General features: G+C 62.6%; 43 protein-coding genes and 1 pseudogene. 31 read left to right on the top strand and 13 right to left on the bottom strand.

What is annotated here, in order from left to right:
- Nucleotides 1-24 precede the first annotated feature (24 nt).
- The 10 genes from recO to NKJ13_RS20895 all read left to right on the top strand — a co-directional run bounded on the left by recO (nucleotide 25) and on the right by NKJ13_RS20895 (nucleotide 9,562).
- Nucleotides 25-810 (top strand): DNA repair protein RecO, encoded by a 786-nt coding sequence (recO, locus tag NKJ13_RS20850; protein ID WP_352738152.1) that lies wholly within the window; start codon nucleotides 25-27, stop codon nucleotides 808-810.
- A 250-nt stretch (nucleotides 811-1,060) separates the two neighbouring features.
- A complete protein-coding gene (locus tag NKJ13_RS20855) occupies nucleotides 1,061-3,760 on the top strand; it encodes a DUF2339 domain-containing protein (protein WP_352778075.1) in 2,700 nt (899 codons plus the stop codon).
- Nucleotides 3,761-3,800: 40 nt separating this feature from the next.
- On the top strand, nucleotides 3,801-4,337 hold the full coding sequence (locus tag NKJ13_RS20860; RefSeq protein ID WP_352738149.1) for an ABC transporter substrate binding protein: 537 nt from the start codon (nucleotides 3,801-3,803) through the stop codon (nucleotides 4,335-4,337).
- A 16-nt stretch (nucleotides 4,338-4,353) separates the two neighbouring features.
- Nucleotides 4,354-4,698: an ABC transporter substrate binding protein gene (locus tag NKJ13_RS20865; RefSeq protein ID WP_352738148.1), complete on the top strand. Its 345-nt coding sequence runs from the start codon at nucleotides 4,354-4,356 to the stop codon at nucleotides 4,696-4,698.
- A 42-nt stretch (nucleotides 4,699-4,740) separates the two neighbouring features.
- Nucleotides 4,741-4,989, top strand: coding sequence for a type II toxin-antitoxin system VapB family antitoxin (locus NKJ13_RS20870; RefSeq protein ID WP_352738146.1), 249 nt, complete (start codon nucleotides 4,741-4,743; stop codon nucleotides 4,987-4,989).
- A gap of 197 nt (nucleotides 4,990-5,186) precedes the next feature.
- Nucleotides 5,187-5,705 (top strand): sigma-70 family RNA polymerase sigma factor, encoded by a 519-nt coding sequence (locus tag NKJ13_RS20875; RefSeq protein WP_254820200.1) that lies wholly within the window; start codon nucleotides 5,187-5,189, stop codon nucleotides 5,703-5,705.
- A complete protein-coding gene (locus NKJ13_RS20880; RefSeq protein WP_352738143.1) occupies nucleotides 5,702-6,493 on the top strand; it encodes an anti-sigma factor family protein in 792 nt (263 codons plus the stop codon). Before NKJ13_RS20875 ends, NKJ13_RS20880 begins: the two co-directional genes overlap by 4 nt.
- A 208-nt stretch (nucleotides 6,494-6,701) precedes the next feature.
- Nucleotides 6,702-7,808: a peptidase C39 family protein gene (locus tag NKJ13_RS20885; RefSeq protein ID WP_352738141.1), complete on the top strand. Its 1,107-nt coding sequence runs from the start codon at nucleotides 6,702-6,704 to the stop codon at nucleotides 7,806-7,808.
- Nucleotides 7,805-9,268 (top strand): RimK family ATP-grasp domain-containing protein, encoded by a 1,464-nt coding sequence (locus NKJ13_RS20890; RefSeq protein ID WP_352738139.1) that lies wholly within the window; start codon nucleotides 7,805-7,807, stop codon nucleotides 9,266-9,268. Before NKJ13_RS20885 ends, NKJ13_RS20890 begins: the two co-directional genes overlap by 4 nt.
- Nucleotides 9,269-9,289: 21 nt before the next feature.
- On the top strand, nucleotides 9,290-9,562 hold the full coding sequence (locus NKJ13_RS20895; protein ID WP_352508513.1) for a DUF3303 domain-containing protein: 273 nt from the start codon (nucleotides 9,290-9,292) through the stop codon (nucleotides 9,560-9,562).
- A gap of 129 nt (nucleotides 9,563-9,691) precedes the next feature.
- On the opposite strand, the gene NKJ13_RS20900 is transcribed toward NKJ13_RS20895, so the two are convergent.
- From NKJ13_RS20900 to ygfZ, 3 genes are all read right to left on the bottom strand, one after another.
- Nucleotides 9,692-11,830: a putative bifunctional diguanylate cyclase/phosphodiesterase gene (locus tag NKJ13_RS20900; protein ID WP_352738137.1), complete on the bottom strand. Its 2,139-nt coding sequence runs from the start codon at nucleotides 11,828-11,830 to the stop codon at nucleotides 9,692-9,694.
- Between the two features lie 64 nt (nucleotides 11,831-11,894).
- Nucleotides 11,895-12,527 carry a YfbR-like 5'-deoxynucleotidase gene (locus NKJ13_RS20905; protein ID WP_352508515.1) on the bottom strand — a complete coding sequence of 211 codons (633 nt, stop codon included), beginning with the start codon at nucleotides 12,525-12,527 and terminating at the stop codon, nucleotides 11,895-11,897.
- Nucleotides 12,527-13,387 (bottom strand): CAF17-like 4Fe-4S cluster assembly/insertion protein YgfZ, encoded by an 861-nt coding sequence (gene ygfZ / locus NKJ13_RS20910; RefSeq protein ID WP_352508516.1) that lies wholly within the window; start codon nucleotides 13,385-13,387, stop codon nucleotides 12,527-12,529. Before ygfZ ends, NKJ13_RS20905 begins: the two co-directional genes overlap by 1 nt.
- 83 nt (nucleotides 13,388-13,470) lie before the next feature.
- Between ygfZ and NKJ13_RS20915 the strand changes: the two genes are divergently transcribed.
- Nucleotides 13,471-14,802, top strand: coding sequence for a dihydroorotase (locus NKJ13_RS20915; RefSeq protein WP_352778077.1), 1,332 nt, complete (start codon nucleotides 13,471-13,473; stop codon nucleotides 14,800-14,802).
- Between the two features lie 33 nt (nucleotides 14,803-14,835).
- Here the strand turns inward: NKJ13_RS20915 and NKJ13_RS20920 are convergent, their stop codons facing one another.
- From NKJ13_RS20920 to NKJ13_RS20935, 4 genes are all read right to left on the bottom strand, one after another.
- A complete protein-coding gene (locus tag NKJ13_RS20920; protein ID WP_352738135.1) occupies nucleotides 14,836-15,639 on the bottom strand; it encodes a hypothetical protein in 804 nt (267 codons plus the stop codon).
- An 80-nt stretch (nucleotides 15,640-15,719) separates the two neighbouring features.
- Nucleotides 15,720-15,977, bottom strand: coding sequence for a hypothetical protein (locus NKJ13_RS20925; RefSeq protein WP_008874920.1), 258 nt, complete (start codon nucleotides 15,975-15,977; stop codon nucleotides 15,720-15,722).
- 373 nt (nucleotides 15,978-16,350) lie between these two features.
- Nucleotides 16,351-16,728 carry a TIGR02301 family protein gene (locus NKJ13_RS20930; protein ID WP_023677748.1) on the bottom strand — a complete coding sequence of 126 codons (378 nt, stop codon included), beginning with the start codon at nucleotides 16,726-16,728 and terminating at the stop codon, nucleotides 16,351-16,353.
- A gap of 48 nt (nucleotides 16,729-16,776) precedes the next feature.
- Nucleotides 16,777-17,202, bottom strand: a complete 426-nt coding sequence (locus NKJ13_RS20935) for an NUDIX hydrolase (protein ID WP_352508519.1) — start codon at nucleotides 17,200-17,202, stop codon at nucleotides 16,777-16,779.
- 121 nt (nucleotides 17,203-17,323) lie between these two features.
- Here NKJ13_RS20935 and NKJ13_RS20940 point away from each other — a divergent pair, with 121 nt between their 5' ends.
- Nucleotides 17,324-18,085 carry an SOS response-associated peptidase gene (locus NKJ13_RS20940; RefSeq protein ID WP_352738209.1) on the top strand — a complete coding sequence of 254 codons (762 nt, stop codon included), beginning with the start codon at nucleotides 17,324-17,326 and terminating at the stop codon, nucleotides 18,083-18,085.
- A gap of 57 nt (nucleotides 18,086-18,142) precedes the next feature.
- Here the strand turns inward: NKJ13_RS20940 and NKJ13_RS20945 are convergent, their stop codons facing one another.
- Nucleotides 18,143-18,292, bottom strand: a complete 150-nt coding sequence (locus NKJ13_RS20945) for a hypothetical protein (protein WP_254820210.1) — start codon at nucleotides 18,290-18,292, stop codon at nucleotides 18,143-18,145.
- Between the two features lie 417 nt (nucleotides 18,293-18,709).
- Between NKJ13_RS20945 and cysS the strand changes: the two genes are divergently transcribed.
- From cysS to rarD, 9 genes are all read left to right on the top strand, one after another.
- Entirely contained in the window at nucleotides 18,710-20,236 is a 1,527-nt protein-coding gene (cysS, locus tag NKJ13_RS20950) for a cysteine--tRNA ligase (RefSeq protein ID WP_352738134.1), read from the top strand.
- A 280-nt stretch (nucleotides 20,237-20,516) separates the two neighbouring features.
- Nucleotides 20,517-20,924: an endonuclease domain-containing protein gene (locus NKJ13_RS20955; protein WP_352705439.1), complete on the top strand. Its 408-nt coding sequence runs from the start codon at nucleotides 20,517-20,519 to the stop codon at nucleotides 20,922-20,924.
- Nucleotides 20,921-21,307 carry a VOC family protein gene (locus NKJ13_RS20960; protein ID WP_352705388.1) on the top strand — a complete coding sequence of 129 codons (387 nt, stop codon included), beginning with the start codon at nucleotides 20,921-20,923 and terminating at the stop codon, nucleotides 21,305-21,307. Before NKJ13_RS20955 ends, NKJ13_RS20960 begins: the two co-directional genes overlap by 4 nt.
- Nucleotides 21,308-21,313: 6 nt before the next feature.
- Entirely contained in the window at nucleotides 21,314-21,805 is a 492-nt protein-coding gene (locus tag NKJ13_RS20965; protein WP_352738132.1) for a GFA family protein, read from the top strand.
- On the top strand, nucleotides 21,802-22,278 hold the full coding sequence (locus NKJ13_RS20970) for a GFA family protein (RefSeq protein ID WP_352448982.1): 477 nt from the start codon (nucleotides 21,802-21,804) through the stop codon (nucleotides 22,276-22,278). The genes NKJ13_RS20965 and NKJ13_RS20970 overlap by 4 nt, the downstream gene beginning before the upstream one ends.
- Nucleotides 22,275-23,231: a prolyl aminopeptidase gene (pip, locus tag NKJ13_RS20975; protein WP_352738131.1), complete on the top strand. Its 957-nt coding sequence runs from the start codon at nucleotides 22,275-22,277 to the stop codon at nucleotides 23,229-23,231. The genes NKJ13_RS20970 and pip overlap by 4 nt, the downstream gene beginning before the upstream one ends.
- Nucleotides 23,228-24,850, top strand: coding sequence for a citramalate synthase (gene cimA / locus NKJ13_RS20980; RefSeq protein ID WP_352738128.1), 1,623 nt, complete (start codon nucleotides 23,228-23,230; stop codon nucleotides 24,848-24,850). Before pip ends, cimA begins: the two co-directional genes overlap by 4 nt.
- Nucleotides 24,851-24,854: 4 nt before the next feature.
- Nucleotides 24,855-25,394, top strand: coding sequence for a hypothetical protein (locus NKJ13_RS20985; RefSeq protein ID WP_352738126.1), 540 nt, complete (start codon nucleotides 24,855-24,857; stop codon nucleotides 25,392-25,394).
- Between the two features lie 154 nt (nucleotides 25,395-25,548).
- On the top strand, nucleotides 25,549-26,481 hold the full coding sequence (gene rarD / locus NKJ13_RS20990) for an EamA family transporter RarD (RefSeq protein ID WP_352738124.1): 933 nt from the start codon (nucleotides 25,549-25,551) through the stop codon (nucleotides 26,479-26,481).
- 146 nt (nucleotides 26,482-26,627) lie between these two features.
- Here the strand turns inward: rarD and NKJ13_RS20995 are convergent, their stop codons facing one another.
- The gene (locus NKJ13_RS20995) at nucleotides 26,628-27,239 is read right to left on the bottom strand and encodes an LOG family protein (protein WP_352738122.1); all 612 of its coding nucleotides are present in this window, start codon (nucleotides 27,237-27,239) and stop codon (nucleotides 26,628-26,630) included.
- A gap of 113 nt (nucleotides 27,240-27,352) precedes the next feature.
- Here NKJ13_RS20995 and NKJ13_RS21000 point away from each other — a divergent pair, with 113 nt between their 5' ends.
- The 4 genes from NKJ13_RS21000 to NKJ13_RS21015 all read left to right on the top strand — a co-directional run bounded on the left by NKJ13_RS21000 (nucleotide 27,353) and on the right by NKJ13_RS21015 (nucleotide 31,577).
- Entirely contained in the window at nucleotides 27,353-28,798 is a 1,446-nt protein-coding gene (locus NKJ13_RS21000) for a LysM peptidoglycan-binding domain-containing protein (RefSeq protein ID WP_352738119.1), read from the top strand.
- A gap of 81 nt (nucleotides 28,799-28,879) precedes the next feature.
- Nucleotides 28,880-29,233 carry an ArsR/SmtB family transcription factor gene (locus NKJ13_RS21005; protein WP_352508542.1) on the top strand — a complete coding sequence of 118 codons (354 nt, stop codon included), beginning with the start codon at nucleotides 28,880-28,882 and terminating at the stop codon, nucleotides 29,231-29,233.
- A gap of 20 nt (nucleotides 29,234-29,253) precedes the next feature.
- The gene (locus NKJ13_RS21010; protein WP_352738118.1) at nucleotides 29,254-31,140 is read left to right on the top strand and encodes an ABCB family ABC transporter ATP-binding protein/permease; all 1,887 of its coding nucleotides are present in this window, start codon (nucleotides 29,254-29,256) and stop codon (nucleotides 31,138-31,140) included.
- Between the two features lie 89 nt (nucleotides 31,141-31,229).
- The gene (locus tag NKJ13_RS21015; protein ID WP_352738207.1) at nucleotides 31,230-31,577 is read left to right on the top strand and encodes an antibiotic biosynthesis monooxygenase; all 348 of its coding nucleotides are present in this window, start codon (nucleotides 31,230-31,232) and stop codon (nucleotides 31,575-31,577) included.
- A 5-nt stretch (nucleotides 31,578-31,582) separates the two neighbouring features.
- Here NKJ13_RS21015 and NKJ13_RS21020 read toward each other — a convergent pair.
- Nucleotides 31,583-32,448, bottom strand: a pseudogene (locus NKJ13_RS21020) (SMP-30/gluconolactonase/LRE family protein).
- 33 nt (nucleotides 32,449-32,481) lie between these two features.
- Between NKJ13_RS21020 and NKJ13_RS21025 the strand changes: the two are divergent.
- The 4 genes from NKJ13_RS21025 (at nucleotide 32,482) to NKJ13_RS21040 (ending at nucleotide 36,102) form a co-directional block, all read left to right on the top strand.
- Nucleotides 32,482-33,996: a DMP19 family protein gene (locus NKJ13_RS21025; protein ID WP_352778079.1), complete on the top strand. Its 1,515-nt coding sequence runs from the start codon at nucleotides 32,482-32,484 to the stop codon at nucleotides 33,994-33,996.
- Between the two features lie 133 nt (nucleotides 33,997-34,129).
- Nucleotides 34,130-34,828 carry a phosphatidylserine decarboxylase gene (locus NKJ13_RS21030; RefSeq protein WP_352647365.1) on the top strand — a complete coding sequence of 233 codons (699 nt, stop codon included), beginning with the start codon at nucleotides 34,130-34,132 and terminating at the stop codon, nucleotides 34,826-34,828.
- Nucleotides 34,829-34,831: 3 nt separating this feature from the next.
- Nucleotides 34,832-35,647 (top strand): CDP-alcohol phosphatidyltransferase family protein, encoded by an 816-nt coding sequence (locus tag NKJ13_RS21035; RefSeq protein ID WP_352738114.1) that lies wholly within the window; start codon nucleotides 34,832-34,834, stop codon nucleotides 35,645-35,647.
- A gap of 191 nt (nucleotides 35,648-35,838) precedes the next feature.
- Entirely contained in the window at nucleotides 35,839-36,102 is a 264-nt protein-coding gene (locus tag NKJ13_RS21040) for a hypothetical protein (RefSeq protein ID WP_352738112.1), read from the top strand.
- Nucleotides 36,103-36,120: 18 nt separating this feature from the next.
- On the opposite strand, the gene NKJ13_RS21045 is transcribed toward NKJ13_RS21040, so the two are convergent.
- Nucleotides 36,121-38,343 carry an AMP-binding protein gene (locus tag NKJ13_RS21045; protein ID WP_352778083.1) on the bottom strand — a complete coding sequence of 741 codons (2,223 nt, stop codon included), beginning with the start codon at nucleotides 38,341-38,343 and terminating at the stop codon, nucleotides 36,121-36,123.
- Nucleotides 38,344-38,482: 139 nt separating this feature from the next.
- Nucleotides 38,483-38,890, bottom strand: coding sequence for a tautomerase family protein (locus NKJ13_RS21050; RefSeq protein ID WP_352479219.1), 408 nt, complete (start codon nucleotides 38,888-38,890; stop codon nucleotides 38,483-38,485).
- A gap of 113 nt (nucleotides 38,891-39,003) precedes the next feature.
- Between NKJ13_RS21050 and NKJ13_RS21055 the strand changes: the two genes are divergently transcribed.
- Complete coding sequence (locus NKJ13_RS21055) at nucleotides 39,004-39,858, top strand: LysR substrate-binding domain-containing protein (RefSeq protein ID WP_352738110.1); 855 nt, start codon at nucleotides 39,004-39,006, stop codon at nucleotides 39,856-39,858.
- Nucleotides 39,859-40,053: 195 nt separating this feature from the next.
- Here NKJ13_RS21055 and NKJ13_RS21060 read toward each other — a convergent pair whose 3' ends face one another.
- Nucleotides 40,054-40,962 (bottom strand): DMT family transporter, encoded by a 909-nt coding sequence (locus NKJ13_RS21060; RefSeq protein ID WP_352738108.1) that lies wholly within the window; start codon nucleotides 40,960-40,962, stop codon nucleotides 40,054-40,056.
- Between the two features lie 326 nt (nucleotides 40,963-41,288).
- Between NKJ13_RS21060 and NKJ13_RS21065 the strand changes: the two genes are divergently transcribed.
- Nucleotides 41,289-41,795 carry an OsmC family protein gene (locus NKJ13_RS21065; protein ID WP_352738106.1) on the top strand — a complete coding sequence of 169 codons (507 nt, stop codon included), beginning with the start codon at nucleotides 41,289-41,291 and terminating at the stop codon, nucleotides 41,793-41,795.
- Nucleotides 41,796-42,072 lie beyond the last annotated feature (277 nt).

The following is a 42,072-nucleotide window of genomic DNA, read 5'->3' on the forward strand; positions in this document are numbered from 1 at the left end:
TCCAACCGGTGACAAGCTCTCGTCATGGAATGGCGCGACGAAGGAATCATTCTGGGCACCCGCAAGCATGGCGAAACCAGCGCCATTCTCGAGGTGATGACGCGCGTGCATGGCCGCCATCTCGGCCTCGTGCGCGGCGGCCGTTCGCGCAAACAGCAGCCGGTCTTGCAGCCCGGCAATCGCGTCGACCTGTTGTGGCGGGCGCGGCTCGACGAGCATCTCGGTACCTTCCAGGTCGAGGCGATCGAGATGAACGCCGCCCGGCTGATGGACAGCGCCGTTGCCGTCTACGGCCTGCAGACGATGGCCGCGCATTTGCGTCTTCTGCCCGAGCGTGACGCCCATGGCGGCCTTTACGAGACGCTTGCAGTGATGATCGCTCATCTCGCCGATGCCGATGCCGCAGGCGAGCTGGTGGCCCGCTTCGAGCTGCTGGTCCTCGACGAACTCGGTTTCGGCCTCGATCTCAGCCAGTGTGCGGCGACCGGCACCAGGCAGGACCTTGCCTATGTCTCGCCGAAATCCGGCCGCGCCGTGTCGCGGGCGGCGGGCGCGCCCTGGCGCGACAAGATGCTGGCGCTGCCTGCCTTCCTGCAGCGCGGTTCGGGCCTGCGCGCCGATCCGGCGGCGATCGAGGATGCCTTCCGGCTGACCGGCTTCTTTTTGACCCGTCATGTCTACGAACCGCGCGGCATCGAGCCTCCCGGCGCCCGCGCCGGGTTTCTCGCCGCCTTGCGCAAGCATCAATCACCCGGCCATGAATCCGGCAAGGCGAGCGCCGCAGAAACCGCCGGGGAGACCACCAGATGAGCGACGTTGAACCTTATCCCGGCAACGTTTCGCCGCTCGGCCTTGGCACAAGGGCGGCATGCTGGCGGTTTCGGAAGCGGCGCTGAAGGATGTCAACGGCAAGCTGCTGGCTTTCGGCACTGAAACATGCTCGATCTTTCCGGCGGCCGATCTGGTGGCACGTTGAATGGACCGGCCGTTTGGCCGCCGCATTTGAATGTCACTGAACATTGAATGTCAGTGACAACTGGCCTGGTTTGGGGGAACCGCCATGTTTGAAAGCCTGATTGGCCTCGTCGCCATCATCGCGATGTTCGTCATCATTTCACGCCAGCAGAGCCGTATCGGCCTGATCGAGCGCGAGCTTGGCGCCTTGCGCAGCCTTGTGCTTTCGGGCACGCCTGCGCTGCCGCCGCAAGCCAAGGAACCGGCAGCACGCGACAGCAAACCGGCGGATGCCGCAATACCGTTTGCGGCCGCAGCCGACCTGGCATCGCCAGGGACCGCAGCGGTCGCATCAGCCACAGAGGCCGATGCCGATACCGCGGCGCCATCCGCGCCGGAGTCGGCGCAACCGGCGGCCGCGGCGAAGCCAGCTCGCCAGTCCGACGTCGAAACGGCTCTCGGTACTCGCTGGGCGGTCTGGGTCGGCGGCATCGCGCTGGCGCTGGGCGGCCTGTTCCTGATCCGCTACACCATCGAGGCCGGCATTTTCGGGCCGCGCGTGCGGCTCGCCATGGCGGCGGCACTCGGGCTGGTGCTGGTCGCCGGCGGCGAGTTCATCCGGCGCACCGGCTTCAGGGTGCCGGTGCAAGGTGCCGCCGGTGCCTATATCCCGGCAATCCTGACGGCCGCCGGCGCTTTCATCCTGTTCGGTACCGTCTACGCCGCGTACAGCATTTACGGCTTCATCGGCCCGACGCTCGCTTTCACGCTGCTCGGCGCCATCGGGGTGGCGACGATCGCGGCAAGCCTGGTCCACGGTCAGGCGCTGGCCGGCGTCGGCCTGCTCGGTGCCATGGTGACGCCGCTGCTGGTCGCCTCGCAGGCGCCCAATCCGTGGGCGCTGTTCGGCTATCTGGCGATCGTGCTCGTCGCCACCGGCGTCATCGCCCGTATCCGCGACTGGAGCCTTTTGATGGCCGCTGCCTTCGTCGCCACCGGCATCTGGACCATCTTCTACATGACCGAAGCGCCGGGGACGAACCTTTCCGTCATCCTTTTTATCGACGGGGTGACACTGGCCGTGCTCGCCTTCGTCTGGCTTGGCCGCCGCGACGAAGCGGTCGCCGGCAGCGGCTTCGATTGGCCGTCGATCGCGCCGGGCTTCTTCGTCGGGCTTTCGGCGCTGGCCCTGTTCGTCGATCCGGCCTTCGCCGCCATCCGCGGTGCATTGCCGGGTGCCGCCCTTGTCGCAGCCCTGGTGGCGGTGGCGCGATATCGGCCGCGGGCGCTGGCACTGCTGCACGCCGCCGGGCTGGCGACGGTACTGGTCTATCTCGGCATCATTCCGCCGACCACGATCGCTTCCGATTTTTCGGGCGGCGCTCTTGGCGTCGACGGCATGCCGGTTGTGGCGTCCGATGCCTTGATGCTCAGGGTCGGCATCGTTCTCGGCCTGGTCTTCATCGGCCTCGGCTTTTGGGCAGCGCGCCGTTTTGCGGCCCATGGCTGGCTGCGCGCCGCCACAGGGGCGGCCTGGAGCGCTGTCGCGCCACTGGTCATCCTGCTGGCGCTCTGGTCTACCTTCGGCAATCTCGACCGTGACCTTGCTTATGCGGCGGTCGCGGCCGTTTTGGTCGGCGTCTTCGTCGCCGGCGGCGAATGGATAGCGCGCGGCGAAGCGCCGCCGCTGACCGGCGGCGCTGCTGTCTCCTTCGCGCTCGGCGGCGCGGCGATTGCCGGCCTGCTGATGCTGCACATGGCCTTTGGTTCCGGCTGGACAACCATCCTGCTCGGAGCAGCCGCCGCCGTGCCGGCGCTGGCGACGCGCTGGCGTAGCTATCCGGTGCTTGGCTGGATTTCCGTTGGTGCGGTGATTGCAGTGCTTGGTCGCGCTGCCTTCGACCCGACCATCGTCGGTGCCGAGTTCCTGTCGAAGACGCCGGTGTTCAACTGGCTGCTGCTTGGATATGGCGTGCCGGCGCTCGCTTTCGGTTTTGCCGCCTGGCAGCTTGCCCGAACCACCAATGGCCGACCGCGCCTCGCGATGGAGGCCGGCGCCGCGCTGTTTTGCCTGCTCACCGTCGCCATGCTGGTGCGCCATGCCATGCATGGCGGCGTCATCGATACGGCTGCTGCGACGCTTGCCGAACAGGCGATCTACACGCTGATCGCCATCGGTGCCGGTGCCATCCTGGTCGCTATCGACATGCGCTCGCCAAGTCAGGTGCTGCGTTACGGCTCGATTGCAGCGGGCGCGGTCTCGGTCGCCTTCATCGTCCTCCAGCATTTTCTGGCGCTGAACCCGTTGCTGACGGATGAATCGACGGGCAGCATTCCGGTGTTCAACCTTCTGTTCCTCGCCTATCTCTTGCCGGCGGTCGCGGCAGGCGCACTGGCACTCTATTCCCGTGACAAGCGGCCGCAATGGTATGCGGCGATGTTGGCGGTGGTGGCGGCGGTGCTCGCTTTTGCCTATGCCACGCTGTCGGTCAGGCGCCTGTTCAAGGGTGAGTTCATCGGACTGTGGAGCGGTCTCGGCCAGCTTGAGACCTATACTTATTCGGCGCTGTGGCTGGTCATCGGCGTGGTGCTGCTCGCCGCCGGTGTCTGGCTGAAGTCCCAGGTGCTGCGCATAGCGTCGGCGGCGCTGATCTCGATCGCCGTGCTCAAAGTCTTCATCTTCGACATGTCGGAACTGGAAGGCGTGTTGCGGGCGCTGTCCTTCATCGGCCTCGGGGCGGTGCTCATCGGCATCGGCCTGTTCTATCAGCGGCTGCTGACAAGGGCGGCGAGAGAGGTAAATTAGGTCGTCCACTGCAAGAAGGTCCAGCCTGGAGGACAGCGCGTTGCTCATAAACGACATAGCTACGATCGGCATCATCACGGCAGGCCCTGGGGGACCAATCGAAGGCTTCAAGGAGGGGCTGAGAGAACTGGGATTTGCCGAAGGCCGGAACATTCGGTTTGAGCAGCGATCGGCCAATGGTGATTTGGGCAGGCTTCCCACCCTGGCGACGGAACTGGTTAGGCTGAACGTCGACCTTATCGCCGTGATCGGGGCGGTAACCGCGCGTGCGGTCCAAAAGGCGACAACGGAGCTCCCCGTCGTTTATTCTGTCGTCGTCGATCCGGTCAGTGATGGCCTCGCCGCAAGCCTGGAGAAGCCCGGCGGCAACATGACAGGAGTAACCAGCTTCGATCCAAACCAGGCGCGGACGCATGTCGAGTTGTTGCGAGCCGTCTTACCAGCGCTCTCCCGCATCGCGATCTTGAGCGATAAGGGGGTGTCCGATTGCCTGTCAGCCTCCAATGCTGGGGCAATACAAAAAATTTGGGCTGAACCCGCAGGTTCTCCGCATTATAGGGCCTCAGCCCGATCTTGACGGCGCTTTTGCAGCGATGGATCGCGAACTGGTCGAAGCGCTCATCGTCCTCGAGGAGCCGATTATTGCAGCACTCCGCGCAAGAATCGCGGAGCTTGCCCTTGCGCGTCGCTTGCCAACCATCTTCGCGCGGGAGCAGATCGATGCGGGAGGTCTGTTCTGCTACGGCACCAGCTTGCGAAGCGCAACATATCACATGGCCCTGTGCGCGAAGAAGATTCTTGATGGCAAGAGCCCCCGCGACATACCAATTCAGACTTTGTCCCAGCACGAATTGGTGGTGAACTTGCAGACCGCGAGAAAGCTCGGTCTAACGGTGCCTTCAAATATAGTAAATAGAGCGGTGCGTGTGATTGAATAGTACTGCGGCCGCTGACCCGCAGCAAGGGAGACATAGGATCAAATGGCACTCTATATACATATACGAGGCCCTGAAGTGGATGCTTCAGCGACTATGTTGCAGCGCCAGACGGACGCTCCAAGCAAAACGGAGGCGGTGCGGACCGCGCTTGTGCACGAACTCGAACGCAGTCGCACCAATGTGTCGCTTCGCGACCGGATTGCCAGGCTGCAAGCCGAGGCGATGAGGATCGGCCTGCCTAATCCTGACTTCGATATGAAGAAATTCACAGACGAGATGTGGGAAGACTGACGTTTGTCGACACGCCGCTATTCGTCACCACGCATTTCTTTCAACTTTCGGATGCAACCCGGGAATAGACCTGCCACCGGCAGCGTTATTCAGTTGCTTGGGTGACCGGGGCGGCCGACCGCTTCGCGCTGGCCGCTTGCGCCGCGCTGCAAAGGCGCGTTCAATCACCACGGACAGGGGCTCCAGAACCAGCGGTCATGGACGAAAAGAAGGCAGCAATCCTGGGTGAAATACCGCGTCTGCGCCGCTATGCACGCTCGCTGTTGCGCGACCGCGATTCCGCCGACGATCTCGTCCAGGATTGTCTCGAGCGGGCGCTTGTGCGGCTCGACAATTGGCAGACAGGAGAAAGCCCCAGGAGGTGGCTGTTTACGATCATGCACCATTTGTTCATCGACCAGATGCGCAAGGTGAACCGACGCGGCGAGGCGGCGATGCTGCCGCTCGAGACAAGCGAGGCGCAGGCAGCACCCGCCGAGCAGGTCGAGAGCATCGCCTCGCGCGAGATCGTCGACGCGCTGCAGGCGATCAGCCCTGACCGGCGCGCGGCACTTGTGATGGTCGCCATCGAAGGGTTTTCCTATGCCGAAGCCGCCAACATCCTTGGAGTGCCCGCTGGCACTTTGATGTCGCGCATCGCGCGCGGGCGTGACGAACTGCGAGCGCTGCTGGATGATACCGCGCGCCGCCGCTCGATAAGGATCGTTGAGAAATGAGCCGGCGCGATTTCTCCGAACGCGACATCCACATGGCTCTCGATGGCGAGTTGCCGGGCGACGAGCGGACGGCCTATGAGGCATGGCTCGAGGCCAATGCCGAGATGAAGGCCAAGAGCGCACGCTACGCCGCCGACCGGGAAGCGTTGCGCGCAGCCTTTAATGGCGTGCTGGACGAACCCGTGCCGGTGCGGTTGAGCAAGGTGGTGCTTGGCGAGGCGCCGGTGGTCAGAGTATCGCCGTCGCGCTCGCGTTGGTGGCTTGCGGCCGCCGCTGCCGCCATCCTGGCGATTGGCGGTGCTGGCGGCTACCTTGCTGGCATCGGCCGCCTCGGCCTGGAAAATACCGCCGAGGACCAGCTTGCCGAAGAGGCGATCGCCGCCCACGTCATCTATGCCGCCGAAACGCGGCATGCGGTGGAAGTGCCGGCAAGCGACAAGGATCATTTGCAGAGCTGGTTGTCGAACCAGGTGGGTCTGAAGCTCGTCGCGCCGGATCTGGCCGCGCAAGGATTCCAACTGGTCGGTGGCCGGCTGCTGCCCGCCGGTCAGGGCAAGGCCGCGATGCTGCTTTACGAGGACGTCAAGGGCGAGCGCATATCGCTCTTCGTCACCGCCGAATCGGCAGCCAAGGCCAGGGGCACCTATGGGGAGGACGATGGTCCTGAGGCCGTCTATTGGCTGGACAAGGGTTATGGCTGCGCCGTCGTCGGCTCGCTGCCGCGCGAGCAACTGGCCGCAGTGGCCAAGAGCGCCTATGGCCAGCTTTTGGCGGGCTTGCAAAGCTGAGCAGGCTCTCGCTCTTCCGGAGCCGCGCCGTTGCCTAAACACGGAGGTCGTTCAAAGCCTTTGCGCGACCTGCCTGCCGTCAAAACTGTCACAATTCGGCCCTAATCGAGGTGCGATAGCGCTTGCTGAATGCTGGCACTTCGGCTGGTGTGACCGATGTTTAGACTAGGGCCGTTTCCACAACCCAATCGAGGTTTTCTGAGCCCGCATGCCTGCCGAGATTCGCAAGGCCCGCGCGTCCGACGTCGATGACCTCGCCGCCATCGAAAAAGCCGTTTTCTCGAGCGATCGCATTTCTCGCCGCTCCTTTCGCCAACTGATCGAACGCGACACCGCCGAACTGCTGGTTGGCGAAAGCGATGGCCGCGTCGCCGGCTATGCAGTCGTGCTGTTTCGCAAGGGCAGCGGCGTCGCGAGGCTTTATTCGATCGCCGTTGGTCCATTTTTCGGCGGCCGTGGCCTTGGCCGGCTGCTGCTGGAAGAGGCCGAGGCCGCCGCTTTCGAGCACGGCCGCATGATGCTTCGTTTGGAAGTCCGCGAAGACAACCCGCGCGCGATCCAGATCTACGAGCAGAGCGGCTACCGCAAGATCGGCCGCGAACCGGACTATTACGAGGATGGCGCCACGGCGCTGCGCTATGAAAAGACCTTGCGCGGCGACATTCCGGTCGCCACCGAAGTGCCGTTTTATCAGCAAACTTGCGAATTCACTTGCGGACCATGCTGCCTGATGATGGCGATGGCTTACTTCGGCCCCGGATTCGTGCCGGATCCGGTGATGGAAATCAGGCTGTGGCGTGAGGCGACGACCGTTTTCATGATGTCGGGGCCGGGCGGCTGCGAACCGTTCGGGCTTGCCGTCGCCGGCTATGAGAGCGGGCTTGCTGCTGAGATCTATGTCTCCTTCTACGGCGCGCTGTTCCTGCAGTCGGTGCGCAGCGAGGACAAGCGCCGCGTCATGGAGCTGGCGCAGGTCGACTTTCGCCGCCGCGCGGAACTTTACAGCATCCCGGTGAATTACCGTTCATTCGGGCTTGACGACATTCGCACCGCGATCGCAGAGGGAAAACTGGTGCTGGTCCTGATCAGCGGCTTCCTGATGTTCGGCAAGAAGGTTCCGCACTGGGTATTGGCCATCGGTGACGACGGCGATCATATCCTGATCCACGACCCCTGGGTCGAGGGCGAGCGGCAGGAGACGATCCTCGATGCTGCCAACATTCCCGTGCCTTACGGCATCTTCATGAACATGGCGCAATTCGGCCGCGACGGATTGCGCGCCGCCATCACTCTCGGAAAGCGCGATAGCCAATGACCTGGGTCATCCTTACCGGCCGGCAGAACGATCTCGACCAAGTGGCGACGCCGCACAAGATCATCACCAATCGCGACTACCTTGCCCATCCGGCACTGTTTCGCGGTCAGCGGCCGAAGGTCATCAACCTGTCGAACAATTACGGCTACCAGAGCCGCGGCTATTACGCGTCGCTGCTGGCTGGTTCGCGCGGCCATAAGGTCATCCCGACGGTCGAAACGATGATCGACCTGTCGGAGCGCAAGCTCTATGAGCACGCGTTGCCGGAACTCGAACTCGCACTCAACAAGTGCCGCAAGGATCTGGGTGGCGCTTTTCCCCAGAAGGTCTGCATCTTCTTCGGCATCGGACCATCCAGGATCTGGGACCGCTTCGCAAAACTTCTGTTCGACTGGTTCCGTGCCCCTGCGCTCGAGGTCCACATCAGGGACAGCGCCGAATGGGCCTCGATCCGCAAGATCGGCTTCCATCCCCTGGCCAGGATGACCGAGGACGAGGAAACGCACTTTCTCCAGTGCCTGGAGACCTACACCAACCGCGAGTGGCGCGACACCAAGGGCCGCACGCCGGCGCGCTACACTTTCGCCACGCTGGTCGATCCGCACGAGGAACTGCCACCGTCGGAGATTTCGTCGCTGCGCCACTGGGCCAAGATCGCTGAAAAGATGGGCGTCGAAATCGAGCCGATCACCAAGCGGGATCTGGCCAAGCTCGCCAACTACGACGCGCTGTTCATCCGCGAGACCACCTCGATCTCCAACCACACCTACCGCTTTGCCCGCCGCGCCCAGCAGGAAGGCATGCCGGTCATCGACGATCCGCTGTCGATGATCCGCTGCACCAACAAGGTCTATCTCAACGAGCTGATGACCTACAACAAGGTACCGGTGCCGCCGACGGTGATGATTGCCGGCACCGCGGACCTGGAAGTTGCGGCACAGACGCTGGGCTTCCCGCTGGTGCTGAAGATCCCGGACTCCTCATTTTCGCGCGGCGTCAAGAAATGCGGCACCTTCGACGAGCTGAAGACGCTCGCAACCGAATGGCTGGAGGATTCCGACCTCCTGATCGCGCAAAAATTCATTCCGACGGAATATGACTGGCGCGTCGGCGTCCTCGGCGGCCAGCCCTTGTTTGCTGTCCATTATCTGATGGCCAAGAAACATTGGCAGATCGTCAATCACAAGGCCAACGGCAAGCCCGACCAGGGCGGCATCAAGACCTTCACCCTGAAGGAAGCGCCGGCCCATGTCGTCGAGACGGCGGTGAGTGCGGCGCGTTGCATCGGCGACGGCCTCTACGGCGTCGACCTCAAGGAAACTAGGGACGGCGTCTTCGTCATCGAGGTCAACGACAACCCCAACCTCGACCACGGCTGGGAAGACTCTGGCGAAAAGGACGAGGTCTGGGTGCGGCTGACGCAGTGGTTCCTGGAGCGGCTGGACAGGCCGGGGCGATGATATACGATTGTGGGGGAAAAGATGCTGTTCTTCGTGATCGAGGATTTTCGCGGCTGCGACCGCAAGGAGATCTACCGCCGTTTCCGCGACCAGGGCCGCCTGAAGCCGGACGCGCTTCTCGTGCACCACAGCTGGATCGCAGCGGATATGAGCCGCTGCTTCCTGCTGGTGGAGGCCGATGACATCACGCTCCTGCAGCGGTGGGTCATCGAATGGGCGGATCTGGTCGAATTCGAGATTGTTCCTGTGGCGACGAACAAGGATATGGTTGAGGCATTGAACGGGCACCTCTGACCCGGCAAGGAACCTCCTGGTTCGCCACACCTGAATTCCGCCTTCTCTATCAAGGAATTAACACGCGAATCGAGCGTCATCTCAAGCAGATCTAAGCCGGTTGCCCGCGCTTCCGCGAGACTGTCGCACTTAGCCGGACTGCCGGATCGTCGCGCTCGACTTCAGCAGCCGATTGATGTCCGACGCCTTTGACGGCACGCCGATCAAATAGCCCTGGGCCTCGACACAACCCTCTTTTTGCAGGAATTCAAGCTGCGCTTCGGTCTCGACACCTTCGGCGGTGACGGTGATGCCCAGCTGTGCGCCAAGCCCGATGATGGTGCGCACGATCGCCGCGGTATCGCGACTGTCGATGTCACGGGTGAACGAGCGATCGATCTTGATCTTGTCGACGGGAAAGCGCCTGAGGTAGCCCAGCGAGGAATAGCCGGTGCCGAAATCGTCCAGCGCGATGCGGACGCCCAGATCGCGTAGCTGCCTGAGTGTCTTGAGCACCAGATCGCTCTCGTCCATCAGCACCGTTTCGGTGATTTCCAGTTCAAGTCGGTTGGCCGGCACGCCCGAGAACGCCAGTGCCGAAATGACGCTGCGGGCAAAGGTACCGCTTTTGATCTGCACGGCGGAGACATTGACTGCGATGCGCCAAGCCGCCCAGCCTGCCGCGGCCGTGCAGGCTTTTCGCAGCGCCCATTCTCCGAGCGGCACGATCAGCCCGGTCTCCTCGGCGGCCGGAATGAAGTCGTCCGGCCGCACCAGGCCGCGCACCGGCGATCGCCAGCGCATCAAGGCTTCGGCACCGACGATTTCGCCGGAGGCGATGTTCATGATCGGCTGGAAATCCAGCTCGAATTCGCGGCGCGACAGCGCTGCCCTGAGATCGATTTCGAGCGCCCGGCGTGCCCGCACCCTCGCGTCCATGGCCGGTTCGAAGAAGCGGTAGAGGTTGCGCCCTTCGCTCTTTGCCCGATAGAGCGCCATATCGGCATTTTTCAGCAAAGTCTCGGCGTCCTTGCCGTCATTCGGAAACAGCGCGATGCCGAGACTGATGCCGACACGCATGTCGTGTCTCTTGTCGCGAAACGGCTTTCCGATGATCTCGACTATGCGTTTGGCCAGCTTTTCCGCGTCGCCCGGGCTTTTGAGATTGAACAGGATTATGACGAATTCGTCGCCGCCGAAGCGGGAGACAACGTCCGTTTCATTGCGCAGGCACCGTTGCAGCCGTTCGGCCACGCATTTCAGCAGCCAGTCGCCGGCGGGGTGACCCCAAGTATCATTGACTGCCTTGAAGTGATCGAGGTCGAGCGAGAATATCGCCAGCGATCCGTCTCTCGTCTCGCTCAGGGCTTGGTCGAGCCGTTCGCGAAGCATCGAGCGATTGGGCAGGTTGGTCAGTGTGTCGTGGTGCGCAAGATGGGTCATGCGCTCTTCCACACGCCTGCGCTCGGTGACATCGTCGAACGTCGCGACCCAGCCGCCGCCGCTCATCGGCCGGCGCGCAACCAGCAGCGTCCTGCCGTCGGCGAGATGACGATGCGTTACGTGTGTTTTCCCCGCCCGCAGGCAGGCTTCGATTTGCGAGATTTCGCTGTCGGGGTCGAGCTTTGTATAAATGCCCAGTTCCAGCAGCCGCTTGAACGCATCACGGTGGCTCATGCCAAGCGGGAAGTCGGCGGGCCTGACATGATAAAGTTCCAGGAAACGTTCGTTGCGCACGATCAGCTTGCCGTCCGCATCGTACATCAAAAGGCCTTGCGACATGTTGGCAAGTGCTGCGTCGAAACGGCGGTGCTGCTCTTTCAACTCCTGCTCGGCGCGCCGTTGCTCGGTGATGTCCTCGTAGATCGAGACCCAGCCACCTGACGCCAGCGGCCGGTGCGAAATGTTGACGATGCGCCCGTCTGCAAGCGTTTCCTCATAGGTGGAAGGTTTTGCCTGGTCGATATAGGGCTTGCGGATGGCATAGAGTTGCTCGGCGCTTTGCGAGGCGATGCCGATATCCACGCTGTGCTGGAGGATGTCGAAAAACCGGATGCCGGGCCGCACCACTTCGGCGTCGAGGCGAAAGATGCTGATGTAGTTCCTGTTGCAGATGATCATCCGCTCATCGGCATCGAACATGCACAGGCCATGCGACATGTTCTCGATCGCTGCCGAAAAACGCTCGTTCTGTTCGCGTAGCTCGTCTTCGATCCGTCGCGGCAGACCAACGCCTTTGGCCCTCCGTCGGCGGACGGATGAACCAGCCTTGATACCGGCAACGGGCATGAGGCAAGCCTATGGACCATGGTTAACCACGGCACTGTTGTCCCTGCCGGTTAATTTACCGTTTTCAGCCGGCTGGAACGGCAGTCTGGCGTCGCGACTTTTCGATCGCCGCAAACCGTTTGAGAAAGGCATTCTGCGCCCAGGTCACCGAGCGCGGCGTGACATCGAAGTGCTCGGCGTTGAAACCGCGCGGCCTGCCGAAGAACTCGGTCGCCTCTGCCGTCGAAAAACCCGCAAGCAGCGTTGCTTCGAAATAAGCGGCGATCTGATCCGCTCGCTTAATTTCCTTGCGCAGCCCCGCGTCGAGTTCGGCCGGCAGTGAAAAGCGCAGATGGATGGCGCGCTGCAGCCTGGTCTCGCAATCCCTGTAGCTGCCGCCCATCACGGATTTGAACGGCGAGATCATATCGCCAATGACGTATTCCGGCGCGTCATGCAGCAGCGCCGCCAACCGCGCGTCAGCGTCGGCATCCGGCATCAGTTCGCCGACAAGCGTTTCGACCAGCAGCGAATGCTGGGCGACCGAAAAGGCGTGATCGCCTCTGGTCTGGCCATTCCAGCGTGCGACGCGGGCAAGGCCATGGGCAATATCGGAGATCTCGATGTCGAGCGGCGAGGGATCGAGCAGGTCGAGCCGGCGGCCGGACAGCATACGTTGCCAGGCACGCGGCGGCGCCCCGGCGCGGTCGGCCGCCATCAGGCGTCCTCCGCGCCGACGGCTTCCTGCGGAAAGCTGAATTTCGCCCAGGACGGGATGGCGAGCGACACAGCGACGTCGTCAGCCAGGATCGGCAGGCCGGCGTCGAGCGCTGCCTTGACCCGGTCGATGCGGGCAATGGCAAGGCCTGTCGTGCCGGCGGTAGAGCCAAGCGTGCCGACTGGTCGCCCCGCCACGGCCAACTCTGCGCGCGAAGTGGGCAGGGGGCGTTCGGCCGAGACGATCAACACTCGGCGCCTGGCAGTGCCGCGATGCTGCATGCGCGAGACGACCTCCTGGCCGACGTAGCAGCCTTTCTTGAAGCCGACGCCACCGATCTCGTCGAGCAGCACATCATGCGGAAACGCGTCGCCGAGCTGATAGTCGCTGCCGCTTTCGGCAATGCCATTGGCGATGCGAAAGGCTTGCCATGCGGCAAGGTCGCCGCTGTCTGCGGCGCCACCATAGAAGCGCGTGACGATAGCATCGACAAACCGCGCATCGGCAACCGGTGCGGATTCAAATTGCGAGGCAGTTGAATCGCTTTCCCATACGACGGTCACAACCGACTGATCTGCCTTGGCAATTTCGACTTTGGCGCGCAACTTGTAGAGCGTCAGCCGTCGCATGAAGTCATCGGTGGTCTCAGCACGGCATTCGAGCAGGAAAATATTTTCGCCAGCGCGCGAGATCAGGAAGTCGAAAAGGATCTTGCCTTGCGGCGTCAGTAAGGCGCCGGGCTTTGCTTCGCCGCGGCCTAGCGCGTCTAGGTCGGTGGTCAGGATGTTCTGCAAAAAGTGTTCGGCATCCGGTCCGGACACGGAAACGAGTGCGCGATCTCTGAGCGAGGCAAAGGGCATGGTGGGAAAACGAGCCTGATCTTGCAAAACTATCGGTCATTACGTAAGCCGCTGGCACTTCCCCCGCAAGAGACCGGATCCGCATGGCCCCCCTCTACGATCTCATCCTGACAGGCGGCACCGTGGTCAATCACGACGGCGAGGGTTTTCGCGACGTCGGTATCAATGGTGGGCGCATCGCTGCCATCGGCGACCTCCGCCAGGCATCGGCGGGCGAGACGATCGACTGCCACGGGCTGCATATCCTGCCGGGCGTCGTCGACAGTCAGGTGCATTTCCGCGAGCCGGGACTGGAGCACAAGGAAGATTTGGAGACGGGCTCCCGGGCAGCGGTGCTTGGCGGCGTCACCGCCGTCTTCGAGATGCCGAACACCAATCCGCTGACCACCAGCGAGGCAACCCTTGTCGACAAGGTGCGGCGTGCCACCGGCCGCATGCATTGCGACTTTGCCTTCTGGGTCGGCGGGACCCGCGACAATGCAAAAGACGTTGGCAATCTCGAGCGGCTGCCGGGTGCGGCCGGCATAAAAGTGTTCATGGGCTCGTCCACCGGCGACCTGCTGGTCGAGGACGACGAAGGCGTTGCCTCGATCCTGAGGAACACACGCCGCCGCGCCGCCTTTCATTCCGAGGACGAGTTCCGGCTGCGCGAGCGGCTTGGCGAGCGCATCGCGGGCGATCCGTCCTCACATCCGGTGTGGCGCGACGAGATCGCTGCATTGCGCTGCACAGAGCGCCTTGTGCGCATCGCGCGCCAGGTTCGCGCCCGGATCCACGTGCTGCACATCTCGACCGCCGAGGAGATAGGCTTCCTCGAACAGCACAAGGATGTCGCGACCTGCGAGGCGACGCCGCATCATTTGACGCTGAGCGCCGATGACTATGCGCAGCTCGGTACGTTGATCCAGATGAACCCGCCGGTGCGCGCCACGCGTCATCGCGAGGGGATCTGGCAGGGCATTGCGCAAGGCGTTGTCGATGTCCTCGGCTCAGACCATGCGCCGCACACGCTGGCCGAGAAGGCAAAAGCTTATCCGGCGTCGCCGTCCGGCATGACCGGGGTGCAGACTTTGGTGCCGATCATGCTGGACCATGTCAACGCCGGCCGGCTGACGCTGCAGCGCTTTGTCGACCTGACCAGCCACGGCCCGCAGCGTATTTTCGGCATCGCCAGGAAAGGCCGTATTGCCGCCGGCTACGATGCCGATCTGACCATCGTCGATCTGAAGCGCCGAGAGACCATCGCCAACGCCCAGCAAGGCTCCAAGGCCGGCTGGACGCCTTATGACGGCAGGCAGGTGACCGGCTGGCTGGTCGGCACCATCGTTCGGGGCCGGCGCGTGATGTGGGAAGGCGAGATCGTCGCGCCGAGCCAGGGCAGGGCGGTGGAGTTTTGCGAGGCGTTGGCGGGCTAAGCTCCCTGCCTCATAAGGGCCAGGCTAAACCACTCAATCCCCAGCAACGAAGAACGTCCATTGTCCGGTCGGCGTGATGCCGACTCGGTAGAAGATGTACGCACCGAACTGCTTCATATCGTCATAGTCGCTGGCGGTGACGATCTTGAACAGCTCGACCCGCTGCCTGGCATCGAGCTTGTCCAGCGGCAGGGCGAAGAAATAGGGCCAGACATAGAGATCCTGCGGCGTGCCGGCATCGACATGGACAAAACCGGCACTGAGCACCTCTTCCAGGATGGCGAGGATCTCCTGGCCTTCCGTATCGCCCGAAAGGCCCTTCAGGAAGGCGATCGGGTCGCCCTCGATGTCACCCAGCGACAATTGGGTCATCATGTCTCCCGTGCCGATCAGCGGCCGAAGCTTTTCGATGTCGCCGCTTTTGCACGCCTCGACGATCAGATCGTGCATGCGCCTGACCGGTTCCGGCAACTGGGTAAGGTCGTAGACAACTTCGGGCACAGGCGCGTCCGGATCGACATGCGGATTGGCCATCCCGCCATCGTCCGTTGGCCCTTTCGGTTCGGTTTGCTCTGGCTCCTCGGATGGAGTCGGCTGGCGGGCTGGAGGTGGTACCGTGCCGAGCGGGCCGGGCATCGGCACGGTACTTCCAGACGGCGACATGTCGCCGTCCGGCGGCGGCGTGACCGGCGAGGGCAGGTCTTCGCGTTTGATCTCGCTGAGGGCGTGAGCGGGACTGCTCGCAAGAAACAGTGCAAGGGGAATTGTGGCGCAGGAAGCAGTAAGCCAAATGCCGAGGACCAGGCCGCGTGGCTTGCCTGATATCGAAAAATTCACCGCCTGCTACTCCCTGGTTCCAGCCCATCCATGTGCCCGGACATGACGTCCGGCGGCGCGCCGTCGTCAAAGAACCGAGATCAGTGCCGCAGTCTTTCGGGCTCGAAGGCCCCGGCAATCACCTTTTCACGCATGCGATCGAGCAGGGCAAGCGCCGAGGTCTCGCCATTGGCGCGCAGCATTTCGCCGAATGCCGTTTCGAGGGCTGCCTCGGCGATGATTTCCGGCTCGATCCCCGCCGACAATCCTTCTGCCCAGGCTTCGCTGTGGCTTTCCACGGCAGTCAGGCGCTTTTCTTCCCTGACCAGCGCGTCGATGTCGTTGACGCCATGTTCCATTGCGATGTCCACCCTTTCAAGCGGTGATCCGTTGGACAGGGATCAAGCTTGAGTTGTCCCTTTTACACGCAGGCTCAAGTAAGTATCTGTAAATGCGACATTTTTTTGGTCGCTGTCTACAAATTCCGTCGCGTCTAGCAAACCTGCATCCGATCCGTTTCAAACTTAGCCGATTAGGTCGGCCAAGGGGACGGAAACCTTCAGTTTGAGTTAATTTCACATCTGCGCGCTAACGTTTCGTTAACATAGTTGCAAAAGTGCAACATTAGGTTTGCACCAAGACCTCAGTCGAGGCAAGCGGGGAAGTGTCGAACGCGTCCGCCGCGACGGCGCCGACCCTTGATGCAGCTTTTCCGGAAAGCGGCTGCCGTCGTCAGTTTCCGTAGCGCGAAGCGATGTCGCGAGACAGCGTCTCGCCTTCCTTCATGTAGCGGCTGATGGCTTCCGTCGCCGAGGCGGTGCATTGCGTATAAGTGCCGCCGAACGACCGGTAGCCGCGGTTGAAGCTGGCGATGAAGCGGGCGCGCCGCTCCGGGTTCGGATTTTCCGATGCGATCAGTTTTTCCATCTCGGCTCGCCACCGATCGCCCTTCTCGCCACACAGATTACGCAGGAAATGCAGCGAGCCGAGCACTTCCGCCAGCCGCATCAGCCCGGGCTCGAACGGTGCTTCGGCGGCAATCGCCGGGCGCGCACCGACAACCACACTGACGGCGAGGCATGCGGCGAGAAACGAAGACGTGCGGCTCATGAGGCTTTGTGCTGGAACAATTTGTCGCCTGCAAGGCGATTCTCTGGCTCACGTCTCGCCGTCTTTTTTGGGACCGAGTAGATCGTCGGCAATTTCAAACACTGCATCGGCGAGCGGCATCGCCATCATTTCGGCCAGCGTATAGAAAGCCGCGGTTTCGGCGTCGTCGCTGGCAACCGCCTCGCCGCCGGCATAATCGGCCCCAAACACCGTCAGCCAGTAGTCGACCGGATGTCCGTCCCCGCTGCCGTCGATGTGGATTTCCCGCAGCGGCCGGTAGCTGCACGCCTGCAATCCGGTCTCTTCCAGCAATTCGCGCCGTGCTGCCTGTTCCAGCGTCTCGCCGGCTTCGACCTTGCCGCCGGGAAAGGCATAGAGGCCTTGCGAGGGCGGCCTGGCCCGCTTGACCAGCAGCACCGTGTTCTCGCGCACGACGCAGGCCGAGACTGCCGGAATGATCTTGCGTGCTTCCATGGCTCCGGATCGCTCGATTGGCACAGCCCGTTGTGGACCGACCGTCGGCGAACAGCTTTAGCGGTTGCGAAAGGCAGGTTCCATGGCCACTTTCATACGCCACCAATCGAAAGCTGAATTCATGTGCGGACGCTTTGCTTTGACAGCCACTCCGGACCAGACCGCTGCCTTTCTCGGCCTGGCGGAACCTGAGGAGTTTCCGGCCCGCTACAATATCGCGCCGACGCAGCCGGTGCTGATGGCGCTCGCCGGATTGACGCAGGCGCCGGGCTCGAACCTGCCCGACCGCCGCTCGATTCTGGTGCGCTGGGGCCTGATTCCTGCTTGGGTGAAGGATACGCGTAATTTCCCGCTGCTGTTCAACGCGCGTTCCGAGGGGGCTTCGGAAAAGGCGTCGTTTCGCGCTGCCATGCGCCATCGCCGCGCCCTGGTGCCGGCTTCGGGATTCTACGAATGGCACCAAACCGGTGGCAGAAGAGGGCAGCCCTATTGGGTGCGGCCAAGACAGGGCGGGCTTGTCGCCTTCGCCGGGCTGATTGAGACCTATGCCGAGCCGGGCGGCTCGGAAGTGGACACCGGCGCCATTCTGACCGCCCACGCCAATGCCGATACTGCCCATATCCACGACCGCATGCCGGTAGTGATCCATCCCGAGGATTTCGCACGCTGGCTGGATTGCCGCACGCTCGAGCCGCGCGACGTGGCCGATCTGCTGAGACCCGCCCAGCCCGATTTCTTCGAAGCGATCCCGGTTTCCGACCTCGTCAATAAGGTCGCCGATACCGGGTCGGAGATTCAGGAGAAGGGCGTCATCGAGCCTGAGCCCGAGAAGGTCAAGCGCCAGAAGTCCGGCGCGAACGACAGTCAGATGAGTTTATTTTAGCAAAAGCTACTGTTACTGGTTCGCCGTGAGCGCCTCAATCTTCACCCGACCGCATTCTCAGGCAGCGCGCGGCGAGACGATCTTCTGTGCCGGCTTCTTCTTCTTCGCGGTGTGCAGAAGAGCGGCGACGATTGCTGCCGGGCCGATCGCTCGGTAATAGCTGGCGAGCGCCGGTTGCTTGGCACGGCTGGGTTCCTGCTTGGGCATTCTTCTCTTCCCTAGTAACGTCTTCGTGTCTGCGTTTGCTGGCCGAATCCGACCAAATCGTGACGCTTGCTGATCTAGCCGGCGAAGTTTCATGACAGTGCCGACATGTTTAATAAAATGTTTCAGTGCCGCATTTCCTGTGATCCAACGATATTTTTGGCGAAGGTAGCGACTTGACGGCAACACCGGGCAAGGCGATAAAGCCGGCCATGAAAACGCCTTTCGCCATTTGTGGCATTTGCATTATCGGCTAGCCTCGCGCTGGTCCTGGACGTTTTCGCCTCATCTCCTCCAAGATTGGACAAACGCCCCGGCCAGCAGGCTGGAGCCCGATTTGCGCCTCGGCGTAACTGGCTTCATCCAGAGCACGATCCCAAAGATCATGCTCAACCAAAGTAACGCACCGGGAACGCACGTATGTCTGACGCATCGAAGAGCCTGCGCCTCTACAACACGCTAACGCGGAGCAAGGAGGATTTCTTCCCGATCGATCCGCGCAACGTGCGCATGTATGTCTGCGGCCCGACGGTCTATGACTTCGCCCATATCGGCAATGCGCGGCCGGTGATCGTCTTCGACGTGCTGTTCCGTTTGCTACGCCATCTCTACGGGCAAGCGCACGTCACCTACGTCCGCAACATTACGGACGTCGACGACAAGATCAACGCTCGCGCGCTGCGCGATTTCGGCGGCGAAATTGCATCGGGCAAGCTGTCGCTGAACGAAGCGATCAGGCGGGTCACCGAAAAGACCGCCGGTCGGTTCCACAAGGACGTTGCGGCGCTCGGTTGCCTGGAACCGACGGTCGAGCCGCGCGCCACCGAGTTCGTCGAGCCCAGGCCCGACGGCAAAGTCGACATGATCTTCTTGATTCAACGCTTGATCGAACGCGGCCATGCCTATGTCGCGGCTGGAGAAGTCTTGTTCGATACCGCTTCCATGCCGGATTATGGGCAGTTGTCGAAGCGCAATCTCGATGAGCAGCAGGCCGGCGCCCGCGTCGCCGTCGATGCGCACAAGAAGAACCCGCAGGATTTCGTGCTGTGGAAATTGTCTTCGCCCGAGGAGCCGGGCTGGGACAGCCCGTGGGGCAGGGGTCGGCCGGGCTGGCACATCGAGTGCTCGGCGATGTCGGCCGCCTATCTCGGCGAGGTGTTCGACATCCATGGCGGTGGTCTCGACCTGATCTTTCCGCACCACGAGAACGAGATCGCGCAATCGCGTTGCGCCCACGGCACCGAAACGATGGCCAAGGTTTGGATGCACAACGGTTTCCTGCAGGTCGAAGGGCAGAAGATGTCCAAGAGCCTGGGCAATTTCTATTCGATCACCGAATTGCTGGAGACGGATACCTTTGGCGGCCGCAAATGGCCGGGCGAGGTGCTCAGGCTGGCGATGCTGATGACGCATTATCGCGAGCCGATCGACTTTTCCGTGCGCAAGCTGGAAGAGGCGGAAAGGCTGCTTACGAAACTCTACCGTCGATTTGATGAAATCTGGCCCGTGAACCCAATCACACCGGAACCTCGAATATTGGAGCATCTGCTCGACGATTTGCAGACATACGATGCGTTCCGCACCGCTTCTTCATCTGCGTACGGAGCTGGGGATGATGCGGGCCGAGTCTTGGCTGGTCTAAAACTTCTGGGTCTTATGCAGCACACCCCGGATGAATTCTTACGTGGCGTCCCAGCTGTGACTGAGACCGTCGCCCACGCAAGCATTCAGGAGGAGGACGACACCCTCGACGCATACGGCTCTGCTGGTCCCACCAAGGATCGTATCAGAGCGCGTATAGACGAAAGACTCGGTCTTATTCGCGAAAAGAACTGGGCCGAGGCCGACCGCATCCGCGACGAGCTCCTGGCGCAAGGCGTGCAATTGAAGGACGGAAAGGACCCGGTCACCGGCGCCCGCATCACCACCTGGGAGGTAAAGCGGTGAGGGTGGAGGTCGAAATGTGTGCAAGGCTGGCGAAGGCTTTTGTGATGGCCGATCTCCCCACTTGCGGGGGAGATGTCCGGCAGGACAGAGGGGGGTGGGAAGGACCGCCGACTTTCGACGTAACCCATTCGCACCCCGGAACCTGCTTGAGGGCGTGGCTCCGATCGGTTGACAGGCCGGAGGGACAGTACCCCCCTCTGTCCTGCCGGACATCTCCCCCGCAAGGGAGGAGATTGGCTGTCGTCGATGATTTCGCCAATCGCGAAGGCGAGGGTGCTTGATGGGTCACGACCTCGTTCCATCGCGTCAGCGAAAGAATGCAAAATCTATGCGCCGTGGCATGACCGATGCCGAGTTGAAGCTTTGGAACGAATTGCGCGCCCATCGGCTGATGGGGATGAGCTTTCGCCGGCAGGTGCCGATCGGACCTTACATCATCGACTTTGCTTGCTCGACACACAGCTTGATCATTGAGGTTGACGGCAGCCAACACGCGGATCCCGAAAGCGTCCAGCGTGACGAGGCACGAAGCGCGTACTTGAATGCCAGCGGCTGGACCATCCTGCGCTTTTGGAACGACGACGTCGTTCGCGATATTGACAATGTCTGCCAGCACATCGTGATCGTGGCCGGCCTGACTGGCGCCGACGTGTTGGCAGGCCAGCCAGCAACGGAGGTAGTTCCATGATCGATCATCTCGGCATCACCGTTTCGGATTTCGACGCGTCGAAGGGTTTTTACGACAGGGCGATGGCGCCGCTCGGCGCCTCGCTGCTTTACATGGTGCCGCAGGAATATACCGGCGGCGCCAAGGTCGGCGGCTACGGCCGCGACCGGCCGGTGTTTTGGCTGCACGCCGGCAAGGACAAGTCGAAGCATCATCAGCATGTCGCTTTCACCGCGCGCAGCCGCGCCGAGGTCGATGCCTTTCACGCCGCGGCAATTGCCGCCGGCGGCAAAGACAATGGCGGGCCTGGCCTGCGCCCGCACTACCATCCGAACTATTATGGCGCCTTCGTCCTCGATCCCGACGGCAACAATGTCGAGGCGGTCTGCCATGCTCCGGAGTAGTGCGCGATGAGCCTCGACAACAGACCGGTGTATACAGGCGGCTGCCAGTGCGGCGCCGTGCGCTTCCGCGTCGAAGGCACGCTCGGCGATGCTTCCGTCTGCCATTGCCGCATGTGCCAGAAGGCAAGCGGCAATTTCTACCTGCCGCTGGTCTCGGTGCGCGGCGCCAGGCTGGACTGGACGCGCGGTGAGCCCAAACGCTTCCGCTCGTCCAACGCGGCTTTGCGCGGTTTCTGCGCCGAATGCGGCACGCCGCTGACCTTCGAAGCGCCCGATGGCGTGGCGCTCGCCATCGCCGCATTCGACCACCCCGAGGAGATTGCGCCGACGATCCAATGGGGTGTCGAAGCCAAGGTCCCCTATGTGGATCATGTTCACGAATTGCTCGGTGAGGAAACGATGGCCGACGTCTCGTCTGCCTCCTATCTCGCCGACCTCGTCTCCTACCAACATCCCGACCACGACACCGAACAATGGCCGCCGGAGGAAAAATCATGACCGAAACCGTTCGTACCGGCGGCTGCCAGTGCGGCGCCGTGCGCTTCCGCATCCACGGGGCGCTCGGCCGCCCGTCCATTTGTCATTGCCGCATGTGCCAGAAACAGTTCGGGTCGTTTTTCGGCGCGCTGGTGACAGTGCCGAGCGACGGCGTCGAATGGGTGCGCGAGGAGCCGAGTTACTTTCAGTCGTCGGTCAACATCGATCGCGGCTTCTGCGCCCGCTGCGGCACACCGCTGACCTACCGCCAGCCCGGCGCGCTGGAGATCGCCATCGGCGCCTTCGACGACCGTTCCGATCTGGCGCCGCAGATCCAGGTCAACTACGCCGCCAGGCTGCCTTGGGTCGAGACGATCTTCGACGCGCCGATCCATGACGACCCGGATTTCTACGCGCGACAGGAATCCATCATCTCCTTCCAGCATCCCGATCACGAGACGGCCAACTGGCCGCAGCAGGGCCTGAAATTATGAGCAGCGAATTCCGTACCCTCTATCCCGAGATCGAGGCTTTCGAGTCCGGCATGCTCGACGTTGGCGATGGCCATCAGGTCTATTGGGAGCGCTCCGGCACCAAGGGGGCCAAGCCGGCTGTATTCCTGCATGGCGGGCCGGGCGGCACCATTTCGCCAAAGCACCGGCGGCTGTTCGACCCGAAGCTCTACGACCTCGTTCTGTTCGACCAGCGCGGCTGCGGAAAATCGACGCCCAATGCCTCGCTCGAAGCCAACACCACCTGGCACCTGGTCGCCGACATCGAGCGCCTGCGAAGAATGTGCGGCTTCGACAAATGGCTGGTGTTTGGCGGCTCGTGGGGTTCGACGCTGGCGCTGGCCTATGCCGAGACACATCCCGAGCGGGTCAGCGAACTGGTCGTGCGCGGCATTTACACGCTGACCCGCGCCGAACTCGAATGGTACTACCAGTTCGGCGTCTCGGAGATGTTCCCCGACAAGTGGGAGCGGTTTTTGGCGCCCATTCCGGAGGCTGAGCGCGGCGACATGATGGCCGCCTACCGCAAACGGCTGGTCGGCAGCGATCCTGTGGCGCGGGTCGAGGCCGCCCGCGCCTGGAGCCTGTGGGAGGGCGAGACGATCACGCTGCTGCCGGAACCGGAAACCAGCGGTCCCTTCGGCCAGGATGATTATGCCCTGGCTTTCGCCCGCATCGAGAACCACTATTTCGTCCGTGCCGGCTGGCTGGAAGAGGGACAGCTGCTGCGCGATGCATGGAAGCTTAAGGATATCCCGGGTACCATCGTTCACGGCCGCTACGACATGCCGTGCCCGGCGCGCTATGCCTGGGCGCTGCACAAGGCGTGGCCGAAAGCGGACTTCCATCTGATCGAAGGCGCCGGCCATGCCTATTCGGAGCCGGGCATCCTCGACAGGCTGATCCGCGCAACGGACATGTTTGCCGGGAAATGACCATGGCTCGCGAGCGCCTTTATCTGTTCGACACCACGCTGCGCGATGGTCAGCAGACGCCGGGTATCGACTTTTCCGTCGAGGACAAGATCGCCATCGCCAAGCTGCTGGACGAGTTCGGCATCGACTACGTCGAGGGCGGCTACCCCGGCGCCAATCCAACCGACACTGCCTTCTTTGCCGAGCGTCGCACGGCCGATGCCAAATTCGTTGCCTTCGGCATGACCAAGCGGGCAGGCGTGTCGGCTTCGAACGACCCCGGCCTCGCGACGCTGATCCAATCCAAATCTGATGCCATCTGCTTCGTCGCCAAGAGCTGGGACTACCACGTCCGCGTCGCGCTCGGCTGCACCAATGAGGAGAACCTCGAGGCGATCAAGACCTCGGTCGAGGCGGCGCTCACTGCCGGCAAGGAGGCGATGGTCGACTGCGAGCATTTCTTCGATGGCTTCAAGGCCAACCCCGATTATGCGCTGGCCTGCGCCAGAACGGCTTATGAAGCCGGCGCGCGCTGGGTGGTTTTGTGCGACACCAATGGCGGCACCCAGCCGTCCGAGGTGCGTGCCATCGTCGAAAAGGTGATCGCCGCCGGCATACCGGGCGACCATCTCGGCATCCACGCCCATGACGACACCGGCCAGGCGGTGGCGAATTCGCTTGCCGCCGTGGAGGCCGGCGTGCGCCAGATCCAGGGCACGCTGAATGGCATCGGCGAGCGCTGCGGCAACGCCAATCTGATCTCGATCGTGCCGACATTGGCGCTGAAGCCGGCCTTTTCGGGCCGCTTTGCTACAGGCATTTCGGCAGAGGCGTTGACCGGTATATCGCGTCTGTCCCGCGCCTTCGACGAGTTGCTGAACCGCGCGCCCGAAGCGCAGGCGCCCTATGTCGGCGCCTCCGCTTTCGCCACCAAGGCCGGCATCCATGCCTCGGCGCTGGCCAAGGAGCCGGCGACCTACGAGCATGTGCCGCCAGAGACTGTCGGCAACCGCCGCCGCATCATGGTTTCGGACCAAGGTGGGAAGGCCAATTTCCTCGCCGAGCTGAAGCGGCGCGGCATCGACGTGCCCCGGGATGACCATCGCCTGGACGCTCTGATCGCCGTGGTCAAGGAACGTGAGGCGGAGGGTTACGCTTACGAAGGCGCCGACGCCAGCTTCGAGCTTCTGGCGCGCAAGATGCTGCATGGCCTGCCGGAATTCTTCCGCGTCACCTCCTTCCGCTGCATGGTCGAGCGCCGCTTCGACGCCAACGGCCAGCTGAAGACGGTCTCGGAGGCGATTGTGAAAGTACTGGTCGAGGGCGAGGAGAAGATGTCGGTCGCCGAAGGCCATGGCCCGGTCAACGCGCTCGACATTGCACTGCGCAAGGATCTCGGCAAATTCCAGAGCGAGATCGCCGATCTCGAGCTGGCCGACTTCAAGGTGCGCATCCTCAATGGCGGCACCGAGGCGATCACCCGCGTGCTGATCGAATCGCATGACGGCACCGGCGCGCGCTGGTGGACGGTCGGCGTCTCCGAAAACATCATCGATGCTTCGTTCCAGGCGCTGATGGATTCGATTGTCTACAAGCTGATGAAGAACCGGGAGATGGCGGGACTGGTGGCGGCGGAGTAGGGAGATGGGCTTCTCGATAAGCTGGCTTGGTTTTCGTGGTTATGAAATAAAGGAAGCTGCGGCCTTGTTCGGGCGCGAAATTGGCGATTCATCGGAGATTTTCGAAGCGCCAGTGAATGCCTATGCCAGCGAAAAGAACTGGGCGATTATCATTCTCGATCCCTGCAGCTTCCCAAACCCACCTCAACAATATCTGGTGGCGATCTCGCAAGGGCGGGAAGTGGTTATCGCGCACATAGAAGAGCATGTCATGTTCGCCCGCGCCGAGCTCTGGCGCAACGGAAGGAACATTTGGAAAGTCTGGCACAGCGGTGACAAGACTGTGAGGGACTTGCATGTCACGGGTGATCTCCCCGCTTCTTTCGAAGTGCTGAAGCAGCAGTGTTTTTCCAAACAGGATGAAGAAGATACCAAGGGTTCCGAGGTCGATTTTGTTTTTGACCTTCCCCTCGATCTTGCGGCAGAGCTGACGGGCTTCAGGCACGATGAGGGTTCGCCCGACAGCGTCTTTTTCGAACTTAACGAGAAACCAGCTCAGCGTTGAGACCGCATGTCGTGTTGGTTGGGCCTTTTACCCTCTCGTACACGGCGCGATTGTTCAATGTTTGGTGGTCGGGTTGAACCATCAGCGAGACTCCATTGATCCATCAGCAATTTGCGATGGTTTTGGGCAAGCCGCTGGCGCATAGCCTTCGCCCATGACTACCCAAGCACTTCACATCGAAGCCGACACCAAAGCTCGTCGCGGTTTTCTGCTGGCGCTTGGCGCCTACCTCCTTTGGGGGCTGCTGCCCTTCTACATGAAGGCTGTCGCGCATCTGCCGCTGGCCGAAGTCATCGCCCACCGCATCGTCTGGTCGGTGCCAATCGCGGCCGCTGTCCTGGTCTGGGCCGGTCGCACTGCCGATTTCAAAGCGGCAGCTCGTTCGCCGCGCATCATTTCGATGGCAGTGCTGACGGCGGCGCTGATCTCGGTCAACTGGGGCATCTATGTCTGGGCGATCGCGGTCGACCGCACCATCGAGACCGCGCTTGGCTACTACATCAACCCGCTGGTCAGCGTCGTTGTCGGCGCGCTGCTGCTCGGCGAACGGCTCGACCGCCTGCAGGTCGTGGCGGTGGTGCTCGCGGCAATCGCCGTCGCGGTACTGACCATCGACGCCGGCAAGTTGCCTTGGGTGTCGCTGGTGCTGGCCTTTTCCTTTGCCGCCTATGCCTTCTTCCGCAAGACGCTGCCAATCGGCCCGAGCCAGGGCTTCCTGCTTGAAGTGCTGCTGCTGTCGGTGCCGGCGCTCGGCTACATCATCTTCCTGATCGCCACAGGACAGGATCATTTCGTCTCCAGCTCGTTGAACGACACCGCCTTGCTGATCGGCTGCGGGCCGGTCACCGCCGTGCCGCTGCTGTTGTTTGCGTTCGGCGCCAGGCTGCTGCGCCTCTCCACCATCGGCATCATGCAATATATCGCGCCGACCATCGTCTTTTTGATCGCGGTGCTGATTTTCGGCGAACCCTTCGGCAGTGTTCAGGCCATAGCCTTCGGGCTGATCTGGGCAGCACTGGCGATGTACTCCTGGTCGATGTTTTCTTCGGTGCGCAAGACCGTTTCCGCATCAGCTCGAGCCGCGTAACGAAGAAAGGCGGCTGGCCGGTCATTGCGGATTTAAGGAACGCAGTAGGGAAAGGAGTGAATAGTGAATAGTCAGTAGTGGATAGACAGGCGCGGTCTGGAACGTCTTGTGTTTCACTATTCACTATTCACTATTCACTATTCACTCTACATCTTATCAATCACCCACTGTACGCCCTCCGTCGGTGCATCGACGGACGATCCCGCCACCATGATGGCGGCGACGATTGCTTCCGGATCCTCGACCACCAGCGGCTTTACCCGTTGCGCCGTGTGGATGAAGCCTTCCGTTGCCATGTGGTCGAGCAGCGCTAGCATCGGATCCCAGAACCCTCCGACGTTACCGAAGACGATCGGCTTGCGGTGGTGGCCGAGTTGCGCCCAAGTCATGATCTCGACGATCTCCTCGACCGTGCCGATGCCGCCGGGCAACGCCACAAAGGCGTCGGATTTCTCGAACATCCTATGTTTGCGCTCATGCATATTGTCGGTGATGACGAGCTCGTCGAGCCGGTTAAGCGCGGTTTCGGTCGCCTCCCGGTTGATCAGAAAACGTGGAATTATGCCGGTTACCTTGCCGCCGGCCTTTAATGCCCCTTCAGCGACGGCACCCATGATCCCTTTAGTGCCACCGCCATAAATCAGACGCAGGCCGGACTTGGCGATCGAGCGGCCAAGCAAATGTCCGGCCTTGATATAAGTTTCATCTCGGCCCGGGGACGAGCCGCAATAGACGCAGACAGATCGAATCGTGTTCATGTTATGATTGGTGATAGGGACTATTGGCATGGTCAAGCCCTGGGGCGGGCTTTTTCTTGTCGGATTTGGTAAAACAGGCTAGACCGAATTAGGTGGCTAAGGGGCAGGGAAACATGGCAATTAATCCGTTGAAGGCGTTTTTGTTCGCGGCTGGCGGCTCTGTCGCCGCGGCGGGAACCGCCTATCTATCGGGCGCGCTCGACCCGTATCTCAATTCTACCCGGCCTGCGGAGGTCGCGGCGCTGACGCCGCCGGCTTCGAAACCGGTCGCTCCGGCGACCGAGGGGCGGCTGCCGCCTGCGCCCGCGGCGTCCACCGATGCGGCAGCGCCCGCTGCGCCGACCGCAGCAGGTGCAATCGTGCCGACCTTCGACATCGTGCGCGTCGAAAGCAACGGCTCGATCGTCGTCGCCGGCAATGCGGCGCCCAACGCCAAGGTCGAGATTCTCAACGGTTCGACTGTGCTCGGCTCGACGGTCGCCGGTCCCGACGGCGCCTTTGCCATTATTCTCGACGATCCGCTGAAGCCCGGCGACTACACGATCACGCTGCGCTCGACGGCTGGCAATGTCGTGACCGCCTCGGCGCAGACCGCCGTCGTTTCGATCCCCCAGAATTCCACCGGCCAAGTGCTGGCAATGGTCGAGGAGCCGGGCAAGCCGTCCGAACTGCTCACTGTTCCGGCCCCTGAGGCAAAATCTGATGCCGCGCTGCCTGCCCCCGGCACCGAACTGCCGGCCGCCGCCGCGCCGGCGCCAGCCGCGCCGGCCGCCATTGAAGCCGCACCGGCTCCGGTGGCGCCCGCCACACCGGTAGCGCCTGCTGCTCCCGCGGCGGAGCCCAAGATCGTCGTCGAAGCCGTCGAAATCGACGGCAACAAGATTTTCATTGCCGGCGTCACCGATCCCGGCCGCAAGGTGCGCGCCTATGCCAACGATATCCTGCTCGGCGACGCGAAGACCTCGCCCGACCGCCACTTCCTGGTCGAAGCGACACGTGACATCCCGGTCGGCACCTACACCATCCATGTCGACGCGCTCGATGCCGACGGCGTGAGCGTGGTGGCCCGTGCCGCCGTGCCGTTCGAACGCGAGCCAGGCGAGGCGGTTGCCGCCGTGGCGCCGGCCGGGCCGAAGCCTGCCGAGATAAAACCGGCCGAGCCGAATGCGCCAGCGACCGAAGCCGCGCCGACTACACCGGCAACAGCCGCCGAAACGCCCGCAACCACCCCCACTCCCGCCACCGAGGCCCCGGCCGAAATGGCCGCGACAACGCCTTCGGGCGAAACTCCCGAGACCATCGCTCCTAAGCTCGAACATGCCGATGGCGCAGTCATTATCCGCCGCCATGACACGCTGTGGCGGATTTCGCGGCGAGTCTATGGCCAAGGCATGCGCTACTCGACCATCTATCTCGCCAACCAGGACCAGATCAGCAATCCGAACCGCATCTGGCCGGGACAGGTGTTCAAGGTGCCGGGGAAATCGAAGGAAGGCGAACCCGCCGATCTCAAGGCAATGGGCGACCAGATGACGACGGCGCCAGCCAAGACCGAGTAGCCGTTCTGCCCATCAGGATAGCTTGCGGCAGGGCCAGTCATCGTTTATCGCCGATGCACGATGATCGAATCTCCCCCCGTAATGGACCGACGCCGGGCGGCAGATGAACGCGCGCCGGCCAATTGCACGCCGGCCAACTGCACGCCGGATAGCCGCGCTGTCGCTGTCCGGCTCGCGGCCCTTTCGCATCCGGCGCGGATCGAAATTCTCAAACACCTTTCCGCCAGCCGTTCCTGCTGCTGTCGCGAGGTCGTCGAGCATCTCGATCTGGCGCAGTCCACCGTTTCCCAGCATTTGAAGATCCTGGTCGAGGCCGGGCTGATCCGCTTCGAGCCTGACCGCCAGCGCTCGCGCTATGAGCTCGACCGCGCCGCGCTCGCCGATGTTTCGGCATCGCTGGCCGCGCTGGTCGATTCCTGCTGCTCCGGCCGCTAAGACATAAAAGGTAAACAAGAATGGCCGAGAAAACCGTTTCCGCCGATTCCGGCTCGACCTTCAGAACGTTGCGCAATCTCTGGCCCTATATGTGGCCGGCCGACCGCGCCGACCTGAGGGCCCGGGTGGTGTGGGCCACCGTGCTGCTGGTCGTCGCCAAGCTGACCCTGGTGGCCGGACCCTATTTCTTCAAATGGGCGACCGACGCACTGGCCGGCGATAGCAAATCGCCGCCGCCGCTGCCGGCCTTTCTGCTGGCGCCGGTCATGCTGGTCGTCGCCTACAATGCCGTGCGGCTGGTGCAGCTCGGCTTCAACCAGCTGCGCGACGCCCTGTTTGCACGGGTCGGCCAGCATGCCGTGCGTCGGCTCGCCTTCCGTACCTTCGTGCACATGCACGAATTGTCGCTGCGCTTCCACCTCGAACGGCGCACCGGCGGACTGTCGCGCGTCATCGAGCGCGGCACTAAAGGCATCGAGACGATCGTCCGGTTCACCATGCTGGCGACTGCGCCGACGATCGTCGAATTCGCGCTCACCGCCGGCATCTTCGCCGTCACCTATGGCTGGCTGTACGTCTTGGTGATCGCGGTCACGGTCTGGCTCTATGTCTGGTTCACCGTCAGGGCGAGCGATTGGCGTATTTCGATCCGCCGCGAGATGAACGACAGCGACAATGAAGCCAGCACTAAGGCGATCGATTCGCTGCTCAACTACGAAACAGTCAAATATTTCAACAACGAAGCCATGGAGGCCGAACGCTTCGACCGTTCCACGGCGCGCTATGAGGTGGCTGCGACCAGGACCTGGACCTCGCTTGGTTGGCTGAACTTCGGCCAAGGCGTGATCTTCGGCATCGGCATGACCGTCGTCATGGTGCTGTCGGCACTCGAGGTGAAGGCAGGCACACAGAGCGTCGGCGACTTCGTCTTCGTCAACGCCATGCTCATGCAGCTTTCGGTGCCGCTGAATTTCATCGGCATGATCTACCGCGAAATCCGCCAAGGCCTGACCGACATCGAAAACATGTTCGATCTGCTTGACGTCAAGCGCGAGATCGTCGATCGGCCAGGCGCCAAGCCACTGGTCGTCAGCGCCGGCAATGTCGAGTTCCGTGACGTGCATTTTTCCTACGACCCCAACCGCAAGATCCTGAAGGGTATCAGCTTCGAGGTGCCAGCAGGCAAGACGGTGGCCATTGTCGGTCCCTCCGGAGCCGGAAAGTCGACCATTTCGCGGCTTTTGTTTCGTTTCTACGATATCCAGCGCGGCAAGGTTCTGATCGACGGCCAGGACATTCGCGACGTGACGCAGGAGAGCTTACGCGCCGCCATCGGCATGGTGCCGCAGGACACGGTGCTGTTCAACGATACCATCGCCTACAACATCCGCTACGGCCGCATCGGTGCCAGCGAGGAGGATGTGCGCAAGGCAGCGGAACTGGCCCAGATCGGACCGTTCATCGAGCGGCTGCCCGACGGCTATCGCTCAATGGTGGGCGAGCGCGGGCTGAAACTCTCCGGCGGCGAGAAGCAGCGGGTGGCGATTGCCCGCACCATCTTGAAGGCTCCGCCGATCCTGATGCTCGACGAGGCGACTTCGGCGCTGGACAGCCACACCGAGCAGGAGATCCAGGCGGCACTCGACCTGGTCAGCCAGGGCCGCACCACCCTCGTCATCGCCCATCGGCTGTCTACAGTGATTTCGGCCGACGAAATCATCGTCCTGCAGGACGGCCAGATCGCCGAGCGCGGCACCCATGCCGCGTTGATGGCCAAGCGCGGCCTTTATGCATCGATGTGGGACCGCCAGCGCGAGGCAAGCGAGGCCGAGGAGCGGCTGCGCATTGCCCGCGAAAGCGACGAGTTCGGCGTCGTCGTTCGCCGCCGCACCTCGGAGGTGAGCTGAAAATTCGTGCTTGACCTCAACTTAAGTTGAGATCGTAGGCCGTTTTGGATCGCAGCAAGATGCGTCGTTCAAAAACGGAGACCATCGATATGAATGGGATAAATCAGGCAGGTAGTGGCGGCAGCGTATTCCGGGTGGACAAGTTTGTCGTTCCGACCAACGCCCGCGACGAGATTCTTGCCAAGGTCCGGATGACGCATGAATTGCTGCGCCAGCAGCAAGGGTTCGTCCAGGATTTCCTGCTTGAGCAATTCTCGGGGCCGGGCGAGTTCAACCTCGTGACCATTGTCGAATGGGAAGGGCAGGCCGCTGTCGACAAGGTCGTGCCGATCATCAAGGCTGCGCATGAGCGCAGCGGCTTCAATCCTCAGGAGACCATTCCGCGACTTGGCGTCAAGGCCGATATTGCCAACTATCAGCGGATTCCCGGGATGTAAGCTCTCTATGGCCAGCCGGCGCCCGGCGCAGTAGCGTCGACGCTGAGCACTTGGCCGGTACGGGCATCGCTGATCATATGTTCGAAGCCGCGCCATTCGGCGGCGACGATGAACAGCGTTTTTCCCTCGCTGCCGCCGAGCATGCAGGCAAAGCAGCCGCGGTCGACGTCGACGCTTTCGAGCATCGCGCCGCCCTCGCGCACCCGTACGCAATGCCTGTTCGGAACATCGGCATACCAGGCCGCACCTTCGGCATCGAGGCAGATGCCGTCGGGAAACCGTTGCCGAGATTGGCCCAGATCCTGCGGTTGGAAAGGCCGCCATCGGCAGCGATGTCGAAGGCGGTCAGCCGGTTGGCGTGGGACTCGGCAACGATCAGCGTCTTGTTGTCAGGCGTCACCGCCATGCCATTGGCGAAGGCGAGGTTCTCAGCCACCCGCTGAACCGCGCCGTCAGGCGCGACCAGCACGATGGTGCCGGGGCCGAAATGCTGGCCGGGACCCGGAGCAGGCCCACCACCATTGACATAGATGTTGCCGCGTCCATCGACGACGATCTCGTTCCACGGGCTCTTTGATAGTTGTCTCAGATCGGCATGGGTGACCAATGTCCCGTCTGCCTCCTGCCTGAGGATCAGCCCTTCGCGGCCGGACACGACAAGCAGGCGCCCGTCCGGCAGCCAGTCAATGGAATAGGGCAGGGTGGCCGGCACGGTGAGCACGATCTCGCTGTTGCCTAGGACGTCAACGGCGATGATCTGGCCCGTACCCCAGTTGCAGAACCACAGCCGGCCATCGTGCCAGCGCGGCGACTCGCCGAAGGCCAAGCCGTTCATCACCACTTGCACTTGCCTAGCTGCTGATTCCTGCATGGGCCGAGAACCTCCGGGTTTGCGCAAATCGTCATGGCCGAAAAGGCCGATGAGAGGCGCTGTCTTGCCAAGGACGGGCGAGAGTGCTGCGTTCCGACAATGAGGATGGCGACGGCGTCGTTTACATTTGACCTGAGTAGCCGCACGGAACCGCGTGATGCGCCGTGCGCCTCCACTCATCCTTCTTCAAGAAGTATAACCGGCCGGTGCTTGCGGACGGGAAAGTCAAATGCAAGAATCACCTGTTGTTGCCAAAGCACAAAAGGGGTTGACGTGTTCGAAAGATTTTCTCGCTGGGCTAAGGGGAAATTTCGTCGGTCGGCGCTCATTTCGCCGGCTCGCTCCGAGCAGTCATTCGTAGGCAGGCCGTTACCTTCGGTAATTGTGCCGCGCTCCGCGGTGGAACAGGCGGTTGATGAGCCTTTCAAGCTCGTTGTAGCCGTTGACGGTTTCGTCAACGCCATGCTCAGCAAGGCGCTCTACACGCGCTTCGAGATAAACCAGAAGGCGATGCAGGTGTACCATGCCGACCTCTATTTGGCGCAGGTGAATAATGGCGGCCACAGTCAGCTCATTCACAACTGCAACGTTTATGGAATTCTCGCCGACGTCATTGCCGACGCACGCGTTGGCCTTGCCGCAATGGGCGCGCATGAACAACTAGGCGCTCTGGACAAAATGGCAGGCTGGCTCGCAGAGCACCCTGATGAGGCCGAGCAACAGACCGGCTTCGAAGGCGGCCGTGACGACTTCCTCGACACACTTGATGAGCTTTTCTATGAAGCCGATAAGGCCGCGTCGATGCTTGCGCTTTCGGCGCGTTGGATCGCTTCGTGGCCCGAACTGAAAATTGTCGACGATCCCGACTGCGACGACGCCATCCATCAACTGGCCATGGCCAATCCCCGGCGCCAGCCGAGGCTACTCCATCGTTCTGTTGGCAAGCTGGTCAATCAAATGACGGGCTGGCGTGATGTCGGCGTCGGCCTTGCATGCGCCGAGGCGCCTAGGCCCGAGGTCAAGCTGGCGCTCGGCATGGCAAGGGTGCTGGACGTCGAGGGCGAAAAACTGTTGGCTTTTCAGCTGCGCACCAATGCCAAGGAGCCGCGTCTAGCCGTCGCCACGCCCACGCATGCGGCCGTCTATGAATATATCGCCCCGAAGGATCCGTCCGTCGCGCGTCCAGGCGAGAATCCATTCGCTGCCGGCGCCCCGCGCGTCGGCAAGAGACTTGCCCGTGTTGAAGCGCAGGCAATAGAAACGGTGCTCGAATTGGCCGCAGCCTATCATGCGCCGGTCGCTGTCGACCTCTTGCTACGCAGGGCCGGGTTCGATCCGACCGAAGCAATTGTCTCGGCGAACTCGGTCGTGGCCAGGGAAGGCGACACGGTTGTGAACTGGGTGGTTATGGCCGACGGGCACGTATTCTTCCTCCAGTCGACCCCGAACGGCGCCGAGCTGCGCGGCAGCCACGAAGAGAGCCTGGGGGAGGCCGATCGGCGCGAGCTCGACGAGTATTTCGATCAAGCGGCGGCAGCGGGTGCCTGAGTGGATTTCGCTTGGTCGTTCTGAGAGACGGCGGCGCGACCGCCAAACCCTCAACCGCCCCCATTGTCGCGTTGCGACCGCAGGGTGTTTCCGCTATTGAGGCCGGACTTGGAACCAAGGTTGTCCTGATCCCATGAGCCTCGTCGACACGATCAAGAATGCGTTCGTTCCGATCCATCGCGAGGGTTATCCCTTTATCGCTGCGTTCGGCGCGGCGACGCTCTTTCTTGGCTATTTCTCCTCGACCCTGTTCTGGATCGGTCTCATCCTGACGGCCTGGTGCGCCTATTTCTTCCGCGATCCCGAGCGTGTCACGCCGATCGACGACCGGCTGGTTGTCAGCCCGGCCGACGGCATCGTCTCGGCGGTTGGCCCGGCCGTGCCGCCGCGCGAGCTTGGCCTCGGCGGCGGCGAAATGACCCGCATCTCGGTATTCATGAACGTCTTTTCCTGCCACGTTAACCGCTCTCCGGTGCGTGGCCGCATTTCCAGGATCGAGCATCGGCCAGGAAAATTCCTCAACGCCGAACTCGACAAGGCAAGCACCGAGAACGAGCGCAACGGGCTGGTCATCGAAAGCCCCAATGGAACGGTCGCCGCGGTGCAGATTGCCGGCCTGGTGGCGCGGCGCATCGTCTGCTGGGCCGAGGCCGGCGGCGCCATCGGCACCGGCGAGCGCTTCGGACTGATCCGCTTTGGCTCGCGCGTCGATGTATTCCTGCCTTCGACCGCGACGCCGCGTGTCGCCGTCGGCCAGACCGCGGTTGGCGGTGAGACGGTGCTGGCGGAATTCGGCGGCGTTGCTGCAACGCCGCTCGTGCGGATCTCCTGACCGGTGGCGCCGCCGTTCAAGAAATTCGAGGCGCATGGCGGCGGTGGGCCGCGCATTCGCGAAATCCCGATGCGCATGGTGCTGCCCAATCTTGTCACGGTGCTTGCCATCTGCGCTGGCCTGTCCGGTATTCGCTTCGGCTTCGAGGGCCGCTTCGAGCCAGCGGTGGTGATGGTGCTGCTCGCCGCCTTCCTCGATGGTATCGACGGCCGTCTGGCGCGAATGCTGAAGGCGACTTCCAAATTCGGCGCCCAGATGGATTCGCTGGCCGATATCGTCAATTTCGGCGTGGCACCGGCGCTGGTGCTCTATGCCTTTCTACTCGACAGGGCAGGTTCGCCGGGCTGGATCGCCGCACTGCTGTTCACCATCGCCTGTGGGATGAGGCTTGCCCGTTTCAACGTGCTCGACGAAGAGCTCGACCGTCCGCAGTGGCAGACCGAATATTTCGTCGGCGTGCCGGCGCCGGCGGGTGCGGTGTTGGTGATGCTGCCGCTCTATCTGTTCTTCCTCAGGCTTGGGCTTGAACCCAGCCGCCTGGCGGCCTTCATTGCCACCGGCTTCACAATATTGGTGGCGTTCCTGCTGGTCAGCAGATTGCCCGTCTATTCCGGCAAGAGCGTCAGGATACCGGGCGACAGAGTGCTGCCGATCATCCTCGCAGTCGTCCTCTACGTCCTGCTTTTGATGACCTATCCCTGGTATACGCTGACGGCCTCGGTTGCCGGCTATCTGGTCTTCTTGCCGTTCAGCGTGCGCGCCTATTCGAGACGCGCCAAGCGCGAAGGCGAGAAGATGCCGTCGTCGGACATTGGCTGACGGATTTGGACTTGGGAGCGGCTAGCAGAGCACGCGGCGCTGTGGAACGCACCTCAAAAACCCGTTTTCGGAACTTGCTGGGCGGCCAGACCGTTTGTGTTGGTAGGTCCGTTTGAGCGGCGGGTCGTGATACGTCGTCAACGTCGCGCAAGCTGCCGCATCGGGCGCAAGACCATCGGAAACGAGGAGAAATGGCTGTCATCCTCATCGGCGCGTTACTGACTGTCGCCGGCCTCGTCTATATGGCGGTTGCGGCCATCATGCGCGGGCGGCTTAGTGAGCCGGCCGCTGTCTCCACCGCGCCGGATAGTCCGACGCCCAATCTCGCAACACAAGGTCCGACTCTGGAGCCGCGACGACGCGGGCTCCGTTTTCTTGGCCTGTCGCAGAACTGGCCGGGCCTGCTGATGATGGCCGTCGGCGTCATTCTGCTGTTGTCGGTGGTGGTCCTCTAGAGTTTTCGACAGCAAACCTCAGGCGGCTGCGCTCAGTCCCAGCCTCTCGAGCGCCAGCTTTCTAGTCGAGACATAGTCGGTCTTGCCGGAGCCCAGTACCGGGATCTCTTCGACCTTGACGATGTCGTTCGGCACCATCAGTTCGGCCGCCCCGGCCTTTTTGCCGAATTCGCGCAATTCGTCGGGATCCGCATTGTCGGCGGTGGTGACCAGAACGAGGCGCTCGCCGCGCCGCTTGTCCGGCACTGCCACCACGGCGTGATGCTCTTCCGGCCACAGCGACTGCACCAGCATCTCGACCGCACCAAGCGATACCATCTCGCCGGCTATCTTGGCGAAGCGCTTGGCGCGGCCGCGAATGGTGATGAAGCCTTCGCGATCGACCGAAACGATATCGCCGGTGTCGTGCCAGCCTTCGAGCGGCTGCAACTCGCCCGGCCTATCGGCGGTCATGTAGCCCATCATCAGGTTTGGCCCGTCGAGCCACAGCCGGCCGGCGTCGCTAATGCCTTCGACCGGTTCGAGTTTCATGCGCATGGCCGGCAGCAGCCGCCCGACCGTTCCGTCGCGGCCGTGGATGGCGGTGTTGACGGCAACCACCGGTGCGGCCTCGGTCAAGCCAAAACCTTCGATGATCTCGGCCTGGAAGCGCTCACGGTAAACCCGGCGCGTCTCCGGCTTCACCGCCTCGGCACCGGCCACGACGAAGCGCAGGCTGGAAAAATCGTCGTCCTTGGCGGTGCGGGCATAATTGGCGAGGAACGTGTCGGTGCCGAACATCACCGTCGGCCGGACCTTGCGCGCCACCTCCGGAATAAGTTTGTAGTGGAGCGGTGACGGGTAGAGGAACAGCTTTACTCCGGTGACCAGCGGCAGGATGGTGCCGCCGGTCAACCCGAACGAGTGGAACACCGGCAGCACGTTTAGCAGAATGTCGGCAGGCGAGATGGTGATGCGGGCTTCCGCCTGCATCGCATTGGCAAGAAGGTTCCGGTGCGACAGCACCACGGCCTTGGGCGTGCCTTCCGAGCCGGAGGTGAACAGGATCACCGCCGGCTTGGCGGCATCCTGGCGCTGCAGCGGCCAGCGCCACAGCAAGGCGGCTGCGGCCTTGTCCAGCACGGTCACGCTTGCGCGAACATCCTCTAGCCACAACAGTTTCGCCCCGCCTTTTTCCACCGCCTCGACGATGTCGGCGAGATTGGCCTTTTCGACAAAGGCGCGTGAGGAGACCACGGTGCGGATCATCGCCGTGCGGACGGCTGCGGTGACGCTGGCCGGGCCGGCGGTATAGTTGATCATTGCTGCCACCCGCGCAGCCGACAAAAGTCCGACGAACGACAGCACGACGCCATTAGCGTTGGGCAGGAGCAGCCCAACCGCTTCGCCCGGCGCTGTTATTGCCTCGAAGCGGTGGCCCAAAACCCTGGCGCCGATGAACATTTTCCGGTAGCTCAGCGCGCCACCAATGACGTCCTCGACAATTGGATGCGAAGCGCCAACCCGGTCGGCGGCATCGCGCATGGCAAGAAACAGGCCGCGATCGAGATCGTTGCCGAAAAGCCTGGCCTCAGCGAAGCGATCGAACAACGCATTTGTGTTGGAGGCCTGATCGGGATTCCGCGCCACCAGCTCGGCAATGGTCATCGGCTCCAGCACGCTGATCGACAGCTGCGGAAACCAGTGGCGGGGCGCCTTGTCCGCCGGCGTCAGTGAAGCCGGCAGGCTGCGTGCGCCGGCAACGAAGATCGGCACGATGCGCGCGTCGGCCTGCATGGCGATACGGGTGATGGCGCGAAACAACCGAAACGACTTGACGTCGGGCTCGACCGTATCCGGCAGGTAAACGGCGAGCCGGCCCTTGCCCTTCAGCACCCGCACCAATCTGCGGCTGACGAAGACATGCTCGGCGTTGAAGGCGATGGTGCGGCCGAGCTCACGCCACGGCTCCAGCCACGGCGACCTGGCCGAAGCCTGGTCGAGGATGTGCAGCGTGTCCTCCGGCAGCAGCGACAGCATCAGCGCCGGCTCGATGCGTGACTGATGCCAAACGACGTAGATGACCGGGGCCGCCGACTTGCGGGCAATCTTGATGCGCTCGTCGCTGATCCGGTAGGCGAGCTTGAACGGCACGTAGAGCAGCGCCTGGCTCAAACGCAGGCCGAGGCGGAACGTCTCCACCACGCCGATCAGCAGCCAGGCTGCGACAAGACCCGCAAGCAGCGCCAGTGTCAGGATCATCGCCGCATCTCCCAACAATCTCACGTCACGGCTCTTCAGTGGCCGCTTCGGGTGAGAACCTAGCCGAAGTTGGATCAACGTCAATGCGGCTCCATTTTCCTTTTCTCCTGTCATCACTGGATTCGGCTGCCTATCGCAGCTACGCCGCTTTCATCCTTCCGCTGATGAAGCGGAATTCCTGCGTCTTGCCGCCAAAGCCATAGGCGGCCGCAGGCACTTCATGCACGAGGGCGTAGCTTTCCTCATGCACCTTGCCCAGAAGCCGGCCGAATGCGGCAAAAATTGCCTGCAGATACGCCTCCAGCTCGAGCTTGGTGTTGGTGCCGTCGACAACCTTGATGTCGAGCCAAGCCGTGTTGGCGCCATGCTCGGCCAGCGACTTGCCGCCGGCGAACCAGTGCTCTGGGTCGTGATAGGAAATGGCAACAGCTGTAATCGTTGCATCTTTGCGCAGATGCATGGCCGTCAGTTCGGTCACCTCCTTGGCAATGGCGGCTGACAAACCGGCATCGGGTTTGCCGGTGACGCTGACATTGATGATCGGCATGTTTCTTCTCCTCGGCTTCAAGCGGCGTTTCTCGCCGTCGAAAAAATCGTGCCATCATTACTAAATCAAAAAAATCGAATTGTTTTTGATAAACACTTTGATAGTGTCGAATTATGCAGATGTTCGATCCCGACCTCCTCAAGACTTTCCTCGCTTTCGTCGATGACGGTTCCCTGGCGCGGGCCGCGTCGATCGTCGGCCGCTCCCCGTCCGCAGTGACCGCGCAGATGCAGCGGCTGGAGGATGTTGTCGGCGAAGCGCTGCTAGTGCCGCAGGGGCGAGGGCGCGGTCTGACGCCGGCAGGCGAGGATCTGGTCGGCCACGCGCGTCGCATCCTTGCCGCGCACCGCGAGGCGTGGCTGGCCCTCAAAGGGGCGCGTGCCGACGGGCGCGTCGCCATCGGCACCACGCAGGACTTCGCCGACAGCGGCTTGCCGCAGCTTCTCAGGGCTTTCGCTGTCAGCCATCCGCGCGTCAGGATCGAATTGCGCGTCGGCCGTTCCGCTGAACTGGCGCAGGCTTTGCAGGCCGGCACCCTTGATCTGGCCATTGCCATGCGGCAGGTGGCGACACGCGACGAAGTCGGCGTGCTCAAGGAACCGATGATCTGGCTTTGCTCACAGAATGGGCTGGCCACCCGCCATGACGAACTGCCCTTGGCACTGCTCGATCCTCATTGCGGGTTTCGCGAAGCGGCGACCAGTGCACTCGATGCGGCCGGCCGTCGCTACCGCATTGCTGCCGGCAGTGCCAGCCTTGCCGGCCTGCGCACGGCAGTGCACGCCGGCATCGCCTTGACGTTGAGGACTGCGCGCTTCGCTCATTCCGGCATCGTCGAGGCGCCGCACGATCTTGATCTGCCGCCAGTGCCGGTCGCCGAATTCGCCATCCGCTTGCGTGAGGATGCCGATCGACCAGCGCAGGATCTGGCCGCGTTGTTCAGCGGCAACCTGGCCTTGGCCAACTGAGCCAGCAAAGAAAAAGCCGACCTTGCGGTCGGCTCTGAGTAGGACGGGCCGAGGGGTTTGGGGGGACTTGGGGTGGCCCGTCGCAGCCATAATGACTGAGCCCTATGATGGTTCCATGACTTTTCAAATTTATTTTGAGGAACGGACTTCTCGTGATCGGACCGCCAACTCGCCCTCGGACGCGGCGAGGATTGGTCATGCATCCGCTGCGCGCTGCTTGGCCATCAGCCAGTCTCGGCCGGCGTGAGCGAACACCGCGCAAAGCACGATGGCCCCGCCGAGCATGCTGGCTGCCGGCGGGATCTCCGCGAGGAACAGGAAGGCAAACAGGATCGCGAATGGCACTTCGGCCGAGCCCAGCAATCCTGACTCGGCCGCCGGAATAAGCCGGGTGCCCTCCGTCCACAGGATCGAGGCCAGCGCGAACGAGGCGCCGAAGGTGGCTAGAAGCACAGCGTCCCTGGCCGAGACGGCCAGCGGATCGGTGATGAGCCAGCCGAGCACGAACAGGAGGAACGCCGACACGGCACCCGCCCACACCACCGGCGTATCGCGGAAGGCCCGCACCATGATCATGTAGAGCGCGCTGCCGATCGTCATCAGCAGCGCCAACCCGTCGCCGAACAGATGGCCGGTGCCGAAGCCGGACCAGACCATGATCGCCACACCGCACAGTGACACGGCGGCGGCGGCAAGCGTCTGCAGCCGGAACGGCTCGCGGACCAGCATGAAGGCAAGCAGCGCGGTGACGAAGGGTGCGGTGGCGTAGATGATCGCGACATTGGCGACAAAGGTGAACTTGAACGCCGAGATGAAGGCGATGCTGGCGAGCGCGCCCTCGATCGCCAGCAGCCAGCCGCGCCAGCCGAGCCGCAGGCTGTCGCGACCGCCGGAGCGCTGGCGACGCCATAGCACATAAAGGCTGATCAGGATCGAGCCGACGAAGCCGCGCCAGCAGGTGATGGTCAGCGGGTCGGCATGGATCGATTTGGTCAGCACGCCGGTGAGGCCGAAGACGGCCGCCGATGCCGAGACCAGGATGATGCCGAGGGTACGTTCGCGGGCGCTTTCCACTGTGCCTGACATGTCCAGCGATTCCGTCATTTTACCAGCTTACGCTGCCCCGTCCTGACACCATAGTGTCAGCTTGATCGAGGCGTCGTGCATCGAAACAGCAGACGGCAGCGCCGTTGAACAGGAGGCCCGCAAGAACCCTTTCGCGGGTTTCCAGGGTGGCGATATCGGCCATATGTCCGGCGGCCTTACGAATGTGTTGGAGAGAGGGTGTGAAGGCGTTGGATGTCGGGCACCCGTATCGTCAGGCTTACGGGCGAAACCCTGCCAAGCGCTACGCCAGCGGGGACTTGCGTTTGGGGCAGGCGACACCGCCGTTAAGCGGCGAAGCCAGACAACTATGGGAGAGAAATGAAATGGACGCGATCGCATTGAAGGCCATGCAGGCGCCGCTGAAGGAGGCCTATCGCGACGACGCCTCGCGCGCGCTGATTACCCTCAAGGCCAAGGGCTCGATCGACAACCAATCGATCGCCTGCAAGGTCGAGACGGGCAGGGCGATTGCCCTTGCCGGGCTGCATCCGGCGACCGGCGGCACCGGGCTCGAACTCTGCTCCGGCGACATGCTGCTGGAGGCGCTGGTGGCTTGCGCCGGTGTCACGCTGAAGGCAGTGGCGACGGCGCTGGAATTCAAGCTTGGAGCCGCCACGGTGGAAGCCGAAGGCGATCTCGACTTTCGCGGCACGCTTGGCGTGGCGAGGGATGCGCCGGTTGGCTTCCGCGCCATCCGGCTGACATTTGGGCTCGACACCGACGAACCGCAGGAGCGCATCGATGCGCTGCTCAAGCTGACCGAGCGCTACTGCGTGGTGTTTCAGACCATCAGCCAGAAGCCGGAGCTGACGGTCAGCGCCCGACGCTGACGATCTCCCCTTGAGGGTCCTCAGGGGGAGATGTCGCCGAAGGCGACAGAGGGGTTGTCTCGCGTGAAGCGCCAACCGCTGCAGCAGGCCGAGCCCGATCGGACCAACCCCCCTCTGGCCTGTCGGCCATCTCCCCCTCAAGGGGGTGTTTGGACCGGGGACATCGCGAACAGCTGTGCGAGGACATCGCGAACAGTTTGCCATCCTATCGTTGGCTTGCATTGAGGTCGATGGTCTGGATTTTCTGGTGGCGGAAGTAGGCATCGAAGACGCCATC

Source organism: Mesorhizobium sp. M0174, assembly GCF_040322275.1.
Taxonomy (GTDB): Bacteria; Pseudomonadota; Alphaproteobacteria; order Rhizobiales; family Rhizobiaceae; genus Mesorhizobium.

Bases quoted from the DNA above. Each gene is read 5' to 3' on its own strand.
- recO (WP_352738152.1), top strand. From the start codon at position 25: ATGGAATGGCGCGACGAAGGAATCATTCTGGGCACCCGCAAGCATGGC.
- NKJ13_RS20855 (WP_352778075.1), top strand. From the start codon at position 1,061: ATGTTTGAAAGCCTGATTGGCCTCGTCGCCATCATCGCGATGTTCGTC.
- NKJ13_RS20865 (WP_352738148.1), top strand. From the start codon at position 4,354: ATGGATCGCGAACTGGTCGAAGCGCTCATCGTCCTCGAGGAGCCGATT.
- NKJ13_RS20870 (WP_352738146.1), top strand. From the start codon at position 4,741: ATGGCACTCTATATACATATACGAGGCCCTGAAGTGGATGCTTCAGCG.
- NKJ13_RS20875 (WP_254820200.1), top strand. From the start codon at position 5,187: ATGGACGAAAAGAAGGCAGCAATCCTGGGTGAAATACCGCGTCTGCGC.
- NKJ13_RS20880 (WP_352738143.1), top strand. From the start codon at position 5,702: ATGAGCCGGCGCGATTTCTCCGAACGCGACATCCACATGGCTCTCGAT.
- NKJ13_RS20885 (WP_352738141.1), top strand. From the start codon at position 6,702: ATGCCTGCCGAGATTCGCAAGGCCCGCGCGTCCGACGTCGATGACCTC.
- NKJ13_RS20890 (WP_352738139.1), top strand. From the start codon at position 7,805: ATGACCTGGGTCATCCTTACCGGCCGGCAGAACGATCTCGACCAAGTG.
- NKJ13_RS20895 (WP_352508513.1), top strand. From the start codon at position 9,290: ATGCTGTTCTTCGTGATCGAGGATTTTCGCGGCTGCGACCGCAAGGAG.
- NKJ13_RS20900 (WP_352738137.1), bottom strand. From the start codon at position 11,830: ATGCCCGTTGCCGGTATCAAGGCTGGTTCATCCGTCCGCCGACGGAGG.
- NKJ13_RS20905 (WP_352508515.1), bottom strand. From the start codon at position 12,527: ATGGCGGCCGACCGCGCCGGGGCGCCGCCGCGTGCCTGGCAACGTATG.
- ygfZ (WP_352508516.1), bottom strand. From the start codon at position 13,387: ATGCCCTTTGCCTCGCTCAGAGATCGCGCACTCGTTTCCGTGTCCGGA.
- NKJ13_RS20915 (WP_352778077.1), top strand. From the start codon at position 13,471: ATGGCCCCCCTCTACGATCTCATCCTGACAGGCGGCACCGTGGTCAAT.
- NKJ13_RS20925 (WP_008874920.1), bottom strand. From the start codon at position 15,977: ATGGAACATGGCGTCAACGACATCGACGCGCTGGTCAGGGAAGAAAAG.
- NKJ13_RS20930 (WP_023677748.1), bottom strand. From the start codon at position 16,728: ATGAGCCGCACGTCTTCGTTTCTCGCCGCATGCCTCGCCGTCAGTGTG.
- NKJ13_RS20935 (WP_352508519.1), bottom strand. From the start codon at position 17,202: ATGGAAGCACGCAAGATCATTCCGGCAGTCTCGGCCTGCGTCGTGCGC.
- NKJ13_RS20940 (WP_352738209.1), top strand. From the start codon at position 17,324: ATGTGCGGACGCTTTGCTTTGACAGCCACTCCGGACCAGACCGCTGCC.
- NKJ13_RS20945 (WP_254820210.1), bottom strand. From the start codon at position 18,292: ATGCCCAAGCAGGAACCCAGCCGTGCCAAGCAACCGGCGCTCGCCAGC.
- cysS (WP_352738134.1), top strand. From the start codon at position 18,710: ATGTCTGACGCATCGAAGAGCCTGCGCCTCTACAACACGCTAACGCGG.
- NKJ13_RS20955 (WP_352705439.1), top strand. From the start codon at position 20,517: ATGGGTCACGACCTCGTTCCATCGCGTCAGCGAAAGAATGCAAAATCT.
- NKJ13_RS20960 (WP_352705388.1), top strand. From the start codon at position 20,921: ATGATCGATCATCTCGGCATCACCGTTTCGGATTTCGACGCGTCGAAG.
- NKJ13_RS20965 (WP_352738132.1), top strand. From the start codon at position 21,314: ATGAGCCTCGACAACAGACCGGTGTATACAGGCGGCTGCCAGTGCGGC.
- NKJ13_RS20970 (WP_352448982.1), top strand. From the start codon at position 21,802: ATGACCGAAACCGTTCGTACCGGCGGCTGCCAGTGCGGCGCCGTGCGC.
- pip (WP_352738131.1), top strand. From the start codon at position 22,275: ATGAGCAGCGAATTCCGTACCCTCTATCCCGAGATCGAGGCTTTCGAG.
- cimA (WP_352738128.1), top strand. From the start codon at position 23,228: ATGACCATGGCTCGCGAGCGCCTTTATCTGTTCGACACCACGCTGCGC.
- NKJ13_RS20985 (WP_352738126.1), top strand. From the start codon at position 24,855: ATGGGCTTCTCGATAAGCTGGCTTGGTTTTCGTGGTTATGAAATAAAG.
- rarD (WP_352738124.1), top strand. From the start codon at position 25,549: ATGACTACCCAAGCACTTCACATCGAAGCCGACACCAAAGCTCGTCGC.
- NKJ13_RS20995 (WP_352738122.1), bottom strand. From the start codon at position 27,239: ATGAACACGATTCGATCTGTCTGCGTCTATTGCGGCTCGTCCCCGGGC.
- NKJ13_RS21000 (WP_352738119.1), top strand. From the start codon at position 27,353: ATGGCAATTAATCCGTTGAAGGCGTTTTTGTTCGCGGCTGGCGGCTCT.
- NKJ13_RS21005 (WP_352508542.1), top strand. From the start codon at position 28,880: ATGGACCGACGCCGGGCGGCAGATGAACGCGCGCCGGCCAATTGCACG.
- NKJ13_RS21010 (WP_352738118.1), top strand. From the start codon at position 29,254: ATGGCCGAGAAAACCGTTTCCGCCGATTCCGGCTCGACCTTCAGAACG.
- NKJ13_RS21015 (WP_352738207.1), top strand. From the start codon at position 31,230: ATGAATGGGATAAATCAGGCAGGTAGTGGCGGCAGCGTATTCCGGGTG.
- NKJ13_RS21025 (WP_352778079.1), top strand. From the start codon at position 32,482: ATGGCCGAAAAGGCCGATGAGAGGCGCTGTCTTGCCAAGGACGGGCGA.
- NKJ13_RS21030 (WP_352647365.1), top strand. From the start codon at position 34,130: ATGAGCCTCGTCGACACGATCAAGAATGCGTTCGTTCCGATCCATCGC.
- NKJ13_RS21040 (WP_352738112.1), top strand. From the start codon at position 35,839: ATGGCTGTCATCCTCATCGGCGCGTTACTGACTGTCGCCGGCCTCGTC.
- NKJ13_RS21045 (WP_352778083.1), bottom strand. From the start codon at position 38,343: ATGATCCTGACACTGGCGCTGCTTGCGGGTCTTGTCGCAGCCTGGCTG.
- NKJ13_RS21050 (WP_352479219.1), bottom strand. From the start codon at position 38,890: ATGCCGATCATCAATGTCAGCGTCACCGGCAAACCCGATGCCGGTTTG.
- NKJ13_RS21055 (WP_352738110.1), top strand. From the start codon at position 39,004: ATGCAGATGTTCGATCCCGACCTCCTCAAGACTTTCCTCGCTTTCGTC.
- NKJ13_RS21060 (WP_352738108.1), bottom strand. From the start codon at position 40,962: ATGACGGAATCGCTGGACATGTCAGGCACAGTGGAAAGCGCCCGCGAA.
- NKJ13_RS21065 (WP_352738106.1), top strand. From the start codon at position 41,289: ATGGACGCGATCGCATTGAAGGCCATGCAGGCGCCGCTGAAGGAGGCC.